45 protein-coding genes, 1 tRNA gene, 1 other RNA gene and 2 pseudogenes (2 of these 49 running past the window's edge) are annotated in these 57,671 nt (G+C 72.5%); 33 read left to right on the top strand and 16 right to left on the bottom strand.

Going from position 1 to position 57,671, the window contains the following annotated elements; genetic code table 11:
• From IF55_RS08700 to IF55_RS35935, 4 genes are all read right to left on the bottom strand, one after another.
• Window positions 1-530 carry the 5' portion of a carbohydrate ABC transporter permease gene (locus IF55_RS08700; RefSeq protein WP_048831718.1) on the bottom strand. The gene continues 367 nt to the left of window position 1, outside the view, so 530 of the gene's 897 nt are visible here — the first part of the coding sequence; it begins with the start codon at window positions 528-530; the stop codon falls past the left edge of the window.
• Window positions 527-1,888, bottom strand: a complete 1,362-nt coding sequence (locus tag IF55_RS08695; RefSeq protein WP_078643848.1) for a carbohydrate ABC transporter permease — start codon at window positions 1,886-1,888, stop codon at window positions 527-529. Before IF55_RS08695 ends, IF55_RS08700 begins: the two co-directional genes overlap by 4 nt.
• A gap of 19 nt (window positions 1,889-1,907) precedes the next feature.
• Window positions 1,908-3,296, bottom strand: a complete 1,389-nt coding sequence (locus tag IF55_RS08690; protein WP_030874983.1) for an ABC transporter substrate-binding protein — start codon at window positions 3,294-3,296, stop codon at window positions 1,908-1,910.
• A gap of 250 nt (window positions 3,297-3,546) precedes the next feature.
• On the bottom strand, window positions 3,547-8,100 hold the full coding sequence (locus IF55_RS35935; protein ID WP_051776025.1) for an FtsK/SpoIIIE domain-containing protein: 4,554 nt from the start codon (window positions 8,098-8,100) through the stop codon (window positions 3,547-3,549).
• Window positions 8,101-8,545: 445 nt separating this feature from the next.
• Between IF55_RS35935 and IF55_RS08680 the strand changes: the two genes are divergently transcribed.
• From IF55_RS08680 to IF55_RS08665, 4 genes are all read left to right on the top strand, one after another.
• Window positions 8,546-10,363 carry a serine/threonine-protein kinase gene (locus tag IF55_RS08680; protein WP_030874986.1) on the top strand — a complete coding sequence of 606 codons (1,818 nt, stop codon included), beginning with the start codon at window positions 8,546-8,548 and terminating at the stop codon, window positions 10,361-10,363.
• 167 nt (window positions 10,364-10,530) lie between these two features.
• Window positions 10,531-11,775, top strand: a complete 1,245-nt coding sequence (locus IF55_RS08675; RefSeq protein WP_030874990.1) for a serine/threonine-protein kinase — start codon at window positions 10,531-10,533, stop codon at window positions 11,773-11,775.
• Between the two features lie 119 nt (window positions 11,776-11,894).
• Window positions 11,895-13,001: a peptide chain release factor 2 gene (gene prfB, locus IF55_RS08670; protein ID WP_030874992.1), complete on the top strand. Its 1,107-nt coding sequence runs from the start codon at window positions 11,895-11,897 to the stop codon at window positions 12,999-13,001.
• A 342-nt stretch (window positions 13,002-13,343) separates the two neighbouring features.
• The gene (locus IF55_RS08665) at window positions 13,344-14,090 is read left to right on the top strand and encodes a hypothetical protein (protein WP_030874993.1); all 747 of its coding nucleotides are present in this window, start codon (window positions 13,344-13,346) and stop codon (window positions 14,088-14,090) included.
• Between the two features lie 337 nt (window positions 14,091-14,427).
• On the opposite strand, the gene IF55_RS08660 is transcribed toward IF55_RS08665, so the two are convergent.
• A complete protein-coding gene (locus IF55_RS08660; RefSeq protein ID WP_030874995.1) occupies window positions 14,428-14,622 on the bottom strand; it encodes a hypothetical protein in 195 nt (64 codons plus the stop codon).
• A gap of 310 nt (window positions 14,623-14,932) precedes the next feature.
• Here IF55_RS08660 and ftsE point away from each other — a divergent pair, with 310 nt between their 5' ends.
• From ftsE to ssrA, 5 genes are all read left to right on the top strand, one after another.
• Window positions 14,933-15,622 (top strand): cell division ATP-binding protein FtsE, encoded by a 690-nt coding sequence (ftsE, locus tag IF55_RS08655; RefSeq protein WP_030874997.1) that lies wholly within the window; start codon window positions 14,933-14,935, stop codon window positions 15,620-15,622.
• A 9-nt stretch (window positions 15,623-15,631) separates the two neighbouring features.
• Window positions 15,632-16,543: a permease-like cell division protein FtsX gene (gene ftsX, locus IF55_RS08650; protein WP_030874999.1), complete on the top strand. Its 912-nt coding sequence runs from the start codon at window positions 15,632-15,634 to the stop codon at window positions 16,541-16,543.
• 90 nt (window positions 16,544-16,633) lie between these two features.
• On the top strand, window positions 16,634-17,842 hold the full coding sequence (locus IF55_RS08645; protein ID WP_030875002.1) for a S41 family peptidase: 1,209 nt from the start codon (window positions 16,634-16,636) through the stop codon (window positions 17,840-17,842).
• 18 nt (window positions 17,843-17,860) lie between these two features.
• Entirely contained in the window at window positions 17,861-18,361 is a 501-nt protein-coding gene (gene smpB / locus IF55_RS08640) for an SsrA-binding protein SmpB (protein WP_030875004.1), read from the top strand.
• Window positions 18,362-18,503: 142 nt separating this feature from the next.
• Window positions 18,504-18,874, top strand: a transfer-messenger RNA (tmRNA) gene (gene ssrA, locus IF55_RS36230).
• 80 nt (window positions 18,875-18,954) lie between these two features.
• Here the strand turns inward: ssrA and IF55_RS08635 are convergent.
• The 5 genes and pseudogenes from IF55_RS08635 to IF55_RS40470 form a co-directional block, all read right to left on the bottom strand.
• Window positions 18,955-19,398, bottom strand: a complete 444-nt coding sequence (locus tag IF55_RS08635) for an NUDIX hydrolase (RefSeq protein WP_342668290.1) — start codon at window positions 19,396-19,398, stop codon at window positions 18,955-18,957.
• 105 nt (window positions 19,399-19,503) lie between these two features.
• A complete protein-coding gene (locus IF55_RS08630; protein ID WP_030875007.1) occupies window positions 19,504-20,625 on the bottom strand; it encodes a Rossmann-fold NAD(P)-binding domain-containing protein in 1,122 nt (373 codons plus the stop codon).
• Between the two features lie 198 nt (window positions 20,626-20,823).
• Entirely contained in the window at window positions 20,824-21,672 is an 849-nt protein-coding gene (locus tag IF55_RS08625; protein ID WP_030875008.1) for a helix-turn-helix domain-containing protein, read from the bottom strand.
• A gap of 28 nt (window positions 21,673-21,700) precedes the next feature.
• Complete coding sequence (locus IF55_RS08620) at window positions 21,701-22,225, bottom strand: DUF6879 family protein (protein WP_030875010.1); 525 nt, start codon at window positions 22,223-22,225, stop codon at window positions 21,701-21,703.
• Window positions 22,197-22,448, bottom strand: a pseudogene (locus IF55_RS40470) (hypothetical protein). The gene IF55_RS08620 and the pseudogene IF55_RS40470 overlap by 29 nt, the downstream one beginning before the upstream one ends.
• Window positions 22,449-22,686: 238 nt before the next feature.
• Between IF55_RS40470 and IF55_RS08615 the strand changes: the two are divergent.
• Window positions 22,687-23,886, top strand: a complete 1,200-nt coding sequence (locus IF55_RS08615) for a hypothetical protein (RefSeq protein WP_051776028.1) — start codon at window positions 22,687-22,689, stop codon at window positions 23,884-23,886.
• Between the two features lie 137 nt (window positions 23,887-24,023).
• Here IF55_RS08615 and IF55_RS35930 read toward each other — a convergent pair whose 3' ends face one another.
• Both IF55_RS35930 and IF55_RS08605 read right to left on the bottom strand, forming a co-directional pair.
• Window positions 24,024-24,731 (bottom strand): hypothetical protein, encoded by a 708-nt coding sequence (locus IF55_RS35930; protein WP_051776032.1) that lies wholly within the window; start codon window positions 24,729-24,731, stop codon window positions 24,024-24,026.
• A gap of 63 nt (window positions 24,732-24,794) precedes the next feature.
• On the bottom strand, window positions 24,795-25,805 hold the full coding sequence (locus IF55_RS08605) for an aminoglycoside phosphotransferase family protein (protein WP_078643845.1): 1,011 nt from the start codon (window positions 25,803-25,805) through the stop codon (window positions 24,795-24,797).
• 329 nt (window positions 25,806-26,134) lie between these two features.
• Here IF55_RS08605 and IF55_RS08600 point away from each other — a divergent pair, with 329 nt between their 5' ends.
• From IF55_RS08600 to IF55_RS08565, 8 genes and pseudogenes are all read left to right on the top strand, one after another.
• Window positions 26,135-26,866, top strand: a complete 732-nt coding sequence (locus IF55_RS08600; RefSeq protein ID WP_157854248.1) for a hypothetical protein — start codon at window positions 26,135-26,137, stop codon at window positions 26,864-26,866.
• Window positions 26,867-26,950: 84 nt separating this feature from the next.
• Window positions 26,951-27,802: pseudogene (locus tag IF55_RS08595) on the top strand (uroporphyrinogen-III synthase); the annotation flags it as partial.
• 223 nt (window positions 27,803-28,025) lie between these two features.
• Window positions 28,026-28,628 carry a CGNR zinc finger domain-containing protein gene (locus IF55_RS08590; protein ID WP_030875027.1) on the top strand — a complete coding sequence of 201 codons (603 nt, stop codon included), beginning with the start codon at window positions 28,026-28,028 and terminating at the stop codon, window positions 28,626-28,628.
• A gap of 628 nt (window positions 28,629-29,256) precedes the next feature.
• Window positions 29,257-29,796, top strand: a complete 540-nt coding sequence (locus tag IF55_RS08585; protein ID WP_030875030.1) for a sigma-70 family RNA polymerase sigma factor — start codon at window positions 29,257-29,259, stop codon at window positions 29,794-29,796.
• Window positions 29,793-30,518: a zf-HC2 domain-containing protein gene (locus IF55_RS08580; protein WP_030875033.1), complete on the top strand. Its 726-nt coding sequence runs from the start codon at window positions 29,793-29,795 to the stop codon at window positions 30,516-30,518. Before IF55_RS08585 ends, IF55_RS08580 begins: the two co-directional genes overlap by 4 nt.
• 121 nt (window positions 30,519-30,639) lie before the next feature.
• The gene (locus tag IF55_RS08575; RefSeq protein ID WP_030875035.1) at window positions 30,640-33,069 is read left to right on the top strand and encodes a HelD family protein; all 2,430 of its coding nucleotides are present in this window, start codon (window positions 30,640-30,642) and stop codon (window positions 33,067-33,069) included.
• 522 nt (window positions 33,070-33,591) lie between these two features.
• On the top strand, window positions 33,592-35,025 hold the full coding sequence (locus IF55_RS08570; RefSeq protein ID WP_030875038.1) for an NAD-dependent malic enzyme: 1,434 nt from the start codon (window positions 33,592-33,594) through the stop codon (window positions 35,023-35,025).
• Between the two features lie 325 nt (window positions 35,026-35,350).
• Window positions 35,351-35,632 (top strand): HU family DNA-binding protein, encoded by a 282-nt coding sequence (locus tag IF55_RS08565; RefSeq protein ID WP_030875040.1) that lies wholly within the window; start codon window positions 35,351-35,353, stop codon window positions 35,630-35,632.
• Between the two features lie 74 nt (window positions 35,633-35,706).
• Here the strand turns inward: IF55_RS08565 and murA are convergent, their stop codons facing one another.
• Complete coding sequence (gene murA, locus IF55_RS08560) at window positions 35,707-37,050, bottom strand: UDP-N-acetylglucosamine 1-carboxyvinyltransferase (RefSeq protein ID WP_030875043.1); 1,344 nt, start codon at window positions 37,048-37,050, stop codon at window positions 35,707-35,709.
• Between the two features lie 404 nt (window positions 37,051-37,454).
• Between murA and IF55_RS08555 the strand changes: the two genes are divergently transcribed.
• From IF55_RS08555 to mycP, 11 genes are all read left to right on the top strand, one after another.
• Window positions 37,455-38,057 carry a YqgE/AlgH family protein gene (locus tag IF55_RS08555; protein ID WP_030875046.1) on the top strand — a complete coding sequence of 201 codons (603 nt, stop codon included), beginning with the start codon at window positions 37,455-37,457 and terminating at the stop codon, window positions 38,055-38,057.
• 30 nt (window positions 38,058-38,087) lie between these two features.
• The gene (locus IF55_RS08550) at window positions 38,088-38,381 is read left to right on the top strand and encodes a DUF3039 domain-containing protein (RefSeq protein WP_078643842.1); all 294 of its coding nucleotides are present in this window, start codon (window positions 38,088-38,090) and stop codon (window positions 38,379-38,381) included.
• 250 nt (window positions 38,382-38,631) lie between these two features.
• A complete protein-coding gene (locus IF55_RS08545) occupies window positions 38,632-39,942 on the top strand; it encodes an extracellular solute-binding protein (RefSeq protein ID WP_030875054.1) in 1,311 nt (436 codons plus the stop codon).
• Window positions 39,939-40,940 carry a carbohydrate ABC transporter permease gene (locus IF55_RS08540; RefSeq protein ID WP_030875057.1) on the top strand — a complete coding sequence of 334 codons (1,002 nt, stop codon included), beginning with the start codon at window positions 39,939-39,941 and terminating at the stop codon, window positions 40,938-40,940. The genes IF55_RS08545 and IF55_RS08540 overlap by 4 nt, the downstream gene beginning before the upstream one ends.
• Window positions 40,937-41,821, top strand: coding sequence for a carbohydrate ABC transporter permease (locus IF55_RS08535; protein WP_048831716.1), 885 nt, complete (start codon window positions 40,937-40,939; stop codon window positions 41,819-41,821). The genes IF55_RS08540 and IF55_RS08535 overlap by 4 nt, the downstream gene beginning before the upstream one ends.
• A 552-nt stretch (window positions 41,822-42,373) precedes the next feature.
• Complete coding sequence (locus IF55_RS08530; RefSeq protein WP_030875064.1) at window positions 42,374-43,270, top strand: FAD binding domain-containing protein; 897 nt, start codon at window positions 42,374-42,376, stop codon at window positions 43,268-43,270.
• Window positions 43,267-46,251 (top strand): 2Fe-2S iron-sulfur cluster-binding protein, encoded by a 2,985-nt coding sequence (locus IF55_RS41170; RefSeq protein WP_051776036.1) that lies wholly within the window; start codon window positions 43,267-43,269, stop codon window positions 46,249-46,251. The genes IF55_RS08530 and IF55_RS41170 overlap by 4 nt, the downstream gene beginning before the upstream one ends.
• A gap of 112 nt (window positions 46,252-46,363) precedes the next feature.
• On the top strand, window positions 46,364-48,709 hold the full coding sequence (locus IF55_RS08520; protein WP_398242577.1) for a xanthine dehydrogenase family protein molybdopterin-binding subunit: 2,346 nt from the start codon (window positions 46,364-46,366) through the stop codon (window positions 48,707-48,709).
• Between the two features lie 194 nt (window positions 48,710-48,903).
• Window positions 48,904-49,389: a hypothetical protein gene (locus IF55_RS39980; RefSeq protein ID WP_211269954.1), complete on the top strand. Its 486-nt coding sequence runs from the start codon at window positions 48,904-48,906 to the stop codon at window positions 49,387-49,389.
• Between the two features lie 82 nt (window positions 49,390-49,471).
• On the top strand, window positions 49,472-51,103 hold the full coding sequence (locus IF55_RS39265; protein ID WP_157854249.1) for a hypothetical protein: 1,632 nt from the start codon (window positions 49,472-49,474) through the stop codon (window positions 51,101-51,103).
• A 97-nt stretch (window positions 51,104-51,200) separates the two neighbouring features.
• Complete coding sequence (mycP, locus tag IF55_RS08505) at window positions 51,201-52,352, top strand: type VII secretion-associated serine protease mycosin (RefSeq protein WP_245661098.1); 1,152 nt, start codon at window positions 51,201-51,203, stop codon at window positions 52,350-52,352.
• Window positions 52,353-52,446: 94 nt separating this feature from the next.
• On the opposite strand, the gene IF55_RS08500 is transcribed toward mycP, so the two are convergent.
• From IF55_RS08500 to IF55_RS08490, 3 genes are all read right to left on the bottom strand, one after another.
• Complete coding sequence (locus IF55_RS08500; RefSeq protein ID WP_030875083.1) at window positions 52,447-52,836, bottom strand: hypothetical protein; 390 nt, start codon at window positions 52,834-52,836, stop codon at window positions 52,447-52,449.
• A gap of 156 nt (window positions 52,837-52,992) precedes the next feature.
• Window positions 52,993-53,064: transfer RNA gene (locus IF55_RS08495), tRNA-Cys, on the bottom strand.
• Between the two features lie 88 nt (window positions 53,065-53,152).
• Window positions 53,153-54,019, bottom strand: a complete 867-nt coding sequence (locus tag IF55_RS08490) for an alpha/beta fold hydrolase (RefSeq protein WP_030875087.1) — start codon at window positions 54,017-54,019, stop codon at window positions 53,153-53,155.
• A 138-nt stretch (window positions 54,020-54,157) separates the two neighbouring features.
• Between IF55_RS08490 and IF55_RS08485 the strand changes: the two genes are divergently transcribed.
• The 4 genes from IF55_RS08485 to IF55_RS08470 all read left to right on the top strand — a co-directional run.
• Entirely contained in the window at window positions 54,158-55,063 is a 906-nt protein-coding gene (locus IF55_RS08485) for a LysR family transcriptional regulator (protein ID WP_030875090.1), read from the top strand.
• 135 nt (window positions 55,064-55,198) lie between these two features.
• The gene (locus IF55_RS08480) at window positions 55,199-55,765 is read left to right on the top strand and encodes a cysteine dioxygenase family protein (protein WP_030875092.1); all 567 of its coding nucleotides are present in this window, start codon (window positions 55,199-55,201) and stop codon (window positions 55,763-55,765) included.
• Window positions 55,765-56,910: a YeiH family protein gene (locus IF55_RS08475; RefSeq protein WP_078643836.1), complete on the top strand. Its 1,146-nt coding sequence runs from the start codon at window positions 55,765-55,767 to the stop codon at window positions 56,908-56,910. Before IF55_RS08480 ends, IF55_RS08475 begins: the two co-directional genes overlap by 1 nt.
• 211 nt (window positions 56,911-57,121) lie before the next feature.
• Window positions 57,122-57,671, top strand: partial view of an MFS transporter gene (locus IF55_RS08470; protein WP_078643834.1) — the 5' portion only. It continues 1,118 nt past the right edge of the window; only the first 550 of its 1,668 coding nucleotides appear in the window; it begins with the start codon at window positions 57,122-57,124; its stop codon lies off the right edge, out of view.

Genomic DNA, 57,671 nt, shown 5'->3' with positions numbered 1-57,671 from the left:
GCGAAGGGCAGGCCGAAGGCCGTGTGGAAGAGGACCACGCCCGGCGTCGTCTCGAAGATCCCCACCGCGTTGAAGAGCTTCGCGACCGGTACGAGCGCGACCTGTACGGGCACCACGAGCAGCCCGACCACGACCATGAACCACCAGTCGCGGCCCGGGAATTCGAGCCAGGCGAAGGCGTACCCGGCCAGCGCCCCGATGATCACGACCAGCAGGGTGGCGGGGACGGTGATCAGCGCGGTGGTCAGCAGCGAGTGCGTGACCTTGTCGTTGCTCAGGAGATTGCTGTAGCTGTCGAAGGTGAGCTGCGCCGGGTGGCTGAAGACCTTCCACCACCCCGTCGCCGCGATGTCGGAGCGGTCGCGCAGCGAGGAGATCAGCAGCCCGACCGTCGGCATCAGCCAGAAGAGGCCGACGAGGACCAGCACGACCCGCATCGCGCCGCCGCTCGCCCGCGCCGCGATCCGCGACGGCAGCGATCGCCGCGCCCGTACGGTGGTGTCCACCACGGCCGTGTTCGCGCCGGTCATCGCCTGCGCTCCCTTCGCATGCGCCGGATGTTGATCAGCATCACCGGCGCCACGAGCAGCAGCAGGAGGACGGCGATGGCGCTGCCGATGCCCTGGTTGACGTCGGTGCCGAAGGACGACTGGTAGAGCTGGAGCGCGAGCACGTTGGCGTTGTCGAGGCTGTTGCCCGGCGCGATGATGTAGACGAGGTCGAAGATCTTCAGCACGTTGATCATGAGCGTGACCATGACGACCGCCAGCACCGGAGCCAGCAGCGGCACCGTGACCCGGCGGAAGACCTGCCACTCGTTGGCGCCGTCGACGCGGGCCGCCTCCATCAGCTCCCGCGGCACGCTCGCGAGCCCCGCCGCGATCAGCACCATCGCGAACCCCGCCCACATCCACACATAGCTGCCGATGATCGCCGGGGTGACGAGGGAGGGGCCGAGCCAGTCGATGCCGTTGTACGGGGCGGCGAAGTCGCTGCCCGGCAGGCGCAGCCGCGCGCCGTCGGCGGCGGCCGGTAACGTGAACGTACCGTCCGCGGAGGTCTTCGCGGAGGCGACGGTCCGCCCGTCCTTCACCGCCTCGACCGTGACGCCCTTCAGCGCGTTCTCGCTCGGATCGATCTTCCCGTCCGTGCCGCCGCCGCCCCGCACGACGTCCCGCCAGACCGTTCCGGTGACCTTCCCGGGCACCGCGCGGGCCGGGACCGCCTGCCCCGCGCCGCTCACGTCCGACGGCTTGACGGCGACCAGCGGCAGCGCGACCGGGGTGCCGGCCGCCACCGCCGCGTCGGTCGTGTACGAGCCCTTCGCCGTGGCCGCGAGCCCGGCGTCCGGGCGCGGGTGCGCGCCCGGGAACGCGGAGGTGCCCGCGAAGGTGTCGTGCACCGACACCCACACCGCGTTGGCGACGCCGCGGTCCGGCTCCTGCTCGTACACCAGCCGGAAGATGATGCCCGCGGCCAGCATCGAGATGGCCATCGGCATGAAGACCACCAGCTTGAACGCCGTGCCCCAGCGCACCCGTTCGGTGAGCACCGCGAAGATCAGCCCGAGCGCGGTCGCCACCGACGGCGCCACCACCACCCAGATGACGTTGTTCTTCAGGGCGGTGCGGATGCGGTCGTCGGTGAAGACCTCACCGTAGTTGTCGACGCCCACGAAGCCGCCGTCGGAGGCGTCGAAGAGGCTGCGGTAGACCGAATAGCCGATGGGGTAGACGACGAGGGCGCCGAGCAGCACCAGCGCGGGCAGCAGGAAGCAGGCCGCCACCCACGGCCGGGTGCCCAGCACGCCCCCGCGCTTCTTCGCGGGCGGTGCGACGGGCGGTACGGGGCCAGGGGCCGCCGCGCCGCCCGCTGTCGCGGTCGACATCGTGACGAGCCTCCGTCCGTCAGTCCTGGTAGGCCTTGGCCGCGTCGGCCTCCAGCTTCCGCTGGGCGCCCGCCACGTCCTTCGGGTTGATCAGAAAGTCCTGGAGGTACTTCCACTCGCCCTGCCCCGGCTTGCCGCCGAAGGACGCCGGGGCCTGGTCGGACATGTCGAAGCGGAAGTCGTCGCCCGCCGCGATGAGCGCCGAGGCGATCTTGCGCAGCACCGGGTTGGGGTACGCGCCGAGGTCGAGGTTCTTGTTCGCCGAGACGTAGCCGCCCTGCTGCGCCCAGATCCGGGACGCGTCCGTGGAGGCGAGGAAGGTCAGCAGCGCCTGGGCGGCCCGGCTGTTCTTGAGCGCGACGCCCACGTCGCCGCCGGTCACCACCGGGGACTTGGCGCCCACCGCCGGGAACGGGAACACCTTGGCGTCCGTGCCCAGTCCGGCCCGCGCGTCGGCGACGTTGGCCGCGGCGAAGTCCCCCTCGAAGACCATCGCCGCCTTCGCCTTCGCGCCGCCCGCGAAGGTCTGGGTCACCGAGTCCGGGAACGCCGTGTTCAGCGCCCCCTCGCCGCCGCCCGCGAGCAGGTCCCGCTTGCCGAAGAGCGTGCCGAGCGTGGTCAGCGCGGACCGCACGGACGGGTCCGTCCACTTGATCTTGTGCTGGGCGAGCTGGTCGTACTTCTCGGGTCCCGCCTGGGAGAGGTACACGTTCTCGAACCAGTCGGTCAGCGTCCAGCCGTCCGCGCCGCCCACCGAGACCGGCGTGACCCCCCAGTCCGCTATGAGCTGCGCCTGGGCGAGGAACTCGCGCCACGTCGCGGGCTCCTTCGCGCCCGCGTCGTCGAACAGCTTGGTGTTGTACCAGATCAACGACTTGTTGCTGACCTTGTAGTACACGCCGTACCGCTTGCCCTCGTACGAGCCGAGCTCCTGCCAGCCCTTGGAGTAGTTCTTCGCCAACTGCCCCTCCGCCGCCGCGGACAGCGGCTTGACCCACCCCTTCTTCGCGAACTCGTGCAACACGCCGACCTGCGGGAGCATCGCCACGTCCGGCGGGTCGCCGCCGGCGATCTTCGACCCGATGAAGGCGGCCATGTCGTCGCCGCTCGGCACGAACTCCGTACGGACGCCCGTCCGCCGGGTGAACTCCTCCAGGACCTTGGTGAAGTTCTTCTGCTCCGTGCCGGTCCACACGGCCGTCACCTTCAGCTTCTGCCCGTCGAGCCGGGGCAGTTCGACCGACTGGGCGGGGCGCGACGAGCCCCCGGGGCCCGGAGTGCCGCCGTTCTTCCCGCCGCCGTTCCCGTCGTCGCCGCTGCACCCCGCGGCGGCCAGGGCCAGCGCCCCCGCCGCGAACACCGCCAGGGCGCCGCGCGACACGCGTGCCGTACGCAGCGATGAACGCATTGCCGTCCCTCCCCCTGCGCTCCCCGACCCCGCGGACAGCCGCACCGCACGTGGCTCCGGCGCGCCCATGTCCCGTGCGACAGTCCTACGCCCGGTCACCGTCGGCCGCAATACCGCCCGCGACGTCAAGTAGCCGATCGTGACCGGCCTGTGATGAGGGGCGGCGCGGGGGCGCGGACGGGGGGTGGGCGGGGGACGGAGGTTCGCGGACGCGCGACTGACCGAGCCCGGGCGGCCGTACGCGGACGGGTCAGAGCAGCGGTGGCGCGGTCTGTGCGCCCGCCGACTGGGCCGCGCGCTGGAGGGCGCTCGCGAGCAGCGCCAGATCGGTCGGGCCGTTGCCCAGCTCGCGCAGCGGCCGCCGGGTCGGCGGGTCGCCCATCCGCTGCCAGTCCAGCGGCACCACCGTCGGGCGCAGCGTCGCCGTGCGCGGGATGCGCCCGGTGACCCGGCCCGCCTGGAACGGCGTCACTCCGCAGTCGTCCTGCCGCCGCAACGTGCCGCGGCCGGGGGCTGGTTCGCCCGAAGCGCCGTCCGCCGACGCGGGCCCGTCGGCCGCCGGGGGCAGTATCTCCAGGGCTATTCGCAGCCCCGCGCGCTCCACCGCCGCCGTCTCCGCCGTACGGTCCGGGCGGCCGGACGCCGCCACCAGGTGGACGCCGAGCCGCTCGCCGTCGCGCGCCACGGCCTCCAGGGCCCGTACGACCGAACCCGCCGCCGGGCGGCCCGTACTGCCCAGCGCCGGGGCGACCAGCGCGTCGAAGTCGTCGACGAGGACCACCAGCCGCGGCAGCGCGGTCAGCGCCGTACGCTCCGGACCGCCCCGCTGCGTACGGAGCTTGAGCGTGCCGCTCATCGTCGGGTCGATGTCACCCGTGCCGGAGGCGCCCGGCACCGGCAGGTCGCTGGGGCGGCGCGGGGAGACGACGCGCGGCGCGGCGGCGTGCTGCGCGTGCCAGCCGGCGAAGTCCAGCCGGCCCAGCAGCTCCGCCCGGCGCTTGAGCTCCGAGCTGAGCGCCTGCGCGAACTCCCGCATCCGCACCGGGTCGGCCGCCGCCAGATACGTGGAGACCTGCGGCAGGTCCGTACAGACCCGCAGCCCCTCGCCGCGCTCCGCGCCCCCGCCGTCGACCAGCACGAGCGAGAGCCGGTCGGGCCGCTCGGCGGCGGCCAGCGAGGCGGCGAACGTGCGCAGCAGCTCCGTCTTGCCGGTGCCGGGGCCGCCCTCCACCAGTACGTGCGGACCGTCGGTCGCCAGGTCCACCGTCAACGGGCCGCGCGGACCCGCGCCGAGCACGCCCAGCACCCGGCCGCCCGCCGGGGCCGCCGGACCCGGCGCGTCGGCGGACGCCGCCCAGCGGGCGGTGAGCGAGGCCGGGGTCGCGCGGGCCAGGCCCAGTTCGTCCAGGAGCCGGGCCGTACGGGGCAGGGCCGCCGCCACCCGCGCCGGGCCCGGACCGGCCGCGGCGTCCGAGGGGCGCAGCGGGGCCAGGGCGCGGGCGAAGTGCTCGGCCCAGGCGGGGGAGACGGCGTCGACAGTCGCCACGACGGCCCCGCCGCCGAGGCTGCCGCCAGGGCCGTTGCCGGGGCCGCCGCCGGGGCCGCTGCCGGTCGTACGGCCCGTGCCGCGCGAGTCGACGCCCGCCAGCGCGCCGACATGGGTGACCGGGCCGCGTACGGCCGGGGCGGCGGGCGAGCCGCCCGGCGCCGCGGCGCCCGGCCCCCCGCCGGAGGCCGCGCCGCCGCCCGCGCCCCGGTGGATGACCTGGACCGCCGTGGCCACGTCGCCGCTCAGCAGCGCCACCGTGCCGCATTCCGCGAATACCGGCGCGGCGGCGCGCGCCGCGTCGCAGGTCGCCGAGACGGGCGAGGCGGGGGAGGCCGCCGGGGCCTCGGCGAGGCAGATGAGATGGATGCCGACGGCCGGGCCGCCGAGCGCGAGCCGGGCCACGCTCTCGCGGAGCGCCGCCGTGCCGGGGTCGCCGTCGACGACCAGGACGGTGTACGGGCCCTGGTACTGACCGGCCGCGGTGGCCACCGCGGCCGGGGAAGCGCTCGCCCAGCCGGGGCCGAGCGGGCCGTCGTCGCACCGCCGCACCAGCTCGGCCGTGCGCGCCTCGGCCTGCTCGCGGTCGTAGGCGACCAGCAGCCGGCAGTCCTGCCCATGCGCCGGGCGCGCCTGCGGCAGCCACCCGAACCAGGACCACTCGGCGAGCCGGTCCTCGGCGGCGCGCGAACGGTCCGCGCTGATCAGCACCGTCTCCAGCACGCCGGGCGCGTGCAGCGCGGCGAGCTGCGCCAGCACCGACCGGGCCAGCCCGGCCAAGCGGGGCCGCGGCCCCGCCAGACCCAGCGCGCCGGCCTCCCGCAGCCCGACCGTGACCGGCACGGACGGCATCGGGCCCGCGCCGTCGGGCGCGAGGCGGTCGGCGGTGCCCAGCCGTACGGTCAGCAGGTCGGGGTGGCCCGGCCCGCGCTCCCACAGCCGGGGCCCGGGGCCCAGCGCGGTCATCAGCACCCCGGCGGCATCCGGCCACCGCTCCCGCAACGCCACCGTCGCCGCTTGCGCCCGAGCCGAGTCCTCGCCCCCCACCGGCCAGTCGTCCCCGCCAGCCCCACGCTCCCCAGCCCCCCGCCCCCCGGCCAACCGCCGAGCCCAGGCCCCGAACCCTCGCCGCTTAGCACCAGTGCCGGTGCCTCCGGCGGTCGCTCCGCCAGTGCCTCCGGCGGTTGCTCCGCCAGCGGCCTGGCCGTAGCCGGCTGCGCCGAGGGTCTGCCCGTACGCGCCCGTCGGGCCGTGCCCGTGGGCTGCGCCCCCGGGGGAGTTCTGGCCGTAGCCGGCGGGTCCGGCTCTGTCGGGGGCCCGGTTTCCGGGCGTGCTGGCAGCCTCGGCGGGCCCATGGCCGTAGCCGGCGGTCCCGCCGGTGCTGGGTGCTTGCCCGTGGGCGCCCGCCTGGCCGTGGCTGTGGGCTGCGCCGCCGTGGGAGCTTTGGCCGAAGCCGGCCGCCCCGGCTGCACCAGGGGTCTGCCCGTACGCGCCTGCCCGGCCGTGGCCGTGAGCTGCGCCCCCGGGGGCCTGCCCGTAGGCGCCTGCCCGGTTTCCGGGCACGTCGGCGGAACCGCTGGGCCCGTGGCCGTAATCGGTTGCTCCGGTCGCGCCGGACTCTCGGCCGTACGCGCCGGCCTGGGCTCCGGGCGTACCGGCGGCTTCGCGGGGTCCACGGCCAGAACCGGCGGTTCCGGGGGACTGCCCGTACGCGCTCGCTTGGTCTCCCGGCGTGCCTGCGGCCCCGCCGTGACCGCGACCGAAGGCGGAGGCTGCGCCTTCGCTGGTTGCTTGGCCGTAGCCGGCCGCTCCGGCCCCGCCGGACCCGTGTCCGTCTGGCCCGTAGCCGTGTCCGTGCGCGCTCGCCCCGCCGGCGGCGGGGCTCTGCCCGTACGCGCCGGTTGCCCGGGCTCCGGCCCCGCCGGGACCGGAACCGTGGCCGTAACCGGCGGCTCCGGCCGCGCCGGGTGCCTGCCCATACGTGCCCGCCTGGTTTGCGGGCATGTCGGCGGTCCCGTCGGGCGCGTGGCCGTAACCGGCTGCCGTGCCAGCGCCGGGCGCCTGGCCGTACGCACCCGCCTGGTTTCCCGGCGTGCTGGTGGTCCCGCCGTAACCGGGGCCGTGCCCGTACGCGCCCGGCCCCTGCCCGTGGTCGTAACCGCCCGTACCCGGCCCGTTGGGTCCGCCGGGACCGCGCCCGTGGGCGCCGGGGACGCCGGTGGGCTCCCCGGGCCCCTGCCCGTGCCCGCCCGCCTGGGCCGCGGCCGTACCGGGGGCACGGCCGTACGCACCCGGGGCCTGCGTTCCGGTGCCGCCCGGGCCCGGCCCGTAGCCGACCGGGCCGGGTGTCTGGCCATGGGTGCCGTACGCGGCCGCGGTGGGCGTGCCGGGGGTGCCCTGGGTGTAGCCGGGCGCTGGGCCGAAGCCGGTGCCGTGGGTCGTGGGGGCGGGGGAGGTGATGCCTGGGGGGACGGGGGTGCCGCGGGCGGGGGTGCCCGGGTCGGGTGGGGGAGTGGGGGCGTTATCCGGCCAATGATCGCCGCGGGCGAAGGCGCCCGGGGTGACCCGGAGGTGGCCCTCGCCGTCCGGGGTGGCCGGGAGGGTGCCGCTGGAGAGGTCGGTGGGGGCGCCGGCGGTGGGGACGCGCAGGCTGAGGGTGGACTCGCCGACGCGCAGGAGGGCCCCGGAAGGGAAGGGGACGGGGTGGTCGAGGACGGCGGCGCCGTCGAGCGTGGTGCCGTTGGTGGAGCCGAGGTCGGCCACCGTGACGCGGCCCTCGTCGGTGACGGTGACCGCGCAGTGCAGGCGGGAGACGTCTGGGTCGTCGAGCGGCACATCCGCGTTGGCGGAGCGGCCGATGTCGATGCGGCCGCCGTGCAGCAGATGCACGCCGCCGGCGTCCGGCCCGGCGACGACATGGAGCCGGGCGCTGGCGTCCGGCGACCCGGCGGGGAGCACGCCGACGTCCCGGTCCGGGTCGGCCGGGCCCTGGAGGGCGAGCACGGCGCCGTCGACCAGCGGGGGCTCGCCGAGCGCGCAGCGCTGCGCGTCGAGCCGCTCGGCGCCCGCGTAGACCACCACGGCGCCGCTGCCCACGTCGGACCCGGCGGCGGCGACCGCGGTCGCGAGCCCGCTGGTCACGGCGGCGAGCGCGGTCCCGGCGGGGGCGGTCACCAGGACGTCGCAGGCGTGGGCGGCGTGCGTGGCGTGTGCGGTGTGGCCGCTGCGCGGCCCGAGGACGGTCAGCCGGATCTGCATCGCCGTCAACGGTCCTTTCCTGCCCCTGGGGTGCCCGACGGGGGCTCCCTCCCCCCACCGTGCACGGGCGCGTCGGCACGTACAGGTCACCACGTTCGCGCGGAGCCCCCGCTCCCCAACCGCACCCGTGCTTGTGAGCATCCTCGCACCTGCCACTGACAACACGCCCGGCGACCGCCGCTTAGTGATCTTGATTGGTCGGCTACGGGTGAAAAAGTGCCTGCTTGGGACCGCCGTTGATGGCCTTCTTATCGTGCCGCTCACCGTCACGGACCAGCCAAAGAACGCGGCGCGGCAACCTTCTGTCCGGAACGTGCGTCTTCCCCCCGAGCCCCACCGGATTCCACCGGCCGTCGGCCTCCGAGTCGGCACTACAGTAGGCCCGAAGGCCGGGTATCCACAGGCCGCGACCAGCTTGGACCAGGATCGACCAGGGAGCGCAGACGTGCGGCCGGTAGGCAGCAAGTACCTGCTTGAGGAGCCGCTCGGACGCGGCGCCACAGGCACCGTCTGGCGGGCCAGCCAGCGCGAGACGGCGGGCGCCGAGGCTGCCGTGGCCGGGCAGCCCGGCGAGACCGTCGCCATCAAGGTGCTCAAGGAGGAGCTGGCCAACGACGCGGACGTCGTCATGCGCTTCCTGCGCGAGCGCTCCGTGCTGCTGCGGCTCACGCACCCCAACATCGTCCGCACCCGCGACCTCGTCGTCGAGGGCGATCTGCTCGCCCTCGTCATGGACCTGGTGGACGGCCCGGACCTGCACCGCTACCTGCGCGACAACGGCCCCTTCAGCCCCGTCGGCGCGGCCCTGCTCACCGCCCAGATCGCCGACGCCCTCGCCGCCAGCCACGCCGACGGCGTCGTGCACCGCGACCTCAAGCCCGCCAACGTGCTGCTCGCGGGCGCCGGCGGCCGGGCCGACGGTGAGATGCACCCGATGCTCACCGACTTCGGCATCGCCCGGCTCGCCGACTCCCCGGGGCTGACCCGCACCCACGAGTTCGTCGGCACCCCGGCCTACGTCGCGCCGGAGTCCGCCGAGGGCCGCCCGCAGACCTCCGCCGTGGACATCTACGGCGCGGGCATCCTGCTGTACGAACTGGTCACCGGCCACCCGCCGTTCGCCGGCGCCACCGCGCTGGAGGTGCTGCACCGCCACCTCAGCGAGGAGCCGCGCCGCCCCACCACCGTCCCCGAGCCGCTGTGGACGGTCATAGAACGCTGCCTGCGCAAGCGGCCGGAGGAACGGCCCAGCGCCGAGAACCTGGCCCGCGCGCTGCGCGTCGTGGCCGCCGGCGTCGGCGTGCACGCCACCCCCGCGCAGGCCGAGGCCGCGCTCGGCGTCGCCGCGCTGCTCGGCCCCGAGCAGGACCCGGCCATGGTGCCCGGCACCGGCGCCGCGGACCCCACCCAGGTCCTGCCGTCCAACGCCGGCTCGTACGACCCCAACGCCGCGACCAGCGTCATGCCGAACACCGGCCGGCCCCCCGCCGGGCCGAACGCCGACCCGACCCAGGTCATGCCCTCCGGCGGGCCCGGCGGCGCCGACCCGACCCGCGCCATGCCGCCCGTACCGGACGAGCCCGAGGGGCCGCACCCCTGGGAGAGCCAGCTCCGCGCGGCGCGCGACCGCAACGACCAGACGCAGGTCCGCTACCTCGACCCCAGCGAGGACCCGCTGCGCCGCCGCCCCCACCGCCCCGCCCCGCAGCAGCAGGAGTACGGGCAGCAGCAGGGCTACGGCCGGCAGGGCTACGGGCAGCAGGGGTACGGCCCGGGGCCCGGCCAGGGCCAGGGCGGTCCGCAGGGGCCGTACGGACAGCAGCAGGCCGGGTACGGGCAGCAGCAGGGCGGGTACGGGCAGCAAGGGCCGCCCCAGCGCCCCCAGCAGGGCCCGCCCCAGCGGCCTCAGCAGGGCCGCGCCCCGGCCCCGGCGCCGTACCAGCAGCCGCAGCATCAGCCCCAGCAGCAGCCGCGCTACCAGGAGCCCCAGCAGCCCCAGCGGTACGCGCCGCCGCCCGAGCCCGAGCCGCGCCGCGAACCGCGCCAGGCCCGGCAGCGCAGCGCGAACCCGATGCGGATTCCCGGCCTCGGCTGCCTCAAGGGCTGCCTGTTCGTGATCGTCATCCTCGTCATCGGCTCGTGGCTGGTCTGGGAGCTGACCCCGCTCAAGGACTGGGTGGCCGACGGCAAGAACTTCTGGGACGCCGCCTGGGACTGGGTCACCGACGCGAAGGACTGGATCTCGGGCCTCGGCAAGAAGTGAGCCGGAGTCGGCCCACAAGGGCTCACTCTGGCGACAAGTCGACATCTGACGGGTGTTTTCCGCGTCGTAAGTGACGGTCGGCGTGGACCGGCAGCCTTACCATCCCCTCAGCCGCGTAGCTTTGTCGCCAACGCGCCCTGTCGGATGTCGGAGAAGTCGGAGTGGTCTTGGCACGGAAGATCGGCAGCCGGTACACCGCGAACCAGGTCCTCGGCCGCGGCAGCGCCGGCACGGTGTGGCTCGGCGAGGGCCCCGAGGGCCCCGTCGCCATCAAGCTGCTGCGCGAGGAGCTGGCCTCCGACCAGGAGCTCGTGGGCCGGTTCGTCCAGGAGCGCGCCGCGCTGCTCAGCCTCGACCACCCGCACGTGGTCGGCGTGCGCGACCTCGTCGTCGACGGCAACGACCTGGCCCTGGTCATGGACCTGATCCGCGGCACGGACCTGCGCACCCGCCTCGACCGCGAGCGCCGCCTCGCGCCGGAGGCCGCCGTCGCCATCGTCGCCGACGTCGCCGACGGCCTCTCCGCCGCGCACGCCGCCGGCATCGTGCACCGCGACGTCAAACCGGAGAACGTCCTGCTCGACATGCAGGGCGAGCTGGGCCCCGGCGGCGCCCACCCCGCGCTGCTCACCGACTTCGGCGTCGCCCGCCTCGTGGACGCGCCCCGCCACGCGCGCGCGACGCGCGTGATCGGCACCCCCGACTACCTTGCCCCCGAGATCATCGAGGGACTGCCGCCGCGCGCCAGCGTCGACGTCTACGCCCTGGCCACGGTCCTGTACGAGCTGCTGGCCGGCTTCACGCCGTTCGGCGGCGGGCACCCGGGGGCCATCCTGCGGCGGCACGTCACCGAGACCGTCGCGCCGCTGCCCGGCATCCCCGACGACCTGTGGCAGCTCATCGTGCAGTGCCTCGCCAAGGGGCCCGCCTCCCGGCTGCGCGCGCCGGAGCTCGCCTCCCGGCTGCGCGACCTGCTCCCGTCCCTGGCGGGCCACCCGCCGCTGGACATCGACGAGCCCGAGGCCGCGTCCGAGCGCCCCGCCGACGGCCCGGCCGAGCCGCCGCCGGCGGAGCCCCGGGAGCCGGCCAGGCGGCGCGGCGCGGTCCCGCTCGTCCCGGGGACGGTCGCCGACTCCAACCGCGAGACCCACACCAGCATGCGGGTGCCCGGCCCCGACGAGCTCGCGGGCGGCGCCCACGGCACGGCCCGCTCGCCCCGCGCGGCCGGCGAGCGCCGCGCGGGCTCGGCCCGGCACCGCTCCGCCGCCGACATACGCGCCCGCCGCCTCAAACTGGGCGCCGCCGCGCTGGCGGCGGCGGTCGCGGCGGGGGTGGGCGGCTGGTTCGCGGTGGGCGGGGACGACGGCGGCGACGCGAAGCCGGGCGTGCACGGCACCTCGCCCACGCCGTAGCCCGCCCGCCGAGGTCCCGAGGGGAGTTATCCACAGGCCGCGGCCCCCGCGAGCCGGTGCTCCCAAGGGCCGTGCGGGCGTGCGGCAACGCCGGTCCGTATAGCCGTTAGGCTGGTGGCGTGGCAGTCGTCGATGTATCCGAAGAGCTGAAGTCCCTCTCCTCGACCATGGGGTCGATCGAGGCCGTCCTGGACCTCGACAAGATGAGGGCCGACATCGCCGTCCTCGAAGAGCAGGCGGCGGCGCCGTCACTGTGGGACGACCCGGAGGCGGCGCAGAAGATCACCAGCAAGCTGTCCCACCTCCAGGCGGAGCTCCGCAAGGCGGAGGCGCTGCGCGGCCGTATTGACGACCTCGGGGTGCTGTTCGAGCTCGCCGAGGCCGAGGACGACGCGGACGCGCGGGCCGAGGCGGAGGCGGAGCTGGCCGCCGTGCGCAAGGCGCTCGACGAGATGGAGGTCCGTACGCTCCTCTCGGGCGAGTACGACTCCCGCGAGGCGGTCGTCAACATCCGCGCCGAGGCGGGCGGCGTCGACGCCGCCGACTTCGCCGAGCAGCTCCAGCGCATGTATCTGCGCTGGGCCGAGCGGCACGGCTACAAGACCGAGGTCTACGAGACGTCGTACGCGGAGGAGGCCGGCATCAAGTCGACCACCTTCGCCGTCCAGTCGCCGTACGCCTACGGCACGCTCTCCGTCGAGCAGGGCACGCACCGCCTGGTGCGGATCTCGCCGTTCGACAACCAGGGCCGTCGCCAGACGTCGTTCGCGGGCGTCGAGGTGCTGCCGGTGGTCGAGCAGACCGACCACATCGAGATCGACGAGTCCGAGCTGCGCGTGGACGTCTACCGCTCCTCCGGCCCCGGCGGCCAGGGCGTCAACACCACCGACTCGGCGGTCCGGCTGACGCACATCCCGACCGGCATCGTCGTCTCCTGCCAGAACGAGCGCTCGCAGATCCAGAACAAGGCGACCGCGATGAACGTCCTCCAGGCCAAGCTCCTTGAGCGCCGCCGCCAGGAGGAGCAGGAGAAGATGAACGCGCTCAAGGGCGACGGCGGCAACTCCTGGGGCAACCAGATGCGTTCGTACGTCCTGCACCCCTACCAGATGGTCAAGGATCTGCGCACGGAGTTCGAGGTCGGCAACCCCTCCTCCGTGCTCGACGGCGACATCGACGGCTTCCTGGAGGCCGGCATCCGCTGGCGCAAGCAGCAGGAGAAGTAGGCCCGTTGGGCCCCGGCGGGCTGTTCCGTCCGCCGGGCCGGGCGCGACGCGCCGGGCCCGGCGGAGATGCAGAGGGAATGCAGCAGTAGATGTGACGGGGTCACAGCTCTGTGTCCATGCGCCAGGCAAGTTGCGATATTTCGGACATCTGGCGCGTAACTCCCTTGACGTTGTCCTGAAAACTGGACAGGCTGACGCGCGGCATGCGTATCACTGGGGCACGTGTGACGGGGGGAGCGGGCAGGCCGGCGAGACCGGACCCGCGAGCGCGACCCCGATACCGCCGCGGCCCCGTGCATAGCTGCTCCACATACGAGAACAGCTACTGGGGGTAGCAGGCAGATGACCAAGAAGACGCGGCTGCGCGTTGCACGGATAGCCGCCGGCGCGGTAATCGCCGCCGGCGCGTCCCTGACCGCCGCGGGCGCCGCCTCGGCCGCCGGCATCGACGTGAACATCGGCGGTGTCGGCGTACAGGCCGGCACGGACGAGGGCGTCCACACCGGGCTCGGCCTCGACGAGAGCCCGGAGCCCGGTGCGTCGGAGACCCCGTCGGACAAGCCGACACCCACCCCGACCGACAACCCGACCGAGATCCCCACCGGGAACCCGACGGGCGGCCCCACGGAGCCCACGCACCAGCCCACGCACGAGCCCACCGGGAACCCCACGGACCAGCCGACCGGGCAGCCCACCGGCCAGCCGACGGGTCAGCCCACGGGCCGGCCGACCGGACAGCCGACGGGCCAGCCGACCGGACAGCCGACCACGGGCCCCTCCGGACAGCCCACCACCACCCCCGGCGGCGGTGACCACAGCGGCCAGGGCGGCGACCACGGCAGCCAGGCCGGCGACGGCAAGTCCACCACCTGCCCGGTCGACGTCGACAGCGCGAACTGCGTCGACAACACCAACCCGAACAGCGCGGGCTCCCAGCCCGTCGCGCAGGGCAAGGCCAAGGAGGAGCTGGCCGAGACCGGCGCCGGCCAGACCACCTTCCTGCTGACCGGCGCCGCCACGATGATCGCCGGCGGCATCGGCTTCCGCCTCATGCCGCGCCTCGTCGGCAGCCGCAACAACGCCGCCTGACGGCAGCACGGCTGCCCGAACCACGACGGCAGCCCGGGCCGGGCCCGCCGAGAGCGCTCGGCGGGCAGTACGACCAGCGCGGCCACGCCGCCCGGCGGTGCCTCAGAGCACCCCTCCGAAGGCTGCGAACGTGCCGCGGCTGGACCCGGAGCTCTCCCGCCCGTACGGGGGCTGGGAGAGCCGGAGGCCCGGCCACGGCGGCGCGGCAGGCACGGGGTTTGGAAGGCCGGGGCGCGAGCCGTCAGGGGATGACTGAGGGGCCCGGAGCGCTCATCGAGCGCCCGGGCCCCTGCGGTGTCTGCGGGCCCCGGCGACGGGCGCGGCGTCCTGCGCGGTCCTACGCGGCGAATCCGTGCGCCAGCAGCGCTACGGCTATCAGCGCCACCAGCAGCGCGACGAGCGCGGCCGGGGTCAGGCCGGCGAAGACGCCGTCCTGGTGCTGGAGGCGCTCCCTGCTCGCCCGGCACACGGGGCAGCGGCCCTCGCTGACCGGGGCCGCGCAGTTGGCGCACACCAGTCGGTCGCATGTCATGCGATTTCCTCCTCCGGTACGTCCAACGAGCGGGGTCGCCCAGTCGTTCCCCCTACCACTACTGTGCCAGCTCCCGCCGGGTTCGGCGCGACCGAGGGGCGTTGGGCCGGGCTGATGGGATATTGATGGGATTTTGTCTGGAGGTGTCCCCGGTGGTGTCGCGGCCAAACGCCCGGCGTCGGTTCAGGACGGCCCCAAGAACGGACGCCGACTGCGCGCGTGCTCGTGGTTCGCGTATGGTCACGCACACCGACGGGAGCCGCAACCGCAGCGTCCCGAAACCCTATCCAGGTCGACGCGTGGTGCATTCGTGATCCGATTCGACAACGTCTCCAAGTCCTACCCGAAGCAGAACAGTCCGGCCCTGCGGGACGTCTCGCTTGAGATCGAGAAAGGCGAGTTCGTCTTCCTGGTCGGCTCCTCGGGTTCCGGCAAGTCCACTTTCCTGCGGCTGCTGCTGCGCGAGGAGCGTGCCAGCCACGGCCAGGTGCACGTGCTGGGCAAGGACCTCGCCCGGCTCTCCAACTGGAAGATCCCGCAGATGCGCCGCCAGTTGGGCACCATCTTCCAGGACTTCCGCCTGCTCCCCAACAAGACGGTGGGGCAGAACGTCGCCTTCGCACTGGAGGTCATCGGCAAGCCCCGCGGCGAGATCCGCAAGGGCGTGCCCCAGGTCCTCGACCTGGTCGGCCTCGGCGGCAAGGAGGACCGCATGCCCGGCGAGCTGTCCGGCGGCGAGCAGCAGCGCGTCGCGATCGCCCGGGCGTTCGTCAACCGCCCGATGCTGCTGATCGCGGACGAGCCGACCGGCAACCTCGACCCGCAGACCTCGGTGGGCATCATGAAGCTGCTGGACCGGATCAACCGGACCGGGACCACAGTGATCATGGCCACTCACGATCAGCAGATCGTCGACCAGATGCGCAAGCGCGTCATCGAACTAGAGAAGGGCCGTCTCGTACGCGACCAGTCGCGCGGCGTGTACGGCTACCAGCACTGAAAGGACGCCATGCGCGCCCAGTTCGTCCTGTCGGAGATCGGCGTGGGTCTCCGCCGAAATCTGACGATGACTTTCGCGGTGATCGTCTCGGTCGCTCTCTCGCTCGCCCTCTTCGGCGGGTCGCTGCTCATGCGCCAGCAGGTCAGCACGATGAAGGGCTACTGGTACGACAAGGTCAACGTCTCGATCTTCCTCTGCGGGAAGAACGACGTGAGCTCGGACCCCGCCTGTGTCAAAGGCGCGGCCACCGAGGACCAGAAGAAGCAGATCAAGTCCGATCTGAGCAAGATGGACCTCGTCGAGAACGTTCAGTTCGAGACGGCGGACGAGGCGTACAAGCACTACAAGGAGCAGTTCGGCGGCTCTCCGGTCGCCGGGTCCGTGACCGCGGACCAGATGCAGGAGTCCTTCCGCATCAAGCTCAAGGACCCCACCAAGTACAAGGTCATCTCCAGCGCCTTCGCCGACCGCGCCGGTGTGCAGTCGGTCCAGGACCAACGGTCCACCCTGGAGGGGCTCTTCAACCTTCTCAAGATCATGAACTACGCGGCGCTCGGCGTGATGATACTGATGCTCGTCGTGGCACTGCTGCTGATCGTGAACACGGTCCGCGTCTCCGCGTTCAGCCGCCGACGCGAGACCGGCATCATGAGACTCGTCGGCGCGTCCAACTTCTACATCCAGATGCCGTTCATCATGGAGGCCGCGTTCGCGGGGCTGCTCGGCGCGGGCTTCGCGTGCGTACTGCTCGTCTGCGGTCAGTACTTCCTCGTCAACAACTACCTTGTGGACCATGTCGCCGTGATCCAGTTCATCGGCTGGGACGCGGTGCTGGCCAAGCTGCCGTTGGTGATCGCCATCGGCCTGCTGATGCCCGCCGTGGCCGCGTTCGTGGCGCTGCGGAAGTACCTCAAGGTGTGACGCGGAAGTACCGCAAGATGTGACATAGCGACAGGGCGCCGTACGGACAAGTCTCCGTACGGCGCCTTCGTGTGTCCTAGACTCACGCGCATGTCCGGCCCGTCGATGCCCGCCCGGCTCCACCGCCACCGCCGAGCGGCCGCGCTGACATTGGTCTTCGCGAGCGTGCTGGCGACGGGTGCCGCCGCCGGTTCGTGGACCGACGACCGGCAGAACGTCCGGAACACCGCCGCTCCGCCGGCCCCCGCCGACCGCCCCGTGGACCGCGAACAGCTCGCCGACGCCGCCGCGCAGGCGGCCGCGGACGGCAAGTCGGGCGCGGACGCGGCCGGCGCCGTGGTGAGCCGCAGCGGGGACCGCTGGGCCGCCGTCTACAGCGCCCGCGAGTACGAGGGCCTCCAGCAGACGCTCGACGGCCGGTACGTGGGCGTCGGGCTCTGGGTCCGTACGGGCGCGGGCGGGCGGATCGAGGTGGACCGGGTGCAGCCGGGCAGCCCCGCCGCGCGCTCCGGGCTGCGCGCCGGCGACCTGCTCACCGGCATCGACGGCACGGCCATCGAGGGCCGCCCCGTCACCGAGGTCGTCGCCCGGCTGCGGGGGGCGGACGGCGGCGACGGTACGCGGGGCCGTACGGGCGCCGCCGCCGGTACGCCCGTACGGCTGGGCGTCCGGCGCGGCGCGCACGCCTGGGAGCTGACGCTGCGCCGGGCGCGGCTCGCCACCGAGAACGTCACCGTGGACCGGCTGCACGACGGCCCCATCGCCACCACCCGCATCAAGGTCGTCTCCTTCACCAAGGGCACCGGCGAGCAGGTGCGCCGGGCCGTGCGCGAGGCCCCGAAGGGCGACGGCATCCTCCTCGACCTGCGCGCCAACTCCGGCGGCCTGGTGGCCGAGGCCGTCACCGCCTCCGCCGCCTTCCTCGACGGCGGGCTCGTCGCCACGTACGACGTGCACGGCGCGCAGCGCGCCCTGTCCGCCCCTCCGGGCGGCGACACCACGCGCCCGCTCGCGGTGCTCGTGGACGGCGGCACGATGAGCGCCGCCGAGCTGCTGGCCGGCGCGCTCCAGGACCGCGGCCGGGCGGTCGTCGTCGGCTCGCGCACCTTCGGCAAGGGCTCGGTCCAGCAGCCGAGCGAGCTGCCGGACGGCTCCGTCGCCGAGCTGACCGTGGGCCACTACAGCACCCCCGCCGGCCGGGCCGTGGACGGCGCGGGCATCACCCCGGACCTGGCCGCCCACGGCGACGCCGAGCAGCGGGCCCGCACGGTATTGAGTGGCCTCGGGGGCGGGGCCTGATGCGAGAATGGCGGCGTTATGGCTAAAGACAAGGCTAAAGACAAAGACAAGAGCGGCCGCAAACTCATCGCGCAGAACAAGAAGGCGCGGCACGACTACCTGATCCTGGATACGTACGAGTGCGGCCTGGTGCTGACCGGTACCGAGGTGAAGTCGCTGCGGCAGGGCCGGGCGTCGCTCGTCGACGGTTTCGGGCAGCTCGACGGCGGCGAGGCGTGGCTGCACAACGTGCACATCCCGGAGTACGCGCAGGGCACCTGGACGAATCACAGCGCGCGCCGCAAGCGCAAGCTGCTGCTGCACCGGGTGGAGATCGCGAAGCTGGAGCAGAAGACGCAGGAGACCGGGCACACGCTCGTACCGCTGTCCCTGTACTTCAAGGACGGCCGGGCCAAGGTCGAGATCGCGCTGGCCAAGGGCAAGAAGGAGTACGACAAGCGGCAGACGCTCCGCGAGAAGCAGGACCGCCGCGAGGCCGACCGCGCCATCTCCGCGGCGCGCCGACGCCAGCGGGCCTGACCCCGCGGGCCAGCCGCCGCGGCCGCTCCCACGGCCCGGGCGGCCGGGAATACGCTGGCCCCGTCGTGCGTTGTTCACGTATGATGGCGACGCGTCCCGGGGGATACCCGAGGGGCGTACGCACAAATTGATAAATCAACATGGGGATGATCGGTTTCGACAGCGGTTGTCGAGGCAGGGGAAGCGAGCCGAGGAAGCGGCAATGATCTCGTTAACCATATGTCGCAAAAAATAATCGCCAACACCAAGCGCGATTCCTTCGCCCTCGCTGCCTAAGTAGCGACCTGCGAAGTGTCAGCCCGGGGATTGTTCCCGACCCGGATCCTGGCATCAGCTAGGGAACTAAACCACTAGGGCCGGCCACGGGGCCTAGTGGGAAATCAAACAGTGGCTGAGCCCGTCGGAGACTTGTCCGCGTGATCTCCGGGGCCGAGAAAATCGCAGCGGACTGCGCTCGGAGAAGCCCTGTTTCCGCACCGTTGGACGCGGGTTCGATTCCCGCCATCTCCACTCATCCCATGTGAAAGCCTCTGACCTGCAGAAATATCTGCAGGTCAGAGGCTTTTTCTGTGGCATGACAAGGCAAGGCCGGGTCAGCGGAAGGCGGCGCGAACGCGGTTTCTCAGCCGTGCATCGCCGATGGTGTCCAGGCCCCGCCATGCGAAACCGCTGACTTCCTCGGCCTGCAAGGTCACGTCGCTGCCGGCAGTGGCACGGAACAGATAGCGGAAGTCGACGTGCTGGTGGCGGGGCTCGCCCTTGGCGGCGTTGGCCGGGATGGAGTGCACATCGATGTGCACCGGGACGGGGGAGACCGGGGTGACACCAGCGCTGATGCCGGTCTCCTCCGCCAGCTCCCGTAGGGCGCCACCCATGAGGTCGGGGTCGTCGGCCTCCAGGTGGCCGCCGGGCAGCAGCCACCTGCCGAGAGCGGCGTGCTCGATGAACAGGGCCTGCCCGCCGTCGACCAGCACGGCCCCGGCTGTGGCGTGACCACGGAACTCCTTCCGGCTGGTGAGGTCGGCTCCGCCGGCCAGGAGATCGAGGGCGGGTGCGAGTGCCGTCTTCTCGTCGGGGTGGGCGTGGATGTAGTCGGTGATGACAGCGCGGATGTGGTCGGCCGTGACGGCCGTGGATCTCCCTCAGCGGTTGTAGTAGTCGAGCCAGGTCGCGGCGATGGCGGCGCGGTCGTCGGACGACACGTCGTGCATGGCCGGAGCGAGGTCTCCCCGCACCAGCATGCGGAGGGCGGCCAGTATCTCTGCCTGCACGAGGAAGATGAACGGGCCGACGCTGGCGCCGTGCAGGAAGTTGACGGCGTTGCCGTCGTTGAGCAGATAGAAGTAGTGGCCAGTGGTGAGGTAGCGGGTGATGCCGTCGCCGGCGGCGCTCCGGGCGTAGCCGGACGGTAGCCCGTCCAGCTCCAGTTCGTCTTCGCTGCTGGTGACGGTGGCGATGTAGGCGCCGTTGCGGAGCAGCGAAAAGTCCTCGCCGCGCAGCGACAGGGAGCCCGTCGCACACAGGACCAGCCCGGCGCGGGTGAGGGCGCGGTCCCGGTCGCGGGCGACGCCGAAGCCCTGGGAGAGGGCCTGGGCGCGCCGGACGGGGCTGACGTCGTACACGGTGACGTGGACGCCTTTGGCATGCAGGAGGCGGGCGATGCTGGAGCCGAGCTTCCCGAAGCCGAGCACCAGGGCGGGGCGGCCGTGCAGGATGTCGCCTCTGCCCCGCAGCAGGGCTTCGGTGGAGAAGACGACGGATTGGCCGACGAGAAAGTCCTCCGGGTCCTTGAGCGGAGAGCGGGCTACGGACACGACAGGGCAGGGCAGTTTGTCGATCTCGGCGTACCGGCGGTGTCCGTTCTCGGTGTCCTCGACCACGCCGAGAATTCGGCCGGAGAACTGGGCGCAGAGGGCTTCGAGCACGGGGGCGAAGTAGCCGCCCACGTCGAGCAGTACCACGTCAGTGTCCGCCGCTCGTGTCTCCAGATACATCACGGCCGAATCCGGGGCTGCGAACAGGCTCCGGGACAGCGTGTCGCAGGAGAAGGACCGCTCGACCTCCCGGCGGGCGGCGTGGCTGATCGACTTCGGCTTGGGGAGCACGGCACGCAGGTCCGACAGACCGGCCACGGCGCGGACGAATGCCGGGCGCTCGGGCAGCAGATGCGTGACCAGGAACGAAGCGGGCCGGTCGGGCAGCTGAAACTGCCGGACGATGCGATCGAAGTAGGTGGTCAGCCGGGCGAGGTCCGTGGTTTCCACATGCGTCTCCTGGCGAAGGCAGGGATGTTCGGTGCTTCGGTCGCTCTCCGAGGGGCCGGGTGCGGCAGGTGACCGGGGGCGTTGTGCTCCCCGTTCAGGGAGGGCGGTCACACCGGATCCGGTCGGCGGTTGCCATATGAAGGACGTTAAAGACGGCGGAAGCCGGGCCTCAAGGAAGTTCTACGAAGTTGCGGGGTTTCACCCGAGAATGTTGATCGCATCCGTGATGAGCGCCCGAGCATCGTGCCCGAATACGGCCAGCCGCTGAAGCGCGGCGAAAGCCTTCGCGTAGACGGCGATCTCCGTTTCGCTGGTGATGCTGATCTCCGCTGACAGCGTTTCCACCTGCACCCGGCCCTCGTCGAAGACCATGAACGTTTCGAGTGGCCACATGCTCCGCGCCGCGGTGGACGGGATGACACCGAAGGCCACAGACGGCAGTGACATGACCTCCAGGAGCGAACCGAGCTGCCCCGCCATGACGGCCCTGTCGCCGAAGCGGTAGCGCAGAACCGCCTCCTCCACCAGGAGCACGAACCGGTGGCCGCCCTCGTAGATGACCCGCGACCGGTCCAACCGGGCCGTCGCGGCCTCCGAGGCGTCGTTGGGCGTGCCCTGGAAGTCGCTGATCGTGCTCAGGAGCGCCTGGGCGTAGCCATGCGTCTGGAGCAGACCGGGGACGACGTTCGAGCAGTAGACCCGGAACAGACGCGTGCGCTGGTACAGCGGCACCGTCGACTCGTGAATGCGCCGTATGCCCGTACCGTGCAATCGCTTCCAGTCCACATACAGTTGATCGGCGTTGCGGATCCGGTCGATGAGTTCGGCCTCATGCTCCTGTGCGCCGCACGCCTTCAGGTACGCCCGGATATCGGCGGCCTCGGGCAGCGTGACGGCGTTCTCCAGCCGGGACACTTTCGACTTGTGCCAGCCGCACCGGGCCGCTACTTCGTATGCCTTGAGTCCTGCGGTTTTGCGCAGGTCGGTCAGGCGGGCCGCGACGGCTTCGCGGGCCGCTTGGGCGGCGGACGACGGTGAGACGTTCATCGAGCCAGGTGTCCTGTGCGGCGGCGGGTCAGATCTTGTACTCCTCGTGCGGGACGGCCCGCTCCCATACGGCCTCGAACGCGTCGCCGCACAGCTTGGCCACCCGAGGGTCCTCGGTGTACTGCGGCGCGGCTACGTCTCCGCTGCCGGTGAAGACGTTGAAGCGCACGGCCCGCTGGTCGATGAGCCAGAAGTCGTTGCCGGGCACGGCGAGGTCGGAGGCGTTCGCCCGGGGAAGCCACCGGACCAGCTCACCCGCCGCGATGTTCGTGAACGTGCCGCTGTGCTCGTACTTGATGTAGTCGGAGACCGGTTCGGACACGATGCGAGCTCGACGCATGACGACGCCGCGCCCCACCGTCTCCGCGACCAGGTCGAGCCACGGGCGCCACCACGACGACCGGTCCGCCTCGTTCAGGCGGTGGCCGGCGCGCCACCGAGCGAACGGTTCGCGCTCGTTCTCGACGTCGTAGACATCGCGCATCTCCAGGTGCACGGCAGAGTGCTGTGCGCCTTTCAGCAGCTCAGCGAAGCTGGGAACGTTCTGCGGCATCGCACGCCTTCCTGATCAGCGGCACCATGCGGGCGGGGAGCCGGATGACCGCCTCGGTGTCGGGCTTCGGGCTGTTCTTGGCGCACTCGGTCTGTGTCCCCTCGTCGGCCAGCCAGCCCTGGACGATCAGTTCCGGCGCGCCCGCGGTTGTCTCATCGACCTATACGGCAGGGCAGTTGCCGTCTCCGGTCTCCGGGTCGATTCCGATGAAACGTAGGGCCATGACTGCCTCCTGCGTCCAGAAAGTTGCGCCATGTTGCGCGCCGACGCTGGCCGACCGATGGCAGGGCGGTCAAGAGGGCGGGTGGATTTCCGGCCGCTTCGGAACATGATGCGATTGCTGCTGACTCCCCTTTCTCGCGTGGGGCCTTTGTCGTCTTTCGGTCGGGGGTGGGAACCAGGCGGAGGTTATCGGCCTCTTCCTCCAGGAGTGGGGTGACGCTGTGAGTCGGATGGATCGCATGGGCCAGACGAAGCGGGCGCGGGCGGCGGTGGTCGTGGTGTGTGCGGGGGTTCTGGGATGGGGTGCCGCCGACGGGGTCGCGGAGGCCCATGCGGCGTCCCGGTATGCGAAGCCCTCCCACCACACCGTGCGTGTCGAGGTCAACGGGGCCTTCGAAGCGCGGCCGGGGGAGATCGTCGACATCGCCGTGACGGGGGTCGCGGGGGGTGCGGGTGCGCGGGCGGTCACCGTCGTCTCTCCGGTCTTCGCGCGGCCCGTGCGGCTCTCGCTCGCCGTCGAGGGCGGCCGGCCGCGGTACGCCGCCCATCAGGCCGTCTCCCTCACCGCCAAGGCCGGCCGGCACCCTGTGCGCGTCGAGGTCGACGGCCGCGTGGTCGGCCATGGGCGGGTGCGGACGGTCGCCGCCAAGCGCCCCGAGTTCAGGGTCACGGCGGACCGGGCCGGAGCCCGGCCCGGGGAGCGTGTGGGGCTCTCCTTCGACGACCTCTACCCGGGCGAGAAGGGCACCTCCTTCACCGTGCGGTCCCGAGCCTTCCGCGCGCCGGTTGTGCTGCGGCACGACACGGGCGGCCTGGACTGGAACAACCCGCGCATGTTCACCGCGGCCCCGCAACTCCCCCCGGACGTCCCGGACGGCACGTACGACGCCGAACTGACCGGGCCCGACGGGCGGCGCATCGCCGTGCGGCGGTTCACGGTCCGCGCGGCTCGCCCCGGCGACAGCGACTACGTCGGCAAGGGGCACGGCCCCGCCTTCTTCGACCGCACCAGCCGGCCGGAGGCCGCCACCACGGGCCGCTTCCGAGTCGAGGCGGGCGGCACGGTCAAGGTCCTGTGGAGCGACGTGGACCCCGACGCGGGGGAGGAGGAGCGGCTGACCGCGACCTCGGCGGCGTTCGACGCGCCCGTACCGCTGCGGCGCGACGACAGCAAGGCCGCCGACGGCGACGATCCGCGCTTCTACGGCCCGGCCCGCATCCGCGACGACCTGTCGCCCGGCAGCTACCCCGTCACCGTCGTCAGCCACCACGGCCGTGTGAAGAAGACCGGGCACGTCCTCGTCACCCAGGCGGAGGGCGCGGGCGGCGGGCCCGGCGGCGGGCTGCTGCTGGCGGGGGCCGGCGCGGGCATCGCGGCCCTCGCGGCCGTCGGCGGCGCGGTGGGCTTCCGGCGCCGGCAGCGGGCCCGTACGGACTGAACGGACCGAACGGGGCTTCCCGCCCCGTGCCACTCGCCCGCCCGCGGCGCTCGCGTGCGGCGGAGAACAGCCGACCCCCGTGCGGCTCCCCTCCGCCCCGTTCCGTACGCGCCCGGATGGGCGAGTGGCACAGGTGATCAGCCCACCTTCAGGCTGCGGTGGGGGTGGTAGCGCTTGAAGTCGCGGAAGTGGATGCCGGGCCGGTCCAGGGTGTTCCGCCAGTTCTGCCCGGTCGTCGAGTCGAGCCAGTCGATGTGCGACTGGATGTCCGTCCACTCGGCGAGGTTGAGGATGCCGCGGCCGTCCTCGGCGAGGTGGAAGTGGCCGGCGACCAGGCCCGCAGGCTCGTCCCCGGCGGGCGTGGCGGCGATGGAGTCGATCCACTCCCGCCGCAGTTGCTCGCTGTCCGCCTCAAGGCGCACGGCGATCAGTACGGCGGAGGGCCGCGTACGGTCGGCGACGATGCTGCGGTAGTAGCGGTAGCGGGTGAGTCCGGGGCGTTCGATGCCCGGGATCTCCGCGTCGATGCGGTCGATCATGACGGGCCGGTGCACCTTGACGTACGCGCGGTGGGCGTCGTCGCTGGTCCACTGGGCGTAGTAGAGGACGCTGTCCCCGTCGGCCGCGACGAAGGCGGAGAGCGAGAGCAGCGCCTCGGGCAGGTCGCTCTGCCCCTGCCACTGGTCGAGCACCGCGTCGGCGGCGGCGCGCGAGCGCTCGGGGGTGCCGGTCAGCCACTCGCTGACCAGGGCCGTACCGGCGTCGGGGCGGGTGAAGTCGGGGAACCCGAGAGAGCTGGGGGAGCCGGGGGAGGGGTTCCGCGGGGCGGCGTTCGAAGAAGTCATGCGGCCAGCATCAAACTTGAACCGCGGTTCAAGTCAACCCCCGCCCCCGCGCCCCGCCCGGGGCTACTCCGCGCCCGGCAGCGTCAGTTCGGCGCGCGCCCGCCACTGCGCGATCGACGGCTCCAGCATCGGTCCCAGTTCCGGCAATTGTGGAACGATCGCCAGCGCGCCCACGATCTGGAGCAGCCGCGCCCCCTCCATGAACGTGAGCAGGGCGGGGTCGACGCGCGCGCCGCTCACCCGCTCGTACTCCGCGATGCCCCGCGGGCCGACCAGCGTCAGGTCCCACTCGGCGGGGCCCCGCGTGACGTCCTCGAAATCGTTGAACAAATAGCCCTCGGCGGTGCGCAATACGTTGTAGAACGGCGCGTCACCGTGCAACGTCCGCAGCCGTGCGCCAGGAAAATGGGCCGGCAGGTCGCGTACGACCGTCTCCAGCACCTGGTACTCGCGCTCGGCCCGGCCCAGGTCCGCCGGGGTCAGCGTCTGGGGCCGTTCGCGCAACTGGGCCAGCGGCTCGGCGAGCGCGGGCACCAGCGGGGACAGCACCGGAAGCTCGCCAGGGTACTCGGCCAGCAGGGCGTGCAGCTCGGCCGTCCAGCCGGTCTGTTCGGCGAAGTGCTCCTCCAGCCGCCCGGGGTCGGCCTCGCTCGGCTCGCCCAGGGTGTCCACCTCGCTGACGAACTCCCAGAACGTCAGCGACTTCCCCTCGATCTCCACCGGCTCCCGGGGCACCAGGGGGCTGGGCCGCACCACGGGCGCCCCGCGGTCGGCGAGCCAGCCCGCCACGGCGAGTTCGTGGCGCTGCTTGGCCGCCTGCTCGGTGACGGAGGCCAGCGCCAGCGTCGGTACGCGCACCACGACGGGGTCGGGCGCGAGGTGCACCAGCACGTTGAACACGTCGTGCAGGACGCGCGGCTCGTCCGCCCGCAGCCCGAGCCGCCGCCCCGCGGTGGTCGCGAGGCGCACGGCGAGTTGGGCGCGGGAGCTGAGGGGGGCCTCGCCGGTCCCGCTGGTGCTTCCGGTGGTGGCAGCGGTGTCGGCGGTGCCGTTGGAGGGTCGTGCGTCGGTCATGGCGCCGATCCTGCACGGCGGCCGACGCGCTGTCCAAGGAATTGTCCGCCCGGACCGGCCGCGGGGGCCGGTGGACCGGCTGTATCGGACCCGGCAGGTCGGCTGGGCGTGACCGGGCGACCGGTTGTACGGGACCGGCAGGCCGGTCGTACGGGGCCCGCGGGTCCGTAGGGGAAGTGAGTTTTGCGTGGAACGTCCGCAGGTACGCCTACGATCCATCCGGTGTTCGCGTGCTTCGTGCAACCGTTCGGGTTTCGGTTGCGTCGTAGCCACCCGACGGCACGGGGCCCGGCGGGCATCCCCCCACAGCGGTTAAGGAGCGGAAAGTCATGGCACGAACGGAATCCGGCAACAGGGGCAAGAGAGCCGTGGGCGGGGCGACCGCGATCGCGCTGCTGGCGGCGGCGCCGCTCCTGGCGGCGTGCTCGAACGCCTCGGACTCCTCCGCGAAGTCCGCCTCCGCGTCGGCATCCGCGTCCGCCTCGCAGAGCGGCGGCCCCTCGGCCCCTCCGGCCGGGCAGTCGCACCACCCCGGCGGGTCGACGGGCGGCGGTACCGGCTCGGGGACCACCGGCTCGGGATATGACGGTCCCGGGGCCGCCGGTCGGTCCACCCCCTCCGGCGCGGTCGCCGCGTGGGTCGGCGCGGTCATCCAGAAGGACGTGAAGAAGGCGTGCCTGGTCTCCGTGATGCCGGGCGAGGGCTCGGGGCCGGGGCAGCCCGGCACCCGGCAGAAGTGCGACGACCCGGCGACGACGAAGGCGCTGGCCGCCGGCCTGAACGCCATGAGCAAGTCGTTCACCCCGCCGAACGCGACCGGCAACCCGGTGGTCTCGGTCCAGGTGTCGCACCCCAAGGGCGACAAGGTGATGGTGCCGTCGGGCAAGATCATGGTCAATGGGAAGCCGCTGCGGGAGATCATGCTGTCCCTCTCGACGGGCGTGGACCCGAAGACCTTCTCCGCCAAGGTGGAGGCCGACAAGATCAACGGCAGGTGGTACGTGGGCGACTTCGACCTCGACGCCGGCAGCGGCGGGCAGCATCACCCTCAGGGGCGGTGACGCCGCGACCGGCGCGCCCATAGGCACCGCGGAAGCGCCCCGAACACCGGACTGAGCCCGAACACCGGACTGAGGAGTGGACCCATGGACGACGGCGAGCGGCGGCGGCCCGGCGGGCGGGAAGGGGCGCCGCTCGACGGGTTCACGGTCGCGGTGACCGCCGCGCGGCGCGCCGAGGAGCAGATCGCGCTGTTGCGGCGGCGCGGGGCCGAGGTCGTGCACGCGCCCACGATGCGTACCGTTCCGCTCGCCGATGATGCCGAACTGCGCCGCGCTACGCGGGAGTTGGTCGATGTCGGCGTCGATGCCGTCGTCGCCACCACCGCCATCGGGTTCCGCGGCTGGCTGGAGGCGGCCGAGGGGTGGGGGCTGGCCGAGGCGCTGACGGCCCGGCTGGCCGGGGCCGAACTGCTGGCGCGCGGGCCGAAGGTGTGCGGCGCGATCCGCGGCGCCGGGCTGCGGGAGGACTTCTCGCCCGCGTCCGAGTCGACGGAGGGCGTTCTCGAACGGCTGCTGGCGGACGGGGTCGCGGGGCGGCGGGTGGCCGTCCAACTGCACGGCGCGCCCCTGCCCGACTTCACCGGGGCGCTGCGGGCGGCGGGCGCGGAGGTGGTCGAGGTGCCGGTGTACCGCTGGCTGCCGCCCGTCGACACCGGGCCCGTGGACCGGCTGCTGGACGCGCTGGTCGCCCGTACCGTGCACGCCGTCACCTTCACCAGCGCGCCCGCCGTGGCGGGGCTGTTCGACCGCGCCGAGCGCCGCGGCGTCGGCGCGGAACTGTCGGCCGCGCTCCGCGGCGAGGTGCTGGCGGCGTGCGTGGGGCCGGTCACCGCGCGGCCGCTGGCCGACCGCCAGGTGCCCGCCGTCCACCCCGAGCGCTTCCGGCTGGGCCCGCTCGTACAGCTCGTGGCCGACGAACTCCCGCGCCGGGCACGCTAGTTGAGCGACGGCGGCCGGCGGTTCGGTTCGACCGCCGCGGCGCCGGTCCGGGCGCACCGGGCCCGATCAGGGGCGTGGCGACCGACCGGGGAGGCGCGGCCCGACGGGGCGCCGGACAGTCGTCGCTGGTGGTCCGCCGTACGGGCGGGGGTTCCGGGCGCGGGCGCGGCGGGGCACTCTGGGGTGGTGCATCCCCCCACACCGAAAGGGTGACAGGAACATGGTGGCGGCTACGGCTACCTATGACCTGCGCTTCGACGCCGGGCGACTGTGCCTGGACCTCGTGGCCACGGTCGGCGGGCGGCTCAGCGAGGAGCCGGTCGAACGGCTCGACACCCCTGAACGGTTGCGCGCGTGGCTCGCCGGGGCCGGTCTGGTGCCCGGCGGCACGGGCCTGGACGCGGTGGACGGCGGCTGGCTGGGGCGCTTCCACGCCGCCAGAGCCCTCCTGCACCGCGTCGTGCACGCCGAGATCGCCGGCGCCGCCGCCGACCCGGACCTGGAACGGCTCAACGGCCTCGCCTCCACCGCGCCCCCGGTCGTACGGGCCGTACGGGCGCCCGACGGCACTCTGGTCCGTACGGGCGTCGGCGCGCCGGACTGCGGGGCGCTGCTCGGCCGGATAGCGCGGGACGCGGTGGACCTGCTCACCGACCCGGTGGCGCGCGGGCAGCTCCGGCAGTGCGAGGGGGAGACCTGTTCGCTGGTCTACCTCGACACCTCGCGCGGGCGGCGCCGCCGCTGGTGCTCCAGCGAGGTCTGCGGCAACCGCGAGCGGGTGGCCCGGCACCGGCGGCGGGCGGTGGAGTCGCAGGCTTCCTGAACGATCCGCCGGGGCCTCCGGCGCGGCTCGGAGCCACGGGCGACGCGGGGGTCTCGGGCGTGTGCGCGCAGCCCCCGGTCGGGGGGCCGGGGGCTGCGCGGGGGGAGGGCCCCGAAGGGCCGGCTCTGGGCCGCCGGGCCGCTCGGACTGTCGTACGGGCGGGCCGCTCGGGTAGTCGTGCGGGCGGACTGCTCGGCTGCCCTGCGGGCGATCCGCCGTGCCGCTCGGACTGTCGTCCGGGAGGGCCGTTCGGAATGTTGAACGATCGGGCCGCTCGGGCTGTCCTCGACGAGGACCTTTCGGGTTGTCCAACGATCGAGCCGTTCGGATCGGGTTGTCGAACGATCGAGCCGTTCGGACTGTCTTACGGGCCACGGCCGCCACCGCGTTCAGCCGTCAATTGAGGGCTGTGTCACAGGAGTTCGGCTGAACGCGGCCGTGTTCCCGTACGTATGCGGAACGCCTTCCATGATTTTCCGCCCGGCGCTGAGACGACGGGCCGCCGCGCCCGTATTCAAGGCCACCGAACGGATTCCGCACGGGTTCCGAACGGGCCCCGAAGGGAGCCCGGCGCGAGTCCGAACGGAGTCCAGGAACTTCTACTCGCGCTATCGACCCGGGGGAAGGCGTGCGCAAGGATGCCGTCGTGGCCGACAGGACGTCTCCCGACGAGGAGCTCATGCGGGCGCTCTACGAAGAGCACGCCGGGCCGCTCCTCGCCTTCGTCATCCGCCTGGTGGCGGGGGACCGGCAGCGCGCGGAGGACGTCGTCCAGGAGACGCTGCTGCGGGCCTGGCGCAACGCCGACCAACTGCGGCGCGCCACGGGCTCCGCGCGGCCCTGGCTGGTCACCGTGGCACGGCGCATCGTCATCGACGGCCACCGCAGCCGGCAGGCCCGCCCGCAGGAGGTGGACCCCGCCCCGCTGGAACTGGTCCCGGCCGCCGACGAGATCGACCGGGCGCTGCGGCTGATGACCATCTCCGACGCGCTGGGCGACCTCACGGACGCCCACCGGGAGGCGCTGATCGAGACCTACTTCAAGGGGCGCACGGTGAACGAGGCCGCGCTGGAGCTGGGCGTGCCGGCCGGGACGATCAGATCCCGCGTCTTCTACGCGCTGCGCTCGATGAAGCTCTCGCTGGAGGAACGGGGGGTGACGGCATGACCGGGCCGGCGCACCACACCGATGTGGCCGCCTACGCGCTGGGCGTGCTCGACGAGGCGGACGCCGCCCGCTTCGAGGAGCACCTGGCCGACTGCCCCGAGTGCGCGGCGGGGCTCGAAGACCTCATGGGGCTCGCGCCGCTCCTCGCCGACCTCAAGGAGGCCACGCCCGACCCCGGGATGCTCTCCGTACGGCCCGGGCCGCAGGTACTCGACCGGCTGCTCGGCGAGGTCACCGCCGCCCGCCGCACCAGCCGCGCCCGCAGGATGTGGCTGGTCGCCGCGGCCGCCGCCCTGATCGTCTCCGGGCCGCTGGTCGGCCTGGCCCTCAGCCAGCAGGACACCGGCGGCCACTCCACGGCCGGCATGGCCCAGCAGATGTACGACGACGGGCAGAAGTACTCCGCCGTCGACCCGGCCACCAAGGCCGAGGCCAGCGTCTCCCTCCAGTCCCGGCCCTGGGGCACCCATGTCGCCCTCAAGCTGGGCAACGTCAAGGGGCCGCTCAAGTGCGATCTGATCGCCGTCGGCAAGGACGGCGAGGAGGAGACCGTCACCACGTGGTCCGTGCCGGAAGGGGGCTACGGGGTGCCCGGGGGATCGGCCAAGTGGAACAAGGAGCCGCTCTACACGCACGGCGGCGCCGCCATGGACCGCGACGACATCGCCCGCTTCGACGTCCGTACGCTCGACGGGAAACGTCTCGCCTCCGTCCCGGTCTGATCCCCGGGAGCCCGGCCGGAGAATTCGTCCGGAGAAACCGCCCATGTCCTGACAGGTGCGCTCACCACCCCTGTTCGCGTACGCTCGACGGCTGCCCTAGGCACAGCAGAAGGGGGCTTGGGTGGCCGCGCAGAACGCCGCGCACGCGCAGACAGCGACGGAGCGGGACGGAGTCCGGGACCGCGAGATCGGTGTCGAGCAACAGCATCTGGACCGGGTGTACCGACGCCTTGAGGAGAAGATCCACGAGGCCGAGTTCCTGATGGACGACGCCGCCAAGCGCGGCCAGGTCGGCACGCCCGGCGCGCTCGCCGAGCGGGACGCGCAGGTGTTCCGCGCCGGGGTCCACCTCAATCGGCTCAACAGCGAGTTCGAGGACTTCCTCTTCGGCCGCATCGACCTGCTCCTCGGCGAGGACGGCAAGAAGGGCCCCGACGGGGCGTACACCTCCGTGGAGCCCGCCGCCGACGCCGTGCGCGACAACCGGGCGGAGATCGCCGAGACGCTGCACATCGGCCGGATCGGCGTGCTCGACGCGGACTACGCCCCGCTCGTCATCGACTGGCGCGCGCCCGCCGCCGCGCCCTTCTACCGCTCGACGCCGGTCGCGCCCGGCCGGGTCGTACGGCGCCGCGTCATCCGCTCCAAGGGGCGCCGGGTCCTCGGCGTCGAGGACGATCTGCTCCGCCCCGAGCTGACCACGACGCTGCACGGGGCCGAGCTGCCGGTGGTCGGCGACGGGGCGCTGATGGCGGCGCTCGGGCAGGCCCGCGGCCACACCATGCGCGACATCGTCGCGTCCATCCAGGCCGAGCAGGACATGGTCATCCGCGCGCCCGCGGCCTCCGTCACCGAGGTCGAGGGCGGGCCGGGCACCGGCAAGACCGCCGTGGCCCTGCACCGCGCCGCCTACCTCCTCTACCAGGACCGGCGGCGGTACGCGGGCGGCATCCTCGTCGTCTCCCCGACCCCGCTCCTGGTCGCCTATACCGAGGGCGTGCTGCCCTCGCTCGGTGAGGAGGGGCAGGTCGCGATCCGGGCGGTGGGTTCACTCAGCGAGGGCACCGCCGGAGCCGAGGCCAGTACGTACGACACTCCGGCGGTCGCCCGTATCAAGGGCTCCTCCCGGATGCTCAAGGTGCTGCGCAAGGCGGCGCGGGGGGCGCTGGACCTGCCGCGGGCCGGGTCCGCCGCCGGCTCCGCCGCTTTCGACGCCGCCGCCTCGGACGGGCAGTTGTCGCTCGCGGACCTGGAGCCGGACGGCGCCGGCGGGGCCGTAGCCGCCGGGCCGCCCGAGCGGCTGCGGGTGGTCGCGTTCGGCGCGCGCGTAGAGCTGGACGCGGACGAGCTGCGGCGCATCCGCGCGAGCGTCCTCGGCGGCACCGCGCCGCTGAACCTGATGCGGCCGCGCGCCCGCCGGCTGCTGCTCGACGCGCTGTGGGCGAAGACCGGCGGCCCGCGCCGCTACTCGGACCCGGAGCTGGCGGCGGAGGCGCGCGAGGCGTTCGACGAGGACATCGGCTCCGAGGACGACTTCACCGGTTTCCTCGCCGCCTGGTGGCCGGAGCTGACTCCGCGTCAGGTGCTGGCGGCGATGGCCGACGAGCGGCAGCTCGGCCGCTTCGCCCGGCGGGTGCTCAACCCGCGCGAGGTCCGCGCCCTGGCCCGCTCGCTGCGGCGGCTGGACGGCGCCGGGCAGGGCCCGCTGTCCGTGCACGACGTGGCGCTCCTGGACGAGCTGCACACCGTGCTCGGCGCCCCGGCCCGGCCCAGACGGCCGCGCGAACTGGACCCGCTGGACCAGCTCACCGGCCTGGAGGAGCTGATGCCCGAGCGGGCCGAGTCGCGCCGCGAGCGCGCGGAGCGGCTGGCCGAGGAGCGTACGGACTACGCGCACGTCATCGTCGACGAGGCGCAGGACCTCACGCCCATGCAGTGGCGGATGGTCGGCCGCCGCGGCCGGCACGCCACCTGGACGATCGTCGGCGACGCCGCGCAGTCCTCCTGGTCCGACCCGGACGAGGCCGCCGCCGCGCGGGACGAGGCGCTCGGCAGCCGGCCGCGCCGCCGCTTCCGGCTGACCGTCAACTACCGCAACCCGGCGGAGATCGCGGAGCTGGCGGCGCGCGTCCTGGCGCTGGCGATGCCCGGCATGGAGTCCCCGTCGGCGGTCCGTTCCACGGGCGTGGAGCCGCGGTTCGCGGTGGCGGAGGGCGACCTGGGCGAGGCCGTGCGCGAGGAGGCGCGGCGGCTGCTGGACGAGGTGGACGGCACGGTGGGCGTGGTCGTGGCGATGGACCGCCGCGAGCAGGCGCGGGGCTGGCTGGCGGGGCTCGGCGACCGGGTGGTGCCGCTGGGCAGCCTGGAGGCGAAGGGGCTGGAGTACGACGCGACGGTCGTGGTCTCGCCCGCCGAGATCGCGGACGAGTCCCCGGCCGGGCTGCGGGTGCTGTACGTGGCGCTGACCCGGGCCACGCAGCGGCTGACGGTGCTGGCGGGGGAGCGGGACGAGCCGGACGCGGCGGGCGTGCCGGACCTCCTGCGCGACTGACGGCGGGGTGTGCCGGACCTCCTCCGCGATGGGCGGAGGGCCGGTGCGCGGACCGGGCCTCCCACGCGGGCCGAAATCAACTTCCGCTACAGGAATCACTTTCCGGGACTGTTTGTTAGCCTGGGTGTGGCACCGGCCCGATCCAAGCCCCCGGGCCCAACCATCGTCGCTACGAGCGACCACTTGCCGCGAGGCGAGCATGGCGGGTCGGTGTCACTGAGCGTCGGGAACGGGCGTCTCTTCCACTTCGGGAGGGGCGCCCGTTCTGCGTTCTCTTCCTCTTCGGGGGGTGCCCGTGCTGCGTTCATGGGGTGGGAGGAGGATCGTTGTACGACGAAGCGATACCGGGGTCGGTCAGGAGCCCATGGGTTCCCGGTGATCTCGCATCGTGAAAGTCTGGTTCCGCAATCCGAGGCTGGTTACCGTATACCAGTCGGTAGGTGGGACGATCGGACAGCGCGCCCCGGCCCCGAGCCCCGGTGACGTACCAAGTGACATAAGGGAAAGCAGAGGAAGTCGGCCATGGCAACGGCGCCTAGCGTCTCGTATTCGATGACGGTCCGGCTGGAGGTCCCCGCGAGCGGGACGGCCGTCAGTCAGCTCACCACCGCCGTGGAGTCCTCCGGTGGTTCCGTGATCGGCCTCGATGTGACCGCCTCCGGCCACGAAAAGCTCCGTATCGACGTCACCATCGCCGCGACCTCCACCGCGCACGCGGACGAGATCGTCGAGAAGCTCCGCGGCATCGAGGGCGTATCGCTCGGCAAGGTCTCCGACCGTACGTTCCTGATGCACCTCGGCGGCAAGATCGAGATGTCGTCGAAGCACCCCATCCGCAACCGCGACGACCTCTCGATGGTCTACACGCCCGGCGTCGCCCGCGTCTGCAAGGCGATCGCGGACAACCCCGAGGACGCCCGCCGCCTGACCATCAAGCGCAACAGCATCGCCGTGGTCACCGACGGCTCCGCGGTGCTCGGCCTCGGCAACATCGGCCCCAAGGCCGCGCTGCCGGTCATGGAGGGCAAGGCGGCCCTCTTCAAGACCTTCGCGGGCATCGACGCCTGGCCGCTGTGCCTGGACACCCAGGACACCGACGCGATCGTCGAGATCGTCAAGGCCATCGCCCCGGGCTTCGCGGGCATCAACCTGGAGGACATCTCCGCGCCGCGCTGCTTCGAGATCGAGGCCCGGCTGCGCGAGGCCCTCGACATCCCCGTCTTCCACGACGACCAGCACGGCACCGCCATCGTCGTGGTCGCCGCCCTCACCAACGCGCTGCGGGTGGTCGGCAAGTCCATCGGCGACGTGCGCGTGGTGATGTCCGGCGCGGGCGCGGCCGGCACCGCCATCCTCAAGCTGCTGCTCGCCGCCGGCGTCAAGCAGGCCGTCGTCGCCGACATCCACGGCGTCGTGCACGCGGGCCGCACCGATCTCGTGGACGCCGACCCGGACTCCGCGCTGCGCTGGATCGCCGACAACACCAACCCCGAGGGCATCACGGGCACCCTCAAGCAGGCCGTGGTCGGCTCGGACGTGTTCATCGGCGTCTCCGCCCCCAACGTCCTCGACGGGGACGACGTGGCCGCCATGGCGGACGACGCGATCGTCTTCGCGCTGGCCAACCCGGACCCCGAGGTCGATCCCGCCGTCGCCCGCCGGACCGCCGCCGTGGTCGCCACCGGCCGCTCCGACTTCCCGAACCAGATCAACAACGTGCTGGTCTTCCCGGGCGTCTTCCGCGGTCTCCTGGACGCCCAGTCGCACACGGTGAACACCGAGATGATGCTGGCCGCCGCCGGCGCGCTCGCCGATGTGGTCGGGGAACAGGAACTGAACAGGAACTACATCATCCCCTCGGTATTCAACGACCGGGTCGCCGGAGATGTCGCCGGGGCGGTCCGCAATGCCGCCAAAGCGGCCGGTGTCACTGTGACGGGTACCACGACAGCCTGACCCCGGCGCGTCGAATGGCGCGCCGCCCGCGACACCCCCATAGGGTGGCGGGCAGAAATTGGCCGCAGAAATACGGTCAAAGCCCTGACGCGAGCCCTGCGGTGCGCTGCCGGGAGCAGACGGAGCGTCACGACTTTGAGGCAGTGGCGCTTTCCGTGTGACTCTCCTGGGTGCCGGATTGGCTTTCCCGCCACAGGTGGGGGCAGGATGCGTATTCGGGCGCGAGGGTCTGGCAGCAGACCCGGGTCCGGGGACTGTCCGAGGGCCCTGGCAGCATCGGCTTCGATCTCACGCCTCATTGGCAAGAAGAACACGGGAGTACAAAATGAACCGCAGTGAGCTGGTGGCCGCTCTGTCCGAGCGCGCCGAGGTGACCCGCAAGGACGCCGACGCCGTTCTGGCCGCACTCGCCGAGACCATCGGTGAGGTCGTCGCCAAGGGCGACGAGAAGGTCACCATCCCCGGCTTCCTGACCTTCGAGCGCACCCACCGTGCCGCTCGCACCGCTCGTAACCCGCAGACCGGCGACCCCATCCAGATCCCGGCCGGCTACAGCGTGAAGGTCTCCGCGGGCTCGAAGCTCAAGGAAGCCGCCAAGGGCAAGTAAGCCCCCAAGCGAGAAGGGCGGCCACCCCCACGGGAGGGTGGCCGCCCTTTTGGCGTCTCTACGGCCCGTACGCGCTACTCGGGACGCGCCCCGCCGGGCCGCTCGACGTGGGCACCGAGGTCGTTCAGCTTGCGCAGGAAGTTCTCGTAGCCGCGGTTGATCAGGTCGATGCCGTGCACCCGGGAGGTGCCCTGCGCCGCCAGCGCCGCGATCAGGTACGAGAAGCCGCCGCGCAGGTCGGGGATGACCAGGTCCGCGCCCTGCAGCTTGGTCGGGCCGGAGACGACCGCCGAGTGCAGGAAATTGCGCTGCCCGAACCGGCAGGCCGAGCCGCCCAGGCACTCGCGGTAGAGCTGGATGTGCGCGCCCATCTGGTTGAGCGCGGAGGTGAAGCCGAGCCGGGACTCGTACACCGTCTCGTGCACGATGGACAGGCCGGACGCCTGCGTCAGGGCCACCACCAGGGGCTGCTGCCAGTCGGTCTGGAAGCTCGGGTGGACGTCCGTCTCCAGCGCGATGGCGTCGAGCGAGCCGCCCGGGTGCCAGAACCGGATGCCGTCGTCGTCGATCTCGAACGCGCCGCCGACCTTGCGGTACGTGTTGAGGAACGTCATCATCTCGCGCTGGCTCGCGCCGCGCACATAGATGTTGCCCTCGGTGGCCAGCGCCGCGCTCGCCCAGGAGGCGGCCTCCAGGCGGTCCGGCAGGGCGCGGTGGTTGTAGCCGCCGAGCTGGTCCACGCCGGTGATCCGGATCGTGCGGTCGGTGTCCATGGAGATGATCGCGCCCATCTTCTGCAGCACGCAGATGAGGTCCTCGATCTCCGGTTCCACGGCCGCGTTCGACAGCTCGGTGACGCCCTCCGCCAGTACGGCCGTCAGCAGCACCTGCTCGGTCGAGCCGACCGACGGGTACGGCAGCCGGATCTTGCAACCGCGAAGCCGCTGCGGGGCCTCCAGGTACTGGCCGTCCGCGCGCTTCTCGATGGTCGCGCCGAACTGGCGCAGCACCTCGAAGTGGAAGTCGATCGGCCGGCCGCCGATGTCGCAGCCGCCGAGCCCCGGGATGAAGGCGTGGCCCAGCCGGTGCAGCAGGGGCCCGCAGAAGAGGATCGGGATGCGCGAGGAGCCGGCGTGGGCGTCGATGTCGGCGACGTTCGCGCTTTCCACGTGCGACGGGTCGAGCACCAGCTCGCCCGGCTCGTCGCCGGAGCGTACGGTCACGCCGTGCAGTTGCAGCAGCCCGCGCACGACGCGTACGTCCCGGATGTCGGGCACATTGCGCAGCCGGCTCGGTCCGCTGCCGAGCAGCGCGGCGACCATGGCCTTGGGCACGAGGTTCTTCGCGCCGCGGACCCGGATCTCACCCTCCAGCGGGGTGCCGCCGTGGACGAGCAGTACATCGTCAGTGCCGGTCATGGATCTCGCGTTCCTGGAGTTGGGCGGGGGCCAGAGGAAAGCGTAATGCGACCCGAGTGGGCGGCAGTGTGCACAAGGGGGCTTCCAGGACGTAATGGCTTTGTCACAACACGTACTGTTGCCGCTCACGAGCGAACAGTTATGAACAGCCCCACGCTGCCGACCGGCCCCGCCAGGCCCTGCTCCGTCCGCGTCCCGGCCCCGCGCGCTCAGCCGCGCCGCCTCGCCCCGGGACCCGTCGCCGTCGCCGCCGGCCATGGCCCCGCACGTCGCCACGGCGTGGCCGGGCTCGTCGTAGGCCGTCGTACGCAGTCGTACGCCCTCGGGCGCCCGCCGCCGCCCCCGCCCGTACCGGACTCGTCGTCCGCGCCCCGCCGCGCCCGGAAATGCGGGATCATGTGGTCATGACAGAGGTGTCCTCCCTCACAGGACGGCTGCTTGTCGCCACTCCGGCGCTCGCCGACCCGAACTTCGACCGCGCCGTGGTGCTCCTCCTCGACCACGACGAGGAGGGCTCGCTGGGGGTCGTGCTGAACCGCCCCACCCCGGTCGGCGTCGGCGACATCCTCGAATCCTGGGCCGAGCTGGCCGGCGAGCCGGGCGTCGTCTTCCAGGGCGGGCCGGTCTCGCTGGACTCGGCCCTGGGCGTGGCCGTGGTGCCGGGGGAGGCGCAGGCCGAGGGCGCGAAGGGCGGCGCCGCGGTGCTCGGGGACGGGCCGGTCGGCTGGCGGCGGGTGCACGGCGCGATCGGCCTGGTGGACCTGGAGGCCCCGCCGGAGCTGCTGGCCGCGGCGCTCGGCTCGCTGCGGATCTTCGCGGGCTACGCCGGCTGGGGGCCCGGTCAACTGGAGGAGGAGCTGGTCGAGGGCGCCTGGTACGTGGTGGAGTCCGAGCCCGGTGACGTCTCCTCGCCCGACCCCGAGCGGCTGTGGCGCTCGGTGCTGCGCCGCCAGCGCAACGAGCTGGCCATGGTCGCCACCTATCCGGACGACCCGAGCCTCAACTGACCGCGCCCGCCTTGAGTACCCTTGGAAACCATGAGCACTCTTGAGCCCGAGCGCGGGGCAGGGACCGGCACCCTCGTAGAGCCGACGCCGCAGGTGTCGAACGGCGACGGCGACCACGAGCGCTACGCCCATTACGTCCAGAAGGACAAGATCATGGAGAGCGCGCTCTCCGGGTCGCCGGTCGTCGCCCTCTGCGGCAAGGTATGGGTCCCCGGGCGTGACCCGAAGAAGTATCCCGTCTGCCCGATGTGCAAGGAGATCTTCGAGGGCATGAACACCGGCGGGGACAAGGGCAAGGACGGCAAGGGCGGCGACAAGAAGTAGCGGCCGCCGGCCGTAGCGGGCCGTCGCCGCAGGCCGCGGCGGACAGCGGGCCCGGCGCCCGACCCAGGCAGATTCTGCCGTGGGTCGGGCGCCGGGCCTGTCGCGTTTTCGGGGGTGTGCGGCGCGGGGCGCGCGCTGGGTGATCGAAACCTCTTGCCGGGGTGGGCAACGGCCCTTACTCTCCTCCCAATTGTGCAAAGCGAAACGGGTGTTGCGCATACTGCAACGCCCTACCGGGAGGGGACCCCCTGTGAAGCTTTCTGCCCGAATTGCCGTACCCGTGGCCGCGCTCGCGGTGGCCGGCCTCGCCGTCACCGGGTGCGCGCCCTCCACCTCCGACAACAGCGCGAAGACCGACGAGAAGAGCGGCACCCTGCGCGTCTGGCTCTTCCAGGAGGTCAACAACAAGCCGAAGGAGGAGGTCGTCAGTGCCGCGCTCGCCGCCTTCAAGAAGGACCACCCGGACGCCAAGGCCGACATCACCTACATCCCCGTCGACACCCGGGCACAGAAGATCAAGGCCGCCTTCAACGACCCGAAGAGCGCTCCCGACCTCATCGAGTACGGCAACACGGACACCGCCGGCTATGTGAAGGACGGCGGACTCGCCGACCTCACCAAGGAGTTCGAGGCCTGGCCCGACGCCAAGGACACCGACCCCGCCGCCAAGCAGTCCGTGACCGTGGGCGGCAAGGTCTACGGCGCGCCGCTCTTCGTCGGCGTACGCGCCCTCTACTACCGCACCGACGTCTTCAAGGAACTCGATCTCAAGCCGCCCGCCACCCTGGACGAGCTGACCGAGACCGCGAAGAAGATCCACAAGGAGCGCCCCGAGCTGTACGGGCTCGCCGTCGGCGGCGCGTACACCTACGGCGCGATGCCCTTCATCTGGGCCAACGGCGGCGACATCGCCAACCGCGCGGGCGGCGAGGGCGCGTACACCGCCGCCATCGACAGCGACGCCGCCAAGCGCGGCATCGCCGCCTACACCGCCCTCTTCGGCGACGACAACTGCCCGGCCGCCAAGTGCGCCCAGATGGGCGGCAACGACACCGTTCAGGCCTTCGCCTCCGGAAAGGCGGCCATGGCCATCGGCGGCGACTTCAACCGCCAGGCGGTGGAGGACGGCGCGGCCAAGGGGAAGTACGGGATCGTGCCGCTGCCCGGCGTCAAGGCGGGCCAGATCGCCCCGGCCTTCGCCGGCGGCAACAACATCGGCCTCCTCAAGAGCAGCAAACACCGCACGCTGGCCGTCGACTTGATGAAGTCGCTGGCGGGCAAGGCCTCCCAGAACAAGCTCTTCGACGCCATGGGCTTCCTGCCCACCTACACCGACGTGCGCGAGGACGCCGCCAAGCGCCGCCCGTACGTCGCCCCGTTCGTCAAGACGCTCGCCGCGGGCGCCAAGTTCGTGCCCGCCACCCCCGCGTGGGCGACGATCGACTCCTCGCTGGTCCTGCCGACCATGTTCCAGGAGGTGGCGAGCGGCCGTAAGGACGTGGACGCCGCCTCGGCGGCCGCGGCCAAGAAGATGAACGCCGCCTTCAGCAGCGCGGGATGACGTCGGTGTCCCCCAACGCCACCGCACCGCCCGCCCCGGCGCGCGGGGAGCGCGGAACCGCGCCCGCGCCGATCCGCGCACGCCGGAGCCCACGCCTCGGAGCCGCCCGCGGCGGCCGTACGCCCTGGCTGTACCTCGCCCCCGCGCTCATCGTCCTCGCCGGACTGCTGATCTACCCGATCTACCAACTCGGTCTCATCTCCACCCTCCAGTACACCCAGGCCCAGGTCAGCGGCGGTGAGCCGACCTCCTTCCGGGGGCTCGGCAACTACACCGACCTGTTCTCCGACGGCCAGTTCTGGCGGGTCCTCGTCGCCACCCTCGCCTTCGCCGCCGCCTGCGTCGTCTCCACGCTCGCCGTCGGCTGCGCGCTCGCCGTCCTGCTGACGCGCGTCCGCGCGGTGCCCCGGATCGCGCTGATGCTCGCCGCGCTCGGCGCGTGGGCCACCCCCGCCGTCACCGGCTCGACCGTCTGGGTCTTCCTCTTCGACCCCGACTTCGGCCCGGTCGACAAGGTCCTGGTCTGGCTGGGGCTCGACGGATTCGCCGACTACTCCTGGACGTACGACCGGCTCAGCGCCTTCGCCCTCGTGCTCTTCGAGGTGGTCTGGTGCTCGTTCCCCTTGGTGATGGTCACCGTTTACGCGGGCATCAAGGCGATACCCGGCGAGGTATTGGAGGCCGCGTCGCTCGACGGCGCTTCCGCGTGGCGCACCTGGCGCAGCGTCATGGCCCCGATACTGCGGCCCATCCTCATCGTCGTCACCATTCAGTCGATCATCTGGGACTTCAAGGTATTCACCCAGATCTATGTGATGACGGACGGCGGCGGCATCGCCGGCCAGAACCTCGTCCTCAACGTCTACGCCTATCAGAAGGCGTTCGCCTCCTCGCAGTACGGACTTGGGTCGGCGATCGGGGTGGTGATGCTGCTCATCCTGCTGGCGGTCACCCTCGGCTATTTGCGGCTGCTGCGGCGGCAGGGGGAGGAACTGTGAGCACCACCAGCACGCTCCGGCCGCGGGGGCTGCTCCGCGTGCGGCGCCCGTGGCGGCTCGCCGCCGAGGCGGCGGCCCTGGTCATCGCGGCCGTCGTCGCCTTCCCGCTGTACTGGATGGTGATCTCGGCCTTCAAGCCGGCCGGCGAGGTGCAGTCCGACCACCCCCGGCCGTGGACCCTGCACCCCTCGCTCGACGCCTTCCGGCGCGTCTTCGACCAGCAGGACTTCGGCCGCTACTTCCTCAACAGCCTGCTGGTCGCGGGCGTCGTGGTGGTCGTCTCCTCGCTGATCGCCTTCCTGGCGGCCACCGCGGTGACCCGCTTCCGGTTCCGCTTCCGCACCACCTTGCTGATCATGTTCCTGGTCGCGCAGATGGTGCCGGTCGAGGCGCTGACCATCCCGATGTTCTTCCTCATGCGGGACCTCGGCGACACCGTGCCCGGCATCGGCCTCAACACCCTCGGCTCGCTGATGCTGCCGCACATCGCCTTCTCGCTGCCCTTCGCGATCTGGATGCTGCGCGGATTCGTGAAAGCGGTGCCCCCGGCGCTGGAGGAGGCCGCGTACATCGACGGCGCGAGCCGCGGGCGATTCCTGTGGCAGATTCTCTTCCCGCTGGTGTTCCCGGGATTGGTGGCGACGAGCGTCTTCTCCTTCATTTCGACGTGGAACGACTTTCTCTTCGCCAAGTCCTTCATCATCAGCGCCACCGAGAATTCCACCCTGCCGATGGCGCTGCTAGTGTTCTTCAAGGACGAGGGCAATGACTGGGGCGGCATCATGGCGGCGTCGACCATCATGACCATTCCGGTGCTGATCTTTTTCATGCTGGTGCAGCGCCGGCTGGTGTCGGGGCTCGGCGGGGCGGTCAAGGATTGACGGCCTTTCGGGGTGAGGATTGACGGTCTTTCGGAATGAGGATTGACGGTCTTTCGGAATGAGGATTGACGGTCTTTCGGGGTATGGCAGGCAGTCAGCGGCGAATTGCGGCTGAGCGGCCGGGATGGAGGGGGGTGGGGGAGGGTGGCTCGTGGTCACGGTGCGTACGGCACGGCGGGCCCTCCACCGTCCCGCCCCGCCCCCGCCGCGGCGTCGCCCCCGGGTGCTCGGACGTCCGATCGAGGGGTCGCCCCCGATCGTGTGAGCCGGGCGTAAAGGTCCACGCTCTCGTCGCCCGCCCCTGGGACGGTGGAGCTCGACACAATGGCGTAAGTCGTACAAGGGGCCCCGAAGGATGGCATTTCGCACGTACTGGGGGACACGCCGCAGACCGCGCCATAAACCGGTCCGCCCCCTGACGCGGGGGCGGACCGGCCGTTCACGGACCCTCGCGACGGCTGGGCCACAAGGTGTGCCAGAGTTGCCACGTCCAGGCCGGGAGCACGTACCGTACGGCGAAACGGCCGGGACACCGGGGAAGGGGCAGCTGGGTTGACCACGCACGCACCGCAGACGGCACACACGGTGACGTTGCCGGGCTCGCTGGACGAGGCCGTGGCGGCACTCGCCGCCATGCCCGCCGCCGTGCCTGTCGCGGGCGGCACCGATCTCATGGCCGCCGTCAACTCCGGACTGCTGCGCCCCGCGGCCCTCGTCGGCCTCGGCCGGATCAGCGAGATCCGCGGCTGGCAGTACCAGGACGGCCACGCCCTGCTCGGCGCCGGCCTCACCCACGCCCGTATAGGGCGTCCCGACTTCGCGGCCCTCATCCCCGGCCTCGCCGCCGCCGCCCGCGCCGCCGGGCCCCCGCAGATCCGCAACGCGGGCACCCTCGGCGGCAACATCGTCACCTCCGCGCCCACCGGCGACACCCTCCCCGTGCTCGCCGCCCTCGAAGCGACCCTGGTCATCGCCGGCCCCGGCGGCGCGCGCCGGGAGATCCCGGTCAGCCACCTGCTCGCCGGCGTCGAGATGCTGCGCCCCGGCGAACTGATCGGCTACGTCCGCGTGCCGCTGCTGCACGCCCCGCAGACCTTCCTCAAGGCCACCGGCCGTACCGGGCCGGGCCGGGCCACCGCGTCCGTCGCCGTCGTCCTCAACCCCGCCCGGCGCGAGGTCCGGTGCGCGGTCGGCGCCGTCGCGCCCATGCCGCTGCGCCCGCTCGAAGCCGAGCGCTGGGTGGCCTCGCTCATCGACTGGGACGGCGAGCGCGGCCTCGCGCCGGAGGCGTGCGCCGCCTTCGGCGAGTACGCGGCCGCCGCCTGCATCCCCGACCCGCCTCAGCCGGCGGACGGCACCGAACCGCTCACCCTGCCGCCCGCCGCCCTGCACCTGCGTCGTACCGTGGCAGCTCTGGCCCGCCGAGCACTGGGGAGGGCACTCGCGTGAGTGACGAACAGCAGCGCCCCGTACCAACGGAAGCAGCGACGGAGGGCGGCTGGCAGCCGATCCCGCAGGGACCCGAGTACGACGCGGAGGGCACCGCGTTCGTACAGCTTCCGCCCGAGCTCCTGGCCCACCCGCGCGCGAACGCGGCGAGCGCGCCGGGCGGCTGGGACCCGCTGGCCGCGCCCGGCACCGGCTACCCGCCGCCGCGGTTCGACCAGGCCCAGTACCACCAGCCCGCGCCGCCCGCCCAGGGCGAGCAGTGGCAGCAGCCGCACCCGGCCGCCGCCCCCGGAACCTCCGCCGCCTCCGTCGACCCCGGGTCGGCCGGGCAGTGGACGCTGCCGTACGGGCAGGGGCAAGGGGGGGCGGCGTACGCGCCGCAGGGCTCTTCGGGGGCCGACGGGAGCGTCGGACAGTTCGGACAGTGGGGCCACGACGGCGCGCCCGCGCCGTCCGGAAGCGCCGCCGCCCCCGACCCCGACGGCGGCCCCGCCGACCCGCACGCCACGGCCCAATGGCCGATGCCGGGCGCGCACGGCGACGACGGCGTGCCCTCGGGCGGCGGGCAGTGGTCGGTGCCGGCGGCGGGTGACGACCCCGTCGACGAGTCCGGCGAGTACTCCTTGGGGATGCCCCTTCCCACGACGCCGCCTTATGGGGGGCACATCGCGCCCCAGGGCACGGCTTCTCCGGGGAACGCCTCGGGGGTTCCCGGACACGAGGACCCGCACGCCACGGCACAGTGGCCGGTGCCGGGCGCGGGCGGCGACGGCGCGGAGGCGGTCGAGTACGGCGGGCACGGTACCCATGGCGGCCAGGACGGGCAAGACGGAAAAGGCGGCCAAGGTGACCACGGTGGCCAAGGCGGCCATGGTCTGTACGGGCATCAGCCGGTTTACGGGCAGGGCGCCCCGGTTGGGGAGGGTGTTGCGCCTGAGCACGGTGGTGAGGTCGGGCACGGCGGTCACCAGGTGCCCGCGTACGGCGGTTACGAGGGGGGCGGCCAGCCGTTCAACGGCCCGCGCGCGCTGAGCGCGGACGCCCTCACCGACCCCTACGGCCCGTACGGCAGCCGAGCCGCCGAGGGCGGCCCGTGGATGCCACCGGGTCAGCCCGGCCGGCATGACCAACTGCCGGAACCGAGCGGGCAGTCGGCCTCGGCGGAGAGCGGCGCAGTCAGCATCGACATCCCTGCGCAGGCGCAGGGGCCGGAGCGTGAGGCGGCGGCGCGCGAGGCGGCGGGTCGAGAGGCGGCCGGCCGCGACGCCACGGACTCGCGGAGTGAGATCGAGGGCGACCAGGCGGCGGCCTCGGCCGAGGCGGCGTCGGAGGCGGGCCCCGCGGGTACGGCCGGTGCGGGTGCGGCGGATGCAGGCGCGTCTGATGTAGGCGCGTCCGACGCGCCGCACGCGGCGGCCGAGCACGGCGGCCCGAGTGCGGTCGCAGGCAGCGGAGTCGTTCACCCGGAGGTGCCCTCTGAGCAGGCCGGTACGGAGGCCGCGGCGGCCGGTACGGAGCCGGGCACGGCGGCGCGTACAGGTACGGGCGAGGACGCCACTCCGCGGAACGACGCTGGTGGAGACCTCGTAGCAGCGGCGGTCCGTGCGGACGTGGCGCGCCACGATCACACGGCACCGGCGCACACCGACGCGGAGTCAGCCTCCGGCGGCGGCCCCGCGTCCACGGCGTCGGCGGGCGAGCACACGGAGGAAGCGGAGTCCGCCGCGCGGCCCGGGCCGGAGGCCGGTACGGGGGATGAGGCCGTACGCGCGCCCGTGTCCGTACCCGGTGGCGAGTCGGTAGCTGCCCCGGAGCCGTCCGGGTCGCCTGAGTCTTCCGGGTCGTCCGGGTCGTCCGGGCCGTCCGGGCCCTCCGAACTGACCGGTCCGGTCGAGTCGGCGGAATCCCCGAATCCGGCGGAATCGGCGAATCCGGTGGAGTCGGCGAAGGCGGCGGAATCTGCGAAGGCGGCGGGAGCGGCGGAAGCGGCCGGTCCGTCCGGCGAGGACGCGACAGCGGAGACGGCGGCCGCCGCGGCATCGGCTGAGTCCGGCGCCGAACAGCAGGAGCCGCCCCAGCCCCTCGACGAACACCCCCGCGCCTCCTACATGCTGCGGGTCAACGGCACCGACCGGCCCGTCATCGACGCCTGGATCGGGGAGTCCCTTCTCTACGTGCTGCGCGAGCGGCTCGGGCTCGCCGGGGCCAAGGACGGTTGCTCGCAGGGGGAGTGCGGCGCGTGCTCCGTCAAGGTGGACGGCCGGCTGGTCGTCTCCTGCCTGGTGCCCGCCGCGACGACGGCCGGGAGCGACGTCCGTACGGTCGAGGGCCTGGCGACGGACGGCCGGCCCTCCGACGTACAGCGGGCGCTCGCCGACCGCGGGGCCGTGCAGTGCGGTTTCTGCGTGCCGGGGATGGCCATGACCGTGCACGACCTGCTCGAAGGCAACCACGCGCCGACCGAGTTGGAGACGCGCCAGGCGATCTGCGGCAACCTGTGCCGGTGTTCCGGCTACCGGGGTGTGCTCGACGCGGTCGGCCAGGTGGTCGAGGAGCGCGCGGAGGCGGCGGCCCACGAGGCGGCGGCGCACGAGGAGGCCGCGGCGGCGGGGGCGGGGCCGGGCGAGTCGCCCACCGAACCCGCGGCGCCCGCGGTGCCTACCGCCCCCGCCGCCCCCGCGGACCCGAACCAGCAGGCCCGTATCCCGCACCAGGGCGGACCGCAGGACGCGGGCCCGTATCAGAGCGGCCCGCACGACAGCGGTGCGTACGGCGGCGGTTCGTATGACGGCGGTCAGTACGACGGCGCTCCGTATGGCGGTGCTCCGCACGAGGGCGCTCCGTATGAAGGCGGCCCGCACAGTGGCGGTCCACACGGTGGTGGTCCGCACGACGGAGGCCCGTACGAGGCAGGCCCGTACGACGGGGGCCCCGGTGGTCACTTCCCGGGTGAACACGGCGGACAGGCGGACACGGCATGAGCACGGTCGCCCGTACGAGTGTGGACACAGGCATGCGTATGAGCATGGGCACGGCAGCGGGTGCGCCGGCGCGGGCGGGCACCGGCATGGAGAGCGGAAAGGCGACAGCGGCATGACAGCAGGAATGGCGGACGCCGCCGGAGCCGGAGCGGTGCCCCCCGCCGACGGCGGCGGGGCCGGCGCCCCCGGGCCCGCTCCGGCCGAGCCGGCGCCGCACGGCATCGGCGTCTCGCTGCCACCGGCCGACGCCCCCGCCAAGGCGCTCGGCGTCTTCCCGTACGCCGCCGACCTGTGGGCGGAGGGCCTGCTGTGGGCGGCGGTGCTGCGTTCCCCGCACCCGCACGCCCGTATCGTCTCGATCGACACCTCGGCCGCGGCGGCGATGCAGGGCGTACGGGCGGTGGTGACCCACGCCGACGTGCCGGGCGACGCCGCGCACGGCAGGCGGGTGGCGGACCGCCCGGTGTTCGCGTCGGACCTGGTGCGCCACCACGGGGAGCCGATCGCGGCGGTCGCCGCGGACCACCCCGACACGGCGCGGCTGGCGGCGGCGGCGATCGCCGTCGAGTACGAGGTGCTGGAGCCGGTCACCGACCCCGAGAAGGCCTTCGCCGCCGAGCCGCTGCACCCGGACGGCAATCTGATCCGGCACATTCCGCTGCGCTTCGGCGACCCGGAGGCGGCGGGCGAGGTGATCGTCGAGGGGCTGTACCGCATCGGCCGGCAGGACCCGGCGCCGATCGGCGCGGAGGCGGGCCTCGCGGTGCCGCGCCCGGACGGCGGCGTGGAGATCTACACGGCGTCCACCGACCCGCACGCCGACCGCGACCTGGCCGCCGCCTGCTTCGGCCTCGAACCGGAGCGGGTGAAGGTCGTCGTGACGGGCGTGCCGGGGGCGATGGGCGAGCGCGAAGACCCCGGCATGCAACTGCCGCTGGGGCTGCTGGCGCTGCGTACGGGCCACCCGGTGAAGCTGACGGCGACGCGCGAGGAGTCGTTCCTGGGGCACGCGCACCGGCATCCGACGTTGCTGAGGTACCGTCACCACGCCGACGCCGAAGGCAAGTTGGTGAAGGTCGAGGCACAGATCCTGCTGGACTCCGGCGCGTACGCCGACTCGTCCGCCGACTCCCTGGCCGCGGCGGTGGCGTTCGCCTGCGGCCCGTACGTCGTCCCGCACGCCTTCGTCGAGGGCTGGGCCGTACGCACCAACAACCCGCCCTCCGGCCATGTGCGCGGCGAGGGCGCGATGCAGGTGTGCGCGGCGTACGAGGGCCAGATGGACAAGCTGGCCGCCAAGCTCGGCCTGGACCCGGCCGAACTGCGGCTGCGCAACGCGCTGGCCACCGGCGACCTGCTGCCCACCGGGCAGACCGTGACCTGCCCGGCGCCGGTGGCGGAACTGCTGCGCGCCGTACGGGACTTCCCGCTGCCCGCGCTGCCCAAGGACGACCCGGAGGGCGACTGGCTGCTGCCCGGCGGCCCGGAGGGCGCGGGCGAGCCGGGGGCGGTGCGGCGGGGCGTCGGCTACGGCGTGGGCATGGTGCACATGCTCGGCGCGGAGGGCGCGGACGAGGTCTCCACGGCTACCGTGAAGATCCACAACAACGTCGCCACGGTCATCTGCGCCGCCGTCGAGACGGGCCAGGGCTTCTCGACGCTCGCCCGCCAGATCGTCCAGGAGGTCCTGGGGGTGGAGGAGGTCCATGTCGCGCCCGTCGACACGGACCAGCCCTCCGCCGGCCCGGCGGCGCGCGGCCGGCACACATGGGTGTCGGGCGGCGCGGTCGAACGGGCGGCGCGCATGGTCCGTACGCAGTTGCTCCAGCCCCTGGCGCACAAGTTCGGCATGTCCACGGAGCTGCTGACGATCGCCGACGGCAAGATCACCTCGTACGACGGGGTGCTGAGCACCACCGTCGCCGAGGCCCTGGACGGCAAGGAACTCTGGGCCACCGCCCAGTGCCGCCCGCACCCCACCGAGCCGCTGGACGACACCGGTCAGGGCGACGCCTTCGTCGGCCTCGCCTTCTGCGCCATCCGCGCGGTCGTGGATGTCGACATAGAGCTCGGCTCCGTACGCGTGGTGGAAATGGCCGTCGCCCAGGACGTCGGCCGCGTCCTCAACCCCCGCCAGGCGACCGCCCGCATCGAGGCCGGCATCACCCAGGGCATCGGCGCGGCCCTCACCGAGAACCTCCGCACCAGCGGCGGCCTCGTCCGCCGCCCCGACTTCACCGGCTACACCCTCCCCACCTCCCTCGACGCCCCCACCGTCCGCATCGTCAAACTGGTCGAGGAACGCGACGTCGTGGCCCCCTTCGGCGCCAAGGCCATCAGTGCCGTCCCCGTCGTCACCACCCCCGCCGCCGTAGCGGCCGCCGTCCGCGCCGCCACCGGCCGCCCGGTCAACCGCCTCCCCATCCGCCCCCAGTCGGCGGTGGGGGCGCCGGCGTAGGGGAGCGTTCGCTCTGTCGCGCGCTCGATGCCGGGCACATCGATGCCGGTACTAGGTACGCGTACTCATGAGGATGGGGCGGGCGGCTGGGAGGATTGTCAGTGCCGGATGCCATAGTGGTGTGTGTCGCCAGCGGAGTGAACGGCCACTGCGCTGACGTTGGTTGAAAACGGAGTGTAGTGGGGGAGGCAGAAGTGAGTGACAGCATTCCGGGCGCTGGGGGCTCCCATGGTCACTCGGGCGGTTCATCTGGTTCGTCAGGTTCATCAGGTTCGTCAGGTCCCGACGGCGCGAAGCTGAACGCGAAGCGGAACAAACTGCGGGAGTTCCAGCGCCGCGTCGACGACATCCTGGCCGACCTCTCCGCCTCCCCGGCCGCGCCGGAGCACATAGCGCGCGACAAGCTGGTGGCGACGGAACTGGGGTCGTACGACTTCAGCGAGGCGATGACCCTGTACGGCTCCTATTACGCGGTGCACAGCCAGTTGGAGACGCTGTCCAAGCTGCTCGCGGGGCAGATCGAGGCCATGGGGACCGCGGTGCACAGCGCGAGCGTCTCGTACGACGACATCGACCTCGAACAGCGGGAGCGCATGTGGGCGGTCCAGGCTGACATCAAGCGCTTCTACCATCCGCAATCGCAGACCAAGCCGTCGGACGAGCAGGCCTCGGGCTGGTGAGAGCCGACATGGGCGCACGCGATATGAGCTGTACGCACACGACTTCCGGCAGCGGGCCCGGCAGCAGGGGAGAGGAGCAATCGTGACTGACCTTCCGGGCGGCTACATCATGCCGCCTTCGACCGTGCCGATGCCGGCCCAAGTCCCGATCCGCGCACCCCAGAAGGCACCGCTGTTCTTCATGGCGCCCCGGGACTTCGAGTCGATCCCGCACGAGAAGCTTCTGGAGCTGATCAAGGGCGTCGACCCCCACAAGGCATCGGACGTCGGCAGGAGGCTCCACGAAGCCGCCGACAAGATCCAGAAGGTCGCCGATGACCTGAAGACGTACATGGACGAGGACCGTCTCCCCTGGGAAGGCGAGGGCGGCAACGCCTTCCGCACCTGGGGCGGCAAGATGGTCAGCGCGACGCGTGAACTGTCCGAGTTCAGCGGAGTGGCCGGCAAGTGGCTGATGGAAGCGGCCACCACGCTCGGCGAGGTGAAGAACGCGATGCCGGCGTACCCCTCGGAAGCCAAGGCTCTCCTGGACTCCTTCAAGAAGTCCGGCGGCAACCTCGGCCCGGAACTGTTCCGGGCCCCGACCCCGGCCACCAAGCCCGACAACCTGGTCGAACTCAAGCCGCCCACGAAGCAGGAGGCCGAAAAGGCCCAGGCACACCTCGACCACGAACACGCCGAGGCGGCACGGCTCATGCGGAAGCTGGCGGGGTCCTACACGGCCTCGGCGCGGTACATCAGCGATGCGAAGCAGCCTGAGTTCCCGCCTATGCCGGCGGGGATCATGCCGCCGCCTGTGGTCACAGTTGAGGGGCTACGGCACCTGGAGACTTCGGGTGGGACGGGTAGTGGGGACAGCGCCGTCACTCACCGGACGCTCGGATCGTCGAGTCGAGCGTCCTCCTCAGTGCCTGCGGAAGGCGGTCACTCGCGGAGCCACTCCGTGGACGGAGGCCCGTCGGCCAGTCACGCGAACACCGAGCTCACCGCTATGCCGACGGCGACGCACGACCGGGTTCTGCCGTCCGGGGGAGCGCCCGTTCCTCCCACGGTGACTGGGCCTCCGACGTCGCCCATGGCGCAGCCGAGCCAGGTCGTACCGCCATTCACCCCTGTTCCCCCGGGCAGCTTCAGGCCTACGGGAGGCAGCAAGGCATCACCTGCTGAGCGTGGCCCTCAGGGGCCGGGCCGCAGCCGGTTCAACGAGGTGCCGCGCGGGGGTAGTTCTCGCGCCCCCGCTGACGGGATCGTCGGTGGACGACCGTTGCCATCTCCCGGAGGCGGCCCGGTGAGCCGCATCCCTCGCGGCACGGTTATCGGCGCCGAGCCCGGCCTGGGTGGCGGCACCGCGCAAGGTCGGCCGCTCATGGGCCACGGGTTGGGGCCGGGCGCGAGCCCGGGCGGCCCGTCAGGAGCCCCCAGCGGGAGGCGGGTGTCCTCTGAATCCGGTGGTGTGGTCGGCGGGAACCCTCAGCGCCGCCCGGGAGCCGGCACCGGCGAGACCTTTACGCCTGGCGGTAGCGGCTTGGTGCGCGGTAACGCGGCGGGAAGCGTGCCGCCTGGTCGTGGCCCGGTCGCGCCGCCCCCTGGCTCTCGTTCTCGTAAGAACAAGCCCGCGGGCACTCGGCCCGGCGAACGTCCCGACTACCTCGTAGAGGACGAGGAAACCTGGCGACCGGCGAACAACCGCACCTCGCCCCCGGTCATCGACTGATCAGCAATCAGTTCACTTAAGAGGAATGGGTATGCGCAGCAGGGGCAGGACTCGGGCCACGTGGCGTGTCAGGGGGGCTGCTGGCGGGGCCGGGGTCATGCTTCTCGTACTCACCGCGGCTCCCGCGAGTGCGGAGTCCGTCCGTTCTCAGGAATGGCATCTGGATGCCATGCAGGCCGAGGAGATGTGGCAGGCCAGCACCGGGCAGGGCGTAACGGTGGCGGTGATCGACAGTGGGGTCGACTCGTCGCTGGCCGACTTGAAGGGGCAGGTGGTGAGGGGCAAGGACCTCTCCGGCATGCCAGGTGATGAACGAGACGACTACGACGGACATGGCACCAGTATCGCCGCCGTCATCGCCGCGACAGGGAAAGGGAAGGGAGCGCTTGGTCTTGCTCCGGGGGCCAACATCCTCCCTATCCGACTCGCGAACGTCGACATGGCGAGTAACGAGACCAAGCCAAATGTTCAGATCTCCAAGTCGATAGCTTCAGCGATTCGCTATGCGGCTGATTCGGACGCGAAGGTGATCAATATTTCCCTCGCCACGTCGTACGACGTTCCTGAGCTCACCGACGCAGTGAAGTACGCGCAGACCAGAGGAAAGTTGATCGTCGCTGGCGTAGGAAACAGCGGGCACAAGGGCAACGCTGTGATGTACCCGGCGGCGACACCGGGGGTGGTCGGAGTCGGTGCTGTCGACAAGAATCTCAGGGTTACGGCCGAGTCCGAGCGCGGCCCTCAAGTCGACCTGGTAGCCCCAGGCGACGACATTGTGCAGGCCTGCGACGGCGGCAGCGAAATTTGTACGGGGCATGGTACGAGCGCTTCGGCGGCCCTCGCCTCGGCCTCTGCCGCTCTCGTGTGGGCCAAGCACCCGGATTGGACTGCCAATCAGGTCACCCGGGTTCTCATCAACACCGCCGGCGGTCCCAAGGACGGGACCAAGCGCAACGATGCCATCGGCTACGGCGTGGTTCGCCCGCGCGTTGCCCTGACGAATCCCGGCGACCCCGGCCCCGCGGATGTCGACCCGTTGCTCGCGCCGGGTGAGCAGGCGTCGAAGCCGTCGGGTTCTCCCGCTGCCGACGCCAAGGCCCCGTCGCAGACGGTGGCTGATGCGTCGTCAAGCAGTGGCAGCGGCAGCGGCGGCGGGAATTCCACGGTCTGGCTCGCCGCGGCCGGTGGCGTGGTCGTGGTCGGTGCTGTGGCAGCCGGCCTTGTTGTGGCGCGGCGGCGCAGGAGCTGAGTGCGGGAGGGGCGAGCGGGGGGTCTCAGCTTCTGCGCCGGTTCTCCGGATCGCGCTGCGTGGACAGGACGGTAATTGGCCCTGCTGGGTCAGGTCAGCACTTGTTGTCCGGGTGGACGGAGCCGCCGTCGTCGAGGTTTTTGTTGTAGACCCAGCCACTGACTCCTTCGCTGTCGACTCGGAGGTGGGTCCACTTGTGGCCTGCTGAGTTCTTCACCCAGCAGTGGTAGTAGAGCGTGTAGGTGCGGCCGGCCGAGAAGAGCAATGTGCAACCTTTGTTGGGGCCGCTGCGGACCGAGGCCTTGCCGGATTTGGACTTGCCTTTTCCGGGGGACTTGTTGGACCAGCCGGGATGGGTGCACGCGTTGATCCCTGCGGAGGCGGCCTGGGCCGCGGGGGCCGTGGCGGTGATCGCGGCGCCCAGCAGGAGGAGCGGCGTGGTGGCCGCCACGGCGAATCGCGCGCGCTTGGTCAGTAAGTTCATCGGTTTCCTCTTCTCTCCTCGCTCGGCGGGCTCCCCTTGGGACTGGCCAGATTGTTCGGAGCATGCCACGCGAGACGGAAGATGAAACAGATGATCGAAGGGGTGGCGCCCCCGACGGAGCGCCACCCCTTTCGTTCTGCCTGGTCAGGCAGTCGGAGGCCGTGACCGGAATCGAACCGGCGTAACTCGCTTTGCAGGCGAGTCCCTCAACCACTCGGGCACACGGCCGGGTTGGTGTGCTGTGTTGACGATAGGGCGGGGGGTGGCGGGGGCTCAATGGGGCGGGGGGTTGTGCCATGGGACTGACATGTGGCGTTCATGGGGCGGCGAGGAACTGCTCGACCACGGGGCGGAACATGTCGGGTTCGTCGACCCAGGGGTAGTGGCCCACGCCGTGCAGGGGCTGGGAGCGGCCGTTGGGGAAGGAGGCCGCCACGAGTTCGCCGGCGCGCATGCCCGTTACGGCGTCGAGGTCGCCGGTGATGACCAGGACGGGGCATTCGACGTGGCGCAGGCGCTCCAGCAGGGCGCGGCGGGCGGGTTCGTCGACGCCCTGCCAGAAGCCGGCGCGGGGGACGGGGCCGAGCTGGGCGCCCTCGGCCGCCGCGTGGGCGCGCTGCGGGGCGTCCCAGCGGCCGTACGCGAGCGGCGCCGCGCGGCGGAGGAGGTCGCGTACCTCGTCTATGTCCGTCGCCTGGGCCAGGCCGTGAGCGGCCACGTACGCGTCCGGCCACCACTCCTCCGTGGCGCGCGACTCGAAGATCTTCTCCGCGTCGTCCGGCAGTTCGCCCTGGAGCCTCGAACCGGGGCAGACGATGACCAGGTGCGTCAGGTGCTCGCCGTAGCCCGCCGCGTACGCCTGGGCCGTCGCCGCGCCCGACGAGTGCGCCAGCAGCGCGAACCGCTCCAGGCCCAGGTGGCGGCGGAGCGCCTCCAGGTCCTCGGCCAGGGACGGGAACGCGTAGCCCGCCGGGTCCGCCGGCGCCGGGGAGGCGCCCGTGCCCCGGCTGTCCGGGATGATCAGCGGGCGGTGCCGGTCCAGGCCGCCCAGATCGCCCAGGTACGCCGCGTCCCGCCCCGGCCCGCCCGCCAGGCAGACCAACGGCGGCGTCGCCGCCCCGTCGCGCGGGCCCACGACCCGATAGTGCAGTTCAGCGGCGTCGTACGAGGTGTAGTGCGGCATACGCTCCACCTTGCCCCGTCCCGGGCGAACCACTCCACGGTGTAGTTGATGTGGGTGACGCCGATGGGCCGGGAGTGCTTCCGTACGGCCCGGCACCGGTTTTCTCCCTCCGCTCCAACTTCTGCTTATGATTCAGGCGTGTTCGACTCGCGGCACATCAAGACGTTCCACGAGGTGGTCCAGGCCGGCTCCTACTCGGCGGCCGCCCGTTCCCTCGGCTACACCCAGCCCGCGGTCACCCAGCAGATGAAGGCCCTGGAGCGGTCCGTCGGCACCCCCCTCTTCACCCGCGTCGGCCGCCGCATGCGCCTCACCGAGGCCGGCGAGGCCCTCGCCCGGCACGCCGACGCCATCCTCGACACCCTCTCCGCCGCCCAGCAGCAGATGAGCGCCATAACCCGGCTGCGCGCCGGCCGGGTCCGCGTCTGCGCCTTCCCCAGCGCCAACGCCACCCTCATCCCCGAGACCATGGCCCGGCTCTCCGCCGACCACCCCGGCGTACGGGCCGAACTCCTCGAAGGCGAACCGCCCGAGTCCCTTCAGCGGCTGATCCGCGGCGAGTGCGACATCACCCTCGCCTTCACCTACCCCGGCCTGCACGAATCCGTCCCCGAGGAGCTGGCCGAGATCCCGCTCCTGGAGGACCAGCTCACCGTGCTGCTGCCGGCCGGCCACCCGCTCGCCCGCCGCCGCGCCGTCAAGCTCGCCGACCTCGCCGAGGAACGCTGGATCGCCGGGTGCCTGCGCTGCCGCGCCAACTTCCTCCACGAGTGCGCCGAGCAGGGCTTCGCCCCCGACATCGTCTTCACCACCGACGACAACCTCGTCGTCCAGTCCCTGGTCGCGGAGGGCCTCGGCGTCGCCATGGTGCCCGCCCTCGTCCTCTCCTTCCTCCGCCACGACAAGGTCACCGGCCGCGCGCTCGACCCCGCCTCGCGCCGCCAGGTCTCCGCGTACGTGCTCCGCGACCATCTCCGCATCCCCGCCACCGCGCTCGTCCTCGACGAGTTGAAGGCCGTCGCCGGGCGGCGGGTGGGGTGTTAGCCGGCTCAGGCGTACTCAGGCGTACAGGCGGGTGCTCGGGGTCGTACTCACGCGCGTAACCCATAAGCCTGAGTTTGATTCCGGCCAATAAACTGTCGTTGGACGTGATGGATCGGATGGCTCGACGCTACCTGTATGAGCACTCCGACCGCAGCCCGGCCCACTGCGACGACCACCCGTCTCGCCCACCTCGTCGACGAGGTCCGGCAGGCCGTGGAGCGCGGACTGCCGCCCGACCTGACGGCGCACCTGGTCGGTGAGGCGCTCGGCCCCCACCTCGGCGCCGCCGACCTGCTCACCGAGGAGCAGCGCGCGGGCGACCCCGACCAGTACCGCCAGCACATCCTGCACGCCGAACGCGACGGCAGCTTCTCCATCGTCGCCCTCGTCTGGCTCCCCGGCCAGCGCACCTCCATCCACGACCACGTCTCCTGGTGCGTCACCGGCGTCCACGAGGGACGCGAGAGCGAGCGCCGCTACCGGCTCGTGCCCTCCGCCGCCGGCGCGCCGCCGCGGCTCGTCGCCACCGAGGACGTCGTCAACGAACAGGGCGACGTCTGCGGCTTCGCGCCCCCCGGCGACATCCACCGGGTCTGGAACGCCTGCGGCGACAAGGCCATCTCCCTGCACATCTACGGCGCCGACATCGCGCGCCTGGGCAGCAGCGTCCGCCGCGTGTACGACCTCCCGGCCGACCGGTAATGGCGCTGGAGACGCACCACGCCGCCGTCGCCGCCGCCCCGCAGAAGAAGGCCGAGAAGAGCAGACCCCCGCGCTGGAAGTCCGTCAAGAGCAAGATCCCCGGTCTCGCCATGGCCGTGCTCGGCGTCGGCCTCGCCTGGGACGTGCACTGGTTCGTACCCGCCGTACCCATGCTCACCGCCGCCGTCGTCCTCGGCATCGGCTCCGCGCACCTGCCCGGCCTGCGCGGCGTGGTGCGCGGCATCGCCCGGCCCGGCCTGTCCTTCGCCGGCAAACGGCTGATGCGCGTCGGCATCGTGCTGCTCGGCCTCAAACTCAGCCTCCACGACGTGCTCGGCATCGGCTGGGCCACCGTCGTGATGGTCCTCGCGGTCGTGACCGCGACGTTCTTCGGCACCCTGTGGCTCGGCCGCCGCATCGGGCTCCGCGGCGACCAGCCGCTGCTCATCGCCACCGGCTACTCGATCTGCGGCGCGTCCGCGATCGGCGCCGTCAGCGAGGTGACCGGCAGCGACGAGGAGGACGTGGCCACCTCCGTCGCGCTCGTCACGCTCTGCGGCACGCTCGCCATCGCCGTACTGCCGCTGCTGCACCACCCGCTGGGACTGGACGGCACGCAGTTCGGCCGGTGGGTCGGCGCCAGCGTGCACGACGTCGGGCAGGTCGTGGCGACCGCGCAGACCGCCGGGCCGGCGGCGCTCGGCGAGGCGGTGCTGGTGAAGCTGATGCGCGTCGCGCTGCTCGCACCGCTGGTGGCCGCCGTGGCCCTGGCCGTACGGCGCCGCAGGCAGTACGACGCGCGCGTCGCCGCGGCGGAGGCCGACGCGGAGGCCCCAGCGGATGGTACGGGCGGTAGTGGGGGCGGCAAGGTCGCGGGCAAGCGGCCCACCCTCGTGCCGCTCTTCGTCCTCGGGTTCCTCGCCATGGTCGCGCTGCGCAGCACCGGCCAGGTGCCGGGCGGCGCCCTCGACGCCGCCCAGGAGGCCCAGGAACTCCTGCTCGCCGCCGCCCTCTTCGGCCTCGGCAGCGCGGTCCACCTGCCCACGCTCGTACGGACCGGGGGACGGGTCGCGGCGCTCGGGCTGTGCTCGTGGGTGGTCGTCGCGGGCGTCTCGTACGCCGGCGTGCTCCTGACGACAGCCTGACGACAACCTGATGCTCCTGACGACGGCCTGATGGCTCCTGACGACGGCCCGACGACGGCCTGATGGCTCCTGACGACGATCTGACGGCCTCCTTACGGCGTGAGGCGAGATGAGGCGAGGTCGAGGGCGTGATCGGCCTAGGACGGACGGACGAGGTGATCACCACCTCGCGACAGGGGCCACGGCGAGCTACGCCTCTTACGCTGAGCGCATGACCGCTCTCGACCCTCGGGATACGGGCGCCGCCGATCCTGTCGGCACCGCCCGTACCCCCGACCTCCCCGTGCCCGCCGAGCCCGTCTCCGCCGATTTCGAGTCCGCCGATTCCGAATCCGCCGAGCGCGGTGCCGGCGCCGGTACTTCCGCCGCCTCCTCCGCCGTCGACCCGCCCCGCCGCCGAATATCCGGCGGCGGGACCGCGGACCCCCGTGCGGACGAGGAAGACGCGGCATCCCGCGGCGACACCGTGCTCGGGCGGCGCTACCGCGCCCTCACCCTCGGCATCATCTCCGTCGTCTCGCTCATTGCCTTCGAGGCGAGCGCGGTCAACACGGCGATGCCGGTCGCGGCCCGCGCGCTCGACGGCATCGAGCTGTACGCCTTCGCCTTCTCCGCCTACTTCACCGCGAGCCTCTTCGCCATGGCGCTCTCCGGCGAGTGGTGCGACCGCACCGGGCCGCTCGTACCGCTGTTCACGGGGATCGCGACGTTCGGCGCGGGGCTGGTCGTCGCGGGTTCGGCGCAGCAGATGTGGATGTTCG

It is taken from the genome of Streptomyces varsoviensis, from assembly GCF_000718635.1.
Lineage (GTDB): Bacteria > Actinomycetota > Actinomycetes > Streptomycetales > Streptomycetaceae > Streptomyces > Streptomyces varsoviensis.
The sequence above is the reverse complement of the archived record's forward strand: the minus strand, read 5'-3'. Positions and strand labels throughout refer to the sequence as shown.

What these genes read in the sequence shown, in the direction of transcription:
- IF55_RS08695 (WP_078643848.1), bottom strand. Translation starts at nt 1,888, where the DNA reads ATGTCGACCGCGACAGCGGGCGGCGCGGCGGCCCCTGGCCCCGTACCG.
- IF55_RS08690 (WP_030874983.1), bottom strand. Translation starts at nt 3,296, where the DNA reads ATGCGTTCATCGCTGCGTACGGCACGCGTGTCGCGCGGCGCCCTGGCG.
- IF55_RS35935 (WP_051776025.1), bottom strand. Translation starts at nt 8,100, where the DNA reads ATGCAGATCCGGCTGACCGTCCTCGGGCCGCGCAGCGGCCACACCGCA.
- IF55_RS08665 (WP_030874993.1), top strand. Translation starts at nt 13,344, where the DNA reads ATGACCAAGAAGACGCGGCTGCGCGTTGCACGGATAGCCGCCGGCGCG.
- IF55_RS08660 (WP_030874995.1), bottom strand. Translation starts at nt 14,622, where the DNA reads ATGACATGCGACCGACTGGTGTGCGCCAACTGCGCGGCCCCGGTCAGC.
- ftsX (WP_030874999.1), top strand. Translation starts at nt 15,632, where the DNA reads ATGCGCGCCCAGTTCGTCCTGTCGGAGATCGGCGTGGGTCTCCGCCGA.
- IF55_RS08645 (WP_030875002.1), top strand. Translation starts at nt 16,634, where the DNA reads ATGTCCGGCCCGTCGATGCCCGCCCGGCTCCACCGCCACCGCCGAGCG.
- smpB (WP_030875004.1), top strand. Translation starts at nt 17,861, where the DNA reads ATGGCTAAAGACAAGGCTAAAGACAAAGACAAGAGCGGCCGCAAACTC.
- IF55_RS08625 (WP_030875008.1), bottom strand. Translation starts at nt 21,672, where the DNA reads ATGAACGTCTCACCGTCGTCCGCCGCCCAAGCGGCCCGCGAAGCCGTC.
- IF55_RS08620 (WP_030875010.1), bottom strand. Translation starts at nt 22,225, where the DNA reads ATGCCGCAGAACGTTCCCAGCTTCGCTGAGCTGCTGAAAGGCGCACAG.
- IF55_RS08615 (WP_051776028.1), top strand. Translation starts at nt 22,687, where the DNA reads ATGGGCCAGACGAAGCGGGCGCGGGCGGCGGTGGTCGTGGTGTGTGCG.
- IF55_RS35930 (WP_051776032.1), bottom strand. Translation starts at nt 24,731, where the DNA reads ATGACTTCTTCGAACGCCGCCCCGCGGAACCCCTCCCCCGGCTCCCCC.
- IF55_RS08605 (WP_078643845.1), bottom strand. Translation starts at nt 25,805, where the DNA reads ATGACCGACGCACGACCCTCCAACGGCACCGCCGACACCGCTGCCACC.
- IF55_RS08600 (WP_157854248.1), top strand. Translation starts at nt 26,135, where the DNA reads ATGGCACGAACGGAATCCGGCAACAGGGGCAAGAGAGCCGTGGGCGGG.
- IF55_RS08590 (WP_030875027.1), top strand. Translation starts at nt 28,026, where the DNA reads ATGGTGGCGGCTACGGCTACCTATGACCTGCGCTTCGACGCCGGGCGA.
- IF55_RS08580 (WP_030875033.1), top strand. Translation starts at nt 29,793, where the DNA reads ATGACCGGGCCGGCGCACCACACCGATGTGGCCGCCTACGCGCTGGGC.
- IF55_RS08570 (WP_030875038.1), top strand. Translation starts at nt 33,592, where the DNA reads ATGGCAACGGCGCCTAGCGTCTCGTATTCGATGACGGTCCGGCTGGAG.
- IF55_RS08565 (WP_030875040.1), top strand. Translation starts at nt 35,351, where the DNA reads ATGAACCGCAGTGAGCTGGTGGCCGCTCTGTCCGAGCGCGCCGAGGTG.
- murA (WP_030875043.1), bottom strand. Translation starts at nt 37,050, where the DNA reads ATGACCGGCACTGACGATGTACTGCTCGTCCACGGCGGCACCCCGCTG.
- IF55_RS08555 (WP_030875046.1), top strand. Translation starts at nt 37,455, where the DNA reads ATGACAGAGGTGTCCTCCCTCACAGGACGGCTGCTTGTCGCCACTCCG.
- IF55_RS08550 (WP_078643842.1), top strand. Translation starts at nt 38,088, where the DNA reads ATGAGCACTCTTGAGCCCGAGCGCGGGGCAGGGACCGGCACCCTCGTA.
- IF55_RS08540 (WP_030875057.1), top strand. Translation starts at nt 39,939, where the DNA reads ATGACGTCGGTGTCCCCCAACGCCACCGCACCGCCCGCCCCGGCGCGC.
- IF55_RS08520 (WP_398242577.1), top strand. Translation starts at nt 46,364, where the DNA reads ATGACAGCAGGAATGGCGGACGCCGCCGGAGCCGGAGCGGTGCCCCCC.
- mycP (WP_245661098.1), top strand. Translation starts at nt 51,201, where the DNA reads ATGCTTCTCGTACTCACCGCGGCTCCCGCGAGTGCGGAGTCCGTCCGT.
- IF55_RS08500 (WP_030875083.1), bottom strand. Translation starts at nt 52,836, where the DNA reads ATGAACTTACTGACCAAGCGCGCGCGATTCGCCGTGGCGGCCACCACG.
- IF55_RS08490 (WP_030875087.1), bottom strand. Translation starts at nt 54,019, where the DNA reads ATGCCGCACTACACCTCGTACGACGCCGCTGAACTGCACTATCGGGTC.
- IF55_RS08480 (WP_030875092.1), top strand. Translation starts at nt 55,199, where the DNA reads ATGAGCACTCCGACCGCAGCCCGGCCCACTGCGACGACCACCCGTCTC.
- IF55_RS08475 (WP_078643836.1), top strand. Translation starts at nt 55,765, where the DNA reads ATGGCGCTGGAGACGCACCACGCCGCCGTCGCCGCCGCCCCGCAGAAG.